Raw genomic sequence first — 57,671 nt, 5'->3', positions numbered from 1 at the left:
ACCTGGCTACGGGTCTACTTTATTTTTCTGATGGTATGTTTCGGCTGTTTGGCGAAGCGCCGCGCGCATTTATTCCCACATTAGATTTTATAGATTCCCGATCTAATCCTGAGGATGCGGCCGAAGTCAGGAAAATACTGGATCGGGCCGCTATAGACAAACAACCTTATATGTATACCCGTCGCATTCAGCTTCCGGATGGTACCTGGCGGGTGGTTGAATCGCATGGCAGGGTGCTTTGCGATGCATCTGGCCAAGCTTTGAAATTTAGGGGAGTGGTGCAGGATGTGACCGAACAGAAAACAGCTGAAAAACAACTCCAGGAAAGTAAAGAATACCTGCAATCAGTTATAGATGCTTCGCTCAGGGCTATTTCGGTTTCTCAGGCCATACGCGACGAAGAGGGACAGATAATAGATTTTGAATGGTCCATGATAAACACGTCTACCAAGCAAATGTGGGGCGATCTGGTTGGTAAACGTTATACTGAAGTCTTTCCGGAAATTAGGGAGACCGCTACCTTTAAAAGTTTTGTTCAGGTTGTAGAAGAAGGTACTCCTCTGGATCTGGAGGTACATCACACCTATAAAGGCAACATCAATTGGTTTAGACTTATTAATGTAAAACTAGGAGATGGTTTAGTACAAAGTGCGGAAGATATAACAGTACGCAAAAAAGTAGAACAGGAAATTCTGAAGCTGAAAGATGAGGTAGCGCAATTAGCCACTGACAAATACCTCATGCTGTTCAACTCTATTGATGAGGGGTTTTACTTATGCGAAGTTATCTTCGATGCAGATAACAATCCAGTAGATATTTTTTATCAGGAAGAAAATCCGGCGGCTGTACGAATTATTAGAAAAAGCTTGGTTGGCAAAACACTGCGGGAGATCAATCCTGATTATGAGGCTTTCTGGTTTCAAATATGGGGAGATGTGGCCTTAACCGGAAAAAGCCAACGTCTGGAACTGTATTCAAATCCGGATGAAAAATGGTTTAATTTTTACATAACAAAAGTTGGGGATATAAATAGCCGCCAGGTGGCTGTTGTTTTTAATGATGTAACCGAACAAAGGTTAACGGAGGAGGCCTTGCGGAAGTCGGAGCAGGAAAGCCGGCGCCTGGAAGAAACCCGTAAAAAACAACTGGAGGTATTTGACACTATTCTTGCCCGTCTGCAGGAATTTGTATATCTGTTCGACCGGGAAGGCCGCTTCCAGTACGTTAATAAGCCGCTGCTGGATTTGTGGGGCTTAACCTTGGATCAGGTAGTTGGAAAAACTTTTCTTGAATTAGGGTATCCTGATGATCTTGTCAAAAAGCATCAGGAGCAAATAATGCGGGTAGTGGAAACTGGCCAGGCGGTGGAAGGCGAAAGCACCTATACCAACAAAGATGGTGTAACACAGCAATTCGAATATATTTTTGTTCCGCTTTTTGCTGCCGATGGATCGGTGGAAGCTGTGGGAGGAAGGACTCAGGGGGTTACAGAGCGGAAGCAGGCAGAAGAAGCCTTACGTAAATCAGAAGAACGGTTTCGTTTATTTGTTACGGCCAGCTCCGATACTATTTACAAAGCAAGCCCGGACTGGAAAGAATTGTACAGTTTAGTGGGTAAGGGAATTGTATTAGATGCGGAAGAGCCTACACCTAACTGGATAGAAAGATATATTCCAGAAGAAGATAGACCTGTGGTTTTGCATGCTATCAGGAAAGCTATACAAACTAAAGATATTTATGAGTTGGAACACCGGGTTTACCGGTTAGATGGTTCTATTGGCTGGATCTTTTCGCGGGCTATACCGGTACTAAACGAGCAGGGAGAGATAATTGAATGGTTTGGTGCCGCCAGCGATATTTCGCTAAGGAAAAGTGCCGAACAACAACTTAAAGAGTTTAATGCTTTACTCGAAGAGCAGGTTGCCGAACGTACTTTTGCCTTAAAACAAAGAAATGAGCAATTTGAAGCGGCCATTAATGTTTCTCCGGTGGCTTTAGGTGTGGTAAAAAGCATGCGGAATAGCCAAAAACAAATTGTTGATTTTGCAATAGATTGGGTTAGTAAAATTGGAGAGGTGATGGCCGGCAGAAGCTTGTTAGGATTGCCATTAACAGAACGATTTCCTTATGTTCGGAAAACCGGACTGCTTCAAAAGTTTATTAGAACTGTAGAAACCGGAGAAGCTACCGAATATGCGTATAATCTGCGTGAAATGGAAATTAATAAATGGTTTCGGTGGCGGGCGGTAAAATTTTATGATGGCTTATTTATTTCGGTTGAGGATATTACTGAAACAAAAAAAACAGAAGAAGCCTTAAAAGAAGAGCACCGGCGGCTGAAAGAATCGCAGGCCATTGGGCACATAGGTACTTTTGAATGGAATCCTGTTACTGATGATATCTATTGGTCGGATGAAATGTTCCGGATTCACGGGTTGGAGCCGCAGTGCGAAAAAGTAACCTTGGATCTGGTGTATTCTTATGTGCACCCGGATGATGTAGTATTTGTGAAAAGAAGGTTTAGCAATGCCCGTAAGCAAGCAGGTTCTTACGAAATTACGCACCGTATTGTACGGTCTGATGGCGAGATTCGGTATATTCTGCGGCGTTATGAGGCGCGGGCCGATCAGCATGCGCAATTTATGTACCTTACAGGTACTGCCCAGGATATTACTGATTTGAAGAAGTACGAGCAAAATATCCTGAAGCACCTTACCTTGCTAAAGCAGTCAGAAGAAGTAGTGGGCATGGGTAGTTGGGAATACGATATAAATACCGGAGCTATTCATTGGTCGGAGGGTATGTACCGCTTGTATGGGCTGCCAACGGGCAGCCCGGTTAATCTGACAACCTACCTGGAGCACGTAATTGAAGAAGATCTTCCGTTGGTCCAAAGACTTATAAATACTATAAGAAGCAAACCGGCTCCTTTGGAGGAGACCATGCGCATTAAGGTAGACCAGGAGATAATTACGCTCAAAATAAAAGCCATTGTGTTGCGCGATGAGCTAGGTAAACCAATTAAGGTGCTGGGCATAGATTTGGATGTATCGGAAGTAAAAAGGCTGGAAGAAGAAAACCTGCAGATGCGCTTAAATCAGCAGAAAGCTTTATTAATTGCTATCCTGGATGCTCAGGAAGAAGAACGACGACGTATATCAGAATCTTTGCATAATGGAGTAGGGCAGATATTATATGCCACTAAATTAAATTTGGACCGTGTAGAACGCCAGATGCCTAAAGGTCCGGAGGCCCAACGCCAGGTATTGCAAACTACTCAAAGTTTATTGGAAGACGCGATAAATGAAACCCGACGGGTGTCGCATGAGCTAGTACCGGTTATACTAAAAGATTTTGGATTAGAGAAAAGCGTTCAGGAGTTATGCCGCGTCTACGACCAGAGTGCAATCCGTTTTTATTGTGAAGTAGATGGTTTTGAAACCAGACCTGAACCATACTTAGAGGTAGCTATTTACCGCATTTGCCAGGAATTGGTAAATAATATAGTAAAACATTCTGATGCCTCCGAAGCGAATATTCTGCTTTACCAGGAAGAAAATGAAATTACCTTAAAAGTGCGGGACAATGGAAAAGGCATTCATGGGGAGCCTGTTCAGAATAAAGGTATTGGTATTCGTTCTATTTCGGATCGGGTAAAATTGCTAAACGGTACTTTTGCCATTTCCATCCCAAATACGGGTAGGGGTACCTTGGTAACGATCATAATTCCGGTAACAGGCTAATGACTTTCATATTAACTATTAATTATCACAGCCTGCAGCTTAACGATAGTAATACAGAGTAATTAGTACGCTGGCTGTTTTGTCTAAATATATTATCCTCGGAAAAGAAGCTTCTGCCCTCCAGGCGGGCCAGCGATTTTGACGTTATAGCATAATCATAATTTATGGATAGTCCATAGGTTTGAAAGCCATTGGGTGTTTGGGTATCAATTATGATTCCGGTTTTATCTTTATAGAGTTCTCCTCGCAAAGCGACAGTTGAAGCAGAAGTAAGATTATGTTTTACTATAAGAACGGGCGTATACCAGAAGGCATAGTTACGTTGGGAATTTTTGTCCCGGCCAATATCAAACCCGGTAATAAGCCCCCATTTTTTGCCCAGCTGATAAATGCCGTATAGATTATGGTACGTCCGGATGGCGTTTAGCGAATCAGGACTATCTGTGCCAATAAAGTTGCTGTAATTAAGCGTAATTTGACTAGTGGGTTTATAATTTAGCTGAAAGCCTGCCGAAGGTTTATTGATATTATCGGGTCTTTGGATACGTTGCCATCCATTCAATATTAAGCCGGCTACTTGCAGATTAGCTTTTTTATTAATGAATGTAACCTTAGCACCGGTTTCATAATATGGCGAATTTTCAGCAACTATGCTTCGGCTAACCGTCCAGCAATCAGCAGCAACCGCACTTTCAAAGCCAATATGTGAAGGCATAATACCTGCATCGAGCCAAAGGTTATGTTGCCGGGAAAGCTTAACCCCAATATTAGCTTCATAAATAAACCGGAGGAGAGTAGGTTCTGCAGCCAGGTTATATTGAGCATAGTTTCCGGTCATTAAGGCTAAATTAGCCCGTAACGTGGCTTGGGTATAAGAGGCTTTAGCAAATGCCAGATTAATGTTTACTTCGTTGTGGCGCTTGTGATTGTAAAGGAAATAAGGCCTTTCGTGATTTTGAGGTTTAGCAAAATCAAAGCCGTAATAAACTTCTGCGTAGCCGCTAATTGTAACGGCAGCACTATCCTGAGCAGTAGCTTTAAGCCCTAAAAGGAAGCAAGCGAATACTAGAGCAAGATATAATCTCTTCAAATACAGTACGTTTTTTGACAGTTAATTCTGCTGGCCTATACTTAGCAGTAACCTGATAAAAGGTACTTTTGCTTCACGAATATTTATTTCTGGTACTGCTTAATTACCTCCCGTACACTTCCATATTGAGCTACCAGTTTTTCAGCTTCTTCCTGGCTTACAGGTAATTCGTCCATAACCATAAGCACCGCGCGGTTTACCAGTTTATGATTGGATAATTGCATATCAACCATTTTATTGCCTTTTACCCGTCCTAACCGAATCATGGTGGCGGTAGTAAGCATATTAAGCGCTAATTTTTGAGCAGTACCGGCTTTCATGCGTGTGCTGCCAGTAACAAATTCTGGACCGGTAACAATTTCTACCGGAAACTCAGCTACCTGTGCCACTCTAGAGCCAGCATTACAAACAATGCAACCGGTAGCAATACCTTGTTCCCGGCATTTTTCTAAACCTCCAATTACGTAAGGCGTGCGGCCGGAAGCAGCAATTCCTACTACTATATCCTGGTTGGTTATCTGGTGCTCGGCTAAATCTTTCCAGGCTTGTTCAAAATCGTCTTCAGCAAATTCTACGGCTTTTCTAATGGCTCCGTCGCCGCCGGCAATTATGCCTACTACCAGGCCATGGGGTACACCATAAGTTGGCGGACATTCAGAAGCATCTACAATACCCAACCGGCCACTGGTGCCGGCACCAATATAAAACAACCGGCCACCGTTCTCTAAACGTTGCACAGTGGCGTTTACTAACGCTTCTATCTGCGGAATTGCTTTTTCCACGGCATCGGGTACCGTTTTGTCTTCTTTATTAATATTTACCAGTATTTCGTGCACATGCATGTGCTCCAGGTTATTAAAGTGGGAAGCTGATTCGGTGGTGCTCATAGGGGATTTATTTTGGCTGTTGCCAGTGATATAGTTTAAATGTAAAGTTAAGCTAAATAGTAGTTCCTTATTTTAGTATTCCAACAACGTTGAATTTATCAAAGACAAACTCAGTATGAGGCGCATCCTTAAGTTCGGCTGTTAAATCCTGACCGGCCCAGTGTTCATAGTGGTTGCCATCGCGCCAAAGCCTTGATTTACGTACATCGTATATCATGCCTTTGTAAGCTACCCATATTTCGTCCCGATCCTGGCCATTACGCAACGCCAATTGCGATTTACTGTATTCCGGTAGGTTTTCTTCCAACATGTATTGAATAATCTTTTATTAATAAAAATAGGAGGGCCTGCAACCAAATTATTATTTTTAGGCTCTTCTGGTTAATAAGTCCTGTTTATTTAGCCTAACTCATACAAAGAACTCTAGATTATTTAAATAATGAAAAGAATCAGTTTTATTTTTATTTTATTCCTGGTTAGTTCGGGTACCCTATTAGGCCAGAAAACAGAGGTTTCATTACAGGGAACTACTACGTTTTCGGCCTTTGGTGGGGCAAATGCCACCAGAACATCCGGTATGTTAGTAAGTGGCGATGGGTCTGATAATTATACAAATGACCCTTACGGGAAATATGTTGGAGTAGGATATGGCGCAGCTATTCAGCTGCAGCGTGTTACTCAGGGCCGTACTATATTGGGATTACAAACCGGGTATGAGGTGTTAAGAAGCCGGGTTAAAATAACGTCAGTTTATAATATAAGGCCGGAGCCTACTCCCATTAAATCTGGTGAAACAGTTTTGCGTAACGATTTTATTAACATAAATCCTTACGCAGGCCACCGGTTTACCATCCGCAAAATAGATTTAGACTTAACAGGTGGTCTGGAAATAGCTTTTTTTCAGGAAAGCCGGGAAAAAGGAAGTGTTACCACGGCTAATGGGCAAACCTACTATTCCGACCGGGAACGTTTCAGGCCTGGTTCAGATATCAGAGGGCGGTTAAACCTGACTGGTTATTATAAACATATAGGAATTTCGCTGGGGTATGCCCACGGAATAAAAAATTATACGCCTATGCTAGAGGGGGCTACCTTAAACAGGTATGCCCGGGTGGTGCGGTTAGGAATAAATTACCGGATTTAAAAGTAACCTATTTACTGCTATTGTTACATAGGTTGCTTCCGTAACAATAGCAGTAATTTTGTGTTTGTTCAGTTATATTATTCGGGGAGAAGTTGATTGGGTTTATCAGACTCCGCCTGAGTAAGTTTATTCAAAAGTTGTTAATCTTTCTTTCAGTTTATATGTTGGTGTAGCCGGGAATTCGGATTATGCCATCCGGCCCTGGGTTAAGATCCAGCGATTAGGAACTTCGCCGTTGCTGGCTTGTATGTAATCGTCGTAGCTGCAAGGCACAATCTTTCTTAGTTTTTCCTTCCCTAATCCTTCTACTTCCATCCACCATTTATCGCTTACTTTGCTTTTATAAAAAGCCATTTTGTTTGGGTTGTCATGAAAAGCAATGGCATACTTTACGAATTTCTTGCCGGTAAAATCAATTTCGTTTTTCCGGTTAGAAAAGCCTTCCAGAAAATACCAGATCATAACCGAAATGGTCATGGCGGTGGTGCCATGTAAATCCTGCTCCGGATTGTATTCATAGATGCCAAAAGAGGTTAGGTGGTCGTTCAGGCCCGCGTACCAGCACAATTGGCAAGCCTCTTCGCCGGTTAGCCCAAACGGGTTACTTTCGGTAATATTGGGTGCCGCTTGGCCATTAATGGCTTTAACATCAAAACTTAGCATATCAGCCTGGCGAATAACTGGCTCTGCCAATTGAACATTTTTATGGATTTCGCCTACCCGAATGGTTTCAAAATGCAGTTTTTCTAAGGTGGCAGTTACCTCGGGTTCTACCAAGTAAGATTGGTGCCCTAACTGACTTAAACTAAACAGATAATTTGGCTCATGCATTAAAATTCGGTGCAGGTGTTTTTTATGTTGTGGCGTATCAGCGCCTTCTGTCATATCAATACTGCTGTCTACGGTAACCAGGTTTATAACCTTTTCTAAATTTTCGTACCCTAAAAACTGGCCGTAGTCCAGGTCGTGGCTGCCGCCAATGATAATGGGCAAGGTATTGCTGCTTACTAAATTTTCAACTATTTCTTTCAGGCGCAGGTACGTATCTTCTAAGGTAATACCCGGAAGTAAATTGCCCAAATCAACCACTTTATACGTGCCGGTTCCTTTTTTTAGTCGGTATAGTTTTTTACGTACTTCGTTGGCTGGGTGCAGGGTGGGGGTATTCTGGTTAGCTCCGCGGTACTCATTCATACCAATTAATGCTATATCTGCTGACCGCCATTCCGGGAATTTCTGGGTAAAAATTGAGAGAGAACTACCTACTGATTTTACATCATGGGAGTAATTATCAATAAAATCGCGCAGAGGCTCAAAAAATATAGATAAATTCATGAATATGGTATAGAACTAAGACCAAATTTAACAAAATAAAGCAGGAATGATATATTTACTTCCGTAAAGAAATGTAAGATTTTTTGTTGAAACCTAAACCATAAATTTTACTGTTTTTTCAGAAAAAAGCCTGTATTTTTAACTTCATTTAAATTAGCCATCGCCACCACCATGGAACTAAGAAGAGTTTTTGATATTCTGCCTTACCAACTACAAAATTATCCTCAGGAAGATTGCCTTGCTGCCAAAACAAATAAGCAATGGAAAAAGCAAAGCACCCAGGAAGTAATAGATGCTGTTAACCTTTTTAGTTTAGGATTATTACAAGCCGGCATTAAAAAAGAAGACAGGATTGCAATTGTTTCCATGAACCGCCCGGAATGGCTAATTTGCGATCATGGCATCCAACAGGTAGGTGCTGTAAGTGTGCCCATGTACCCTACCATTACAGTAGATGACTATAAATATATATTCAGAGATGCTGAAGTCCGCCTGATCTTTGTGTCGGATAAAAGCTTATATAAAAAAGTAGTAGCCGCTACGGCCGATATTGAGGGTATACAAGGTATTTATACTTTTGAGCCCGTACCCGAAGCCAAGCATTGGTCTGAGATTTGGGCGCAGGCCAATTTAGCTGATGTGGCTACCCTGGAACCTGTCAAGGCCAGTGTAGATCCTCAAGATTTATTAACCATTATTTACACTTCAGGTACTACTGGCAATCCTAAAGGGGTTATGCTTACGCATAACAACCTTATTAGCAACTGTTTGTCGGCCAGGCCTTATGTGCCGGTAAACCATAATCATCGGGCGCTTAGCTTTTTGCCTCTTTGTCATATATACGAACGTATGCTTACGGCTGTGTATATGCAATTTGGAGTTTCTATTTATTTTGCAGAGAGCATGGAAGCTATTGGGGATAATTTAAAGGAAGTTAAACCCCATATATTTGCTACCGTACCGCGCTTACTCGAAAAAGTATATGATAAGATAGTAAGTAAAGGCAAAGACTTAACTGGGGTAAAAAAGTCACTCTTCTTTTGGGCCATAGAACTAGGTTTAAAATACGATAACCAAAATCGCAGTGCCTTTTATAATATGCAATTAGCACTTGCCAATAAACTTATATTTAGTAAATGGCGGGAAGCATTAGGCGGTAATGTAATCTGTATTGCTTCGGGGGGAGCTGCCTTGCAGCCACGCCTGGCACGGGTTTTCTGGGCAGGGCAAATCCGGGTAATGGAAGGTTATGGGCTTACCGAAACCTCGCCCATTATAGCTTTTAATCGCCACAACCCGGATGAAAATGTGATTGGTACAGTGGGGCCAGCCATAGATAATGTGGAAATAAAGATTGCTGAAGATGGAGAAATACTAACGCGTAGTGCCAGTGTAATGAAAGGGTACTATAAGCGTCCGGAATTAACAGCCGAGGTAATTGATGCTGATGGATGGTTTCATACCGGAGATATTGGAGAATTTGTGCAAGGTAAATATTTAAAGATTACCGATCGCAAAAAGGAGATGTTTAAAACCTCCGGAGGGAAATATATAGCTCCACAGCCAATAGAAAATAAGCTGAAGGAATCTGTATTGATTGAACAAGCCATGATAGTAGGAGAAAGCCAAAAGTTTGCTTCGGCGCTTATTGTGCCTTCTTACCCCGATTTAAAGGAGTGGTGTAAACAAAATAATATTTCTTACACTACCGATGCGGAGATGGTGAAATTGAAAGAAGTAAGGGATGTTTACAGACAGGAAATAGTAAAATTTAATAAAGATTTGGCACAATGGGAACAGATTAAAAAGTTTGAAGTTTTGCCGCAGGTTTGGAGTATTGAAAGTGGCGAAATGACGCCCAAACTTAGTTTAAAACGAAAAATAATTAGCCAGAATAATCGGTCTGTTATTGATGGGTTTTATAAATAGTCTTCAGTGTCCAAATAAACCGAATCAATAATTTATTAATTGGTACAACAAAGGCGGTGGTGTATATAAGTTATTTATATGCACCACCGCTTACTTTTAAAGGTAATCTGAGCTTTACTTTTTACTTTAAGGTGATCTTAATTAGCTGCAAGCCCATTGATTTTTTAGAAGGACGCACCACGGCTATAAGTGTTTTTTCATTAAGCCAGGTGGTAAAATCTTTAACGTAAGGCAAGCCTTCTGTGCTGGTAATGCCTAAACCCATTGGTTTAGGTGCGTCTGTAGCTCCATTGCGCAAATTAATTTTACGGCTGTATAAATCAGTTTTTCCATTCAGTGCCTCCAGTGTTACTACCTGCAAACTATTTTCTACTAAATTAGCTTTGTACGAAATACTGCTAAAGCCCTCGGATGCAGCCGCTTTTTGGCTTTTATTAATAACAGAATGCCAGGTAGGATTTAAAAAGTCATCAAAAGCAAATAAGTGCATTTCCTTAGCTAAAAAAGGAAGCTTTGGTCCCTCATTGTATTTTTTCTCTGCAATTACCACTAAGTTTTTCTCGGCATTTACTAGCAAATCAGTTAAATAAATATCCTCTAAGCGAGTAGTGGCAGCCTCTCCGGATTTAGTGACTTTATTTAAAGCCGCCACATACTCCGGATTAAACCTAAATTCAGGCGCAAACTTCATGTTACCGGCGGTAAAATCAAATCTGGCCACCTTTAAACTATGATAGTTTCCTGTTTTTTCGTCGGCACAAATAATTGCGGCATAAACCGACCCATCGGGTTGTAATAGAAATTTTGAATCTAGCACATACACTTGCTGACCATCAAATAAACCTCCTACCTGTACATCCATGCCCTTTATTTCTTTGTTATTATTAATGTAGCGCCGGACAGAAAGCTTGGTAGCATTATGGGTAATAAGAGAAACAAATTGTTCGCCAGTATCATTTATCTGCACATTGGCTGATAATATATTATTCAAATCCTGAAGATTGTATGACCGGTCCGATACTTTATTTAAATTTTCATCATACACAGAAGCATTAATAGCCTTTAATTCATCTTGCTGGTAGCTGTATTTATAAGCTACCAACTTGGTGCCGTTGGGAGATATGGCGGTACCAATCCGACGATTCTGAGCAGGTGCTTCAAACAACTTTTTGGATTCTGCTTTTTTACCTGTTTGTAAATTTATAAGGGTACCATAAACTGCTTGGCTACCTGCTCCTGAAGGCTTCCGGTTGGTTAAAATAATGGCGGAGCTTGAATTAACCGCAAAAGCTTCAATATCTTCACCAGGGCTCAATGGAACAGAAGTTTGCCATATCTTTTTCAGATCGGAACTGTATAGCTCTACCGCATAGTCATTGGCAGATTTTTTACTAAGTATAATAAAGTTATTGCTGCCAATGGGGTGCGCCTTCTGCGGTATGCGTTGGTTATACTGATCTTCTGATTGTTCCGGAATATACTCAAAGGGAGCAGATTTGGCTTTAATTTGCGCCCGCGCCGGACTAGCATATGATAGCCCTAAAAAGATGAAACTTAGTAAGATATTAGTAATCTTATGTTGGGTTAAAGTAATCATATTCTCCAGTGTTAAGCTTTCTTCAGAAACAAAAATGTGAAATTTTTATTTTACGAGCCTTATTGTATCCTATTTTAAATAATTTCTATTATTTACTATAGTTTCTATTTGTATTGAAAAATATTTAAAAGTATTAAGGTTTATCCTTTATGTTTCAAATAAATAAGTCTAAATTTGTAAAAATATTAAATGTTGATAATTATAATTTCTTATTTGAAACATTTAGTTTTTACTACCAGTATTCGCTAAGACTCTAAAAGAAAGAAAGAGTAAAGGTAATAACTATATAAATGGGTAGTCTAAAAGGAGAAAGAATTAAAATGGGAAAAGTTTTACATCCATTAGTTTTTTGCTCCCGTACCTTAAATAGAGTTAAAATATTGGAACTTATAAAAGATACTATATGAGATTTATTTTTAAAGTTTTCGTATTAGTTGGCTTAATAATACTAGGGAAGTGGGGGAAAGACAACTCGTTAACTGAAGATAAACCCAGAGCAACTATTATTTACCCAATGTACTCCCAAAGTATTGATTTAAATATTCTGCCAAAAGAATCTAATCAAACAATCAAAAAAATTCAGGTTAATTATAACTACTAATTTTACTATATATACCTTTTTACACGTTAACTAATACGGCTCCAATTCAGGGTGTTCTTTTTTAAGGATTGGATATGTCGGCTAATGTTTTGGTTTTGAGGTTGGGCTAATGTTGGATCTTGTTCCAGGATTAGTTGCGCTGCTGCACGGGATTCCTGTAATATTTTAGAATCCTTGGCAAGGTCAGCTACTAATAAATCTAATACACCGCTTTGTTGGGTACCCATTAAATCGCCCGGTCCTCTTAGTTTTAGATCAATATCTGCTATTTCAAAACCGTTATTGGTGCGCACCATAGTTTCTAACCTTATTTTACTTTCTTTACTTAGTTTATAATTGGTCATCAGGATGCAGTAGGATTGCTCGGCACCCCTGCCAACCCGGCCCCGTAACTGGTGTAATTGCGATAAGCCAAAGCGTTCGGCACTTTCTATTACCATTACCGAGGCATTAGGTACATTTACGCCCACTTCTATAACCGTAGTTGCCACCATAATTTGAGTTTCGTGTTTTACAAAGCGTTGCATCTCAAAATCTTTGTCCTGGGGCTTCATTTTTCCATGGACCATGCTTATCTGATATTCTGGAAAAGCGCGTTTTACACTTTCGTAGCCATCCATAAGGTCTTTATAATCCATGGTCTCAGATTCTTCAATGAGCGGATATACGATATAAACCTGGCGGCCTAATTTAATTTGCTCGCGTAAGAATCCAAATACCCGCAACCGGTGCGCATCAAAACGATGTACTGTAACAATTTCCTTTCGTCCGGCGGGTAATTCATCAATGACAGAGACATCAAGGTCGCCGTACAAGGTCATAGCCAGGGTACGGGGAATAGGCGTAGCCGTCATTACTAATACATGCGGAATAACCCGCGGATTTTTTTGCCAGAGTTTAGAGCGCTGTGCTACCCCAAACCGGTGCTGTTCATCAATTATACATAACCCCAGATTCTGGAATTGGACCACATCTTCCAGCAAGGCGTGGGTGCCCACAATTATCTTCATCTCGCCGGATTGCAATTGCTCATGTATTTTGCGGCGTTCGCTTTGTTTCGTGGAGCCAGTAAGTTTGCCCAGGTTAATGTTTAGCTTATCCGCAAATTGTTTTAACCCTACGTAATGCTGGTCGGCTAATATTTCGGTGGGGGCCATTAAGCAAGATTGAGCCCCATTATCGCTGGCCATGAGCATGGTTATAAATGCCACAATAGTTTTGCCGCTTCCTACATCGCCTTGCAGCAAGCGGTTCATTTGCTTGCCAGCACATAAGTCTTTATAAATTTCTTTTATTACCCTTTTCTGAGCATTGGTTAAATCAAAGGTTAAATGATTGTTATAAAATTCAGTTAAAGTAGGAACGTTCTTAAATATTTGCCCGGCTAAATCTGCTTTGCGAATTGTTTTTTGTCGTAGTAATTTCAGCTGAACGTAGAACAATTCTTCAAATTTTAGCCTGAATTTCGCAGCATTTAATTTATCTGTGTTTATTGGAAAATGGATTTGCAATAATGCTTCCCGCTTAGAAAGCATCTTGTATTGATCTATTAAATCCGGAGAAAGTGTTTCAGGTATATTGGTAGCGGCAAGTTTTAACAATTCAGCCATTATCCGGGAAATGGCTTTGCTGTCGAGCCGGTGATTTTTTAATTTTTCGGTGGTAGAATAAACCGGGTGTAAATAACTCTGGCCTTGTTTTACCTCCGTAGCTTCTTCCACTTCCGGATGGGCTATGTTAATGCGGCTATTAAATATGGTAGGTTTGCCAAAAACAATATACTCAGCGCCAGTTTTAAGGCTGGTGTTCATCCACTTTACTCCTTTAAACCATACTAATTCCAGTTCGCCGGAAGCATCAGTAAAAACAGCCGACAATCGTTGTTTACGGCCTTCCCCTAAAAGTTCTTTCGAACGAATTCTACCTTTTACCTGGATGTAAGGTAAATCTTCATGAATGTCGGCTATTTGGTAAAATTGGGTGCGGTCGAGGTGGCGAAAGGGGTAATGTTGGATCAGATCGCCATACGTAAAAATATTAAGTTCTGTCTGTAATAAACCTGCCCGTTGTGGGCCCACCCCCTTCAGAAACTCAATTTTGGTATGGAAAAAATTCACGTATAATTAAGAATAGAATTAAAGCTTAAAAGTAAGTTGAGGAAGAAAAGTATGATCTTTAAAGAGTTTAAACTAAAGCTCTGGCACAATTATAGCTGGTTTAAATTACTTGCCAGATATATGCCGCCATTTCAAGGTATTCAGCATATGAACAATATCTTTTTTAATATAATTAATAACTGGTGCCAGGGAATCGTTGGCAGTAGCCGTGCGAAAATAGAGAGCTCCCCGAAAGAAATGTTTGGTGCTATCAGTTACATAAAACTGAAACTGTGTAGGTACTTGTCCTGATAATTCGGCCACACTAATTTTCATACCGTTTGGTGTTTGAATTAATCCTTCCTCAATGGCTTCGGCTTTAATCTGATGCTTAATAGTAAGCTTCCGTGCATCTTCCAGCAGGCTGTTTAATACCTTTTTATTATTGTTTATGGTGCGGTAGGTTAATTGAACATTTGCCTGATATTTCGGATAATAAACATTAATCCAGTAAGGCATAGCCGTGCGGGAAGAATCTCTTAATATTTTACTGTAGATAGAATATTCAAAAGAATAAGGATAATTGCCTTTAAGAAGTTGATATTTGGGACTTGGTAAATCAATTCGGTTATAGCCTTTGGGTTTGGGACTAAATTCCTCATTGCGGCATGAAATCAGCAACAGCCCGCCAATTAGGATTAAAAAAAAATAACTAGCTACTGGTCTGAATATTTCCTGTGCTTTCACCCACATATACTTTTACGCGTTTTACTCTTTTGTTATCGGCCGCATCTATTATAAAACGATACGAATCCAATTCTATTTCTTCACCTTCCTGCGGAATCTTTGAAAAGAGCTCCAGCATTAATCCACCAACCGATTCATTGTTTTTGCGAACTGCTTCCAGGGTTTCGGCAGGCATACCAATCACCTTACAAAAATCATTTAAGGCAGTATGTCCTTCAAAAATATAGGTATTTTCGTCAAGTTGCGAATATTCTATTTCTTCTTCCTCGTCAAATTCATCATTTATCTCACCTACAATCTCTTCTATTATGTCTTCAAAGGTGAGAAGTCCGGCAGTGCCACCATATTCATCTACCACAATAGCCATATGCACATGCTTTTCCTGAAACTCCCGAAGTAAATCATCTATTTTTTTACTTTCTGGTACAAAATAAGGTGGGCGCAATAATTTTTGCCAGGCAAAATCAGGGGCCTCATCTAAGTAAGGCAGCAAATCTTTTATATATAAAATGCCTTCTATTTTATCAATGGTATCGGTATACACTGGTACCCGGGAATAGCCTTCCTGGCTAATGAGTGGCAGTAATTCAGCAAAAGTAATTTCTGCATTAAAAGCAATAACATCTACCCGCGACCGCATTATTTGCTTTACCGTAATAGAGCTAAAGTTAACAATGCCTTTTAATATTTCTTTTTCCTCGGCACTGCTATTTGCCGGAATGGAGGCATCTATGGCATTTTGCAATTCATGTAAGACTACTGTACCTGGCTTATTCCGTACCCTGCGTTCTATTAGATTACTTAAGCCTAATAAAAAGCTTACCATTGGGGCTAACAACATATGGGCAACCTGAATAACGCCTGCCATGCGCAGGGCCGAAGCCAGCCTGTTTTGAGTTGCCCGCACTTTTGGGAATACCTCTCCAAAAAAAGCGACGGCAATTGTAAGCAACAAGGCTAAAATTACAATAGTAACTAAATTTAAGGTGCTGCCCCCCGATATCCGAATGGCAACGTTAATGGCAATCATGACTAGTCCTACATTGATAAAGTTATCCAGTACCAACAAAGTGGTTAATAGGCGCTTTGGATTTTGTAGTAATTGCCAGATTTGCTGGTAGGCGCGTTGAGGCTTTTGCCGGCATTGTTCTAATTCCGCATCCGACAAAGAGAAAAATGCTGCCTCGGCATTAGAAATTAATGCCGAGAGAAGCAATAATAAAGTTATTCCTAATAAAGAAAGACCCAGATCTAGGGTTACAGGTGTAATAAAAGCAGAAACCAATTGGGAGTAATAACTCGGAGGGTCCCCAGCATCTATATTTTCCAAAATAAATAATTTAGTTCAACAATAAATTAAAAGGGTAAATCGTCCGGTTCAGAATCAAAAGAAGAATTGCTCATTTCGGGCTTAGCGGTATTTCCGGCAGTTCCATAATTCGCTCCGGTTTCTGTGTTCCCGTTTTGAGAACCGTTCTCGCCACCCCGGCCACTACCCAGCATAGTCATGTTATCAGCCACAATTTCTATGCTATAACGCTGTACACCGTCCTTGTCCTGATAATTATTAGAACGTATTTTACCTTCGATGTATACAGACTGGCCTTTCTTTAAATATTTTTCGGCTACTTCTGCCAATCCGCGCCAGGCTACAACATTGTGCCATTCTGTTCTTTCCTGTCTATTGCCATTTTTATCTTTAAAGCTTTCGGAAGTGGCAATGGGAAAGCGAGCTACCGCTACACCACCTTCAGTGTGCCGGATTTCGGGGTCTTTTCCTAAGTTGCCAACTAGAATTACTCTGTTTATGCTAGCCATTCGTTTTATAGTTTTAAGTAAACAATTTATGTAAATTGTAATGTAAATATAACTAAAAAATAGCGTCTTTCAAATATTTATCTATCATTACTGCCTTAGGTAAAGCCTCTATTTCTGCCAAAGAAAAAAGGCTTAATCCGGTGCTTTGCAAGGTTTCTTCACTTAAACGAGATTGAAGTTCAAACAGGTAAAATTTACTATATATTTTCTGATGGCTCAGGACGTGTTTATATACGCCTGAAGTGTTTTTGATACTTGATATCTGGTCTGATTTAAGTAAAAGGAACTGCTCCTTCAGTAAGTTTACGGGGATTTCTAACGCATCTGTTTCATGTAAATAAAAATCATATAGCCCTTGCCAGATATCGCTCTGTATTCTTTTGCGCAAATAAAACTGATCCTGGTATTGCAGTACGAGGTAATGAAAAAATCTTTCCCGGCTGGCCTTGGCTTTACTTTTATGGGGTAGCGCCTGCACCATGCCATTTAAAAATGCAAAGCATTCTTGCTGTAAAGGGCAAAATAAACAATCGGGCATAGTAGGGGTGCATTGTATAGCTCCAAATTCCATAATGGCCTGGTTGTATGTGTCTGGTTCCGTTTCCGAAATAAGCGAGTCGGCTAATAGTTGAAATGCTTTTTTTCCGGCAGGGGATGCAATGTTTTCGGCGAGGCCAAAAACCCGGGCCAGCACCCTGAAAACGTTGCCATCTACCACGGCTACTTTTTCTTTATTAGCAAAAGAAGCAATGGCTGCTGCTGTATACGGGCCAATGCCGCGCAATTTAATTAGCTCCTGGTACGTTTTAGGGAAAATACCATGTAATTTATTTACAATAGTTTGGGCGGTGTGGTGCATGTTCCGGGCCCGCGAGTAATAACCTAAGCCCTGCCAGTGGCGGAGTATTTCATCCTCAGGAGCATTGGCTAAATCCTGGACGGTAGGATACGTATTAATAAAATCTAAAAAGTAGGGGAGACCCTGGTTTACACGGGTTTGCTGTAATATTACCTCCGATAACCAGATGGCATAAGGATCTGTAGTTTCGCGCCAGGGCAAGGAGCGTTTGTGCTGGTGGTACCAGTTAATTAAGGTACGGGCAAAAAAGTGGGGATCAGGAGCAGACATCACAATATTTGAAAAGTATAAAAACCCAAACTTATAACAAATGAACAGGTTAATAGATTTTTTTTAGATAAATAGTTTTAGTTCTTCAAAAATGAAGTTACCTTTGTGCCCCGTTTCAGATTAACTAACAGATTGTTAGTAGTGGTAACGGGAAATTTAAAATTTTATTCACCTATATAACACATTACATCAAGTGACTAAAGCAGAAGTAATATCAGAGATTGCCGACAAGACAGGGATCGAAAAAGCTGATGTGCAGGCTACAGTGGAAGCCTTTTTCAAAGTGGTAAAGGATTCTATGGCAAATGGAAATAACATTTATGTAAGAGGATTCGGAAGTTTTATAAATAAGAAACGTGCTAAAAAAGTAGCCCGTAATATTTCTAAAAATACATCTATTATTATAGACGAGCATTACGTTCCAAGTTTTAAGCCATCTAAATCTTTCGTAAGCAAAATTAAAAACAGCAAAAAAGTTAAATCTGAAGTTGTTTCTTAATTTTTTAGTAGCTTTGTAAGCTAAAGTATTGTGTGATAATTATTTCTGTAAGCATCTGAAAACTATTAGATTCCAAATATTTGTAGTTGTAGCCGCCCTGGCATTAGTGGGGGTGTTGTTTTCTTTACCTAAAATAATTATCAACAAAGATAAGAAGAACTCACTCTCCGGAACCGCTGCTACCGCTAACCGTGATGTAGCAGCGGGCGGAGATAAAGGCCACGGCGAGGCCGGTCATGTGCATGAAGGCGAAGATGAAGCTGCTGCGGCCCATGCCACCGTTACTCCTGAACAGCTAAGTGAGCTAAACACCCTCCGGAAAAAATACGAGCAAGAGAATAATGCTACTACTAAACTCAGTCTGGCAAATGAGTTAGCCGGAAAATATGCGGCAGCTTCTAAATACGATAGTGCTGGATATTACTATGAAGTAGTGGCTGCTGCCCGTCCGGGTGAGAAAATTTTCCAGAAAGCGGCTGATCAATATTTTGAAGCATTTAGCTTTTCTGCTACCGAAGACCGGGCAAAATCCTTAGGGGTGAAGGCTCGCAGTCTGTACGAAAAAGTCCTAAAAAACAATCCTTCTAATTTAGATGCTAAAACCAATATGGCTATGACTTATATAGCTTTAGGTGAAGCTCCTATGCAAGGAATTGGTTTATTACGGGAGGTACTGGCAGCAGATCCGAATAACGAGAAGGCAGTGTTCAACTTGGGAATTTTGTCTATTCAATCCGGTCAGTATGATAAGGCTGTTGAAAGATTTGAGCATTTGGTGGAGGTTAATCCGAAGCACGTCCAAGGAAACTTTTATTTAGCTGTATCGTTGGCGCAGGTTGGTAAAAAAGAAGAGGCGCGCCGGGTGTTTTTAAATGCTAAGAAATTAGATGCTGATCCGGGATTTCAAGCTTCCATTGATACCGAATTAGCCAAATTAAAATAAAGCCATTGGCCTTTCTGGCCATTTAATAAGAAAAATAAATTAGTTAAAACGTTAAAGAATTTAAGTCATGCCTTGCGGAAAAAAAAGAAAGAGACATAAGATCTCTACCCACAAAAGAAAGAAACGTCTTAGAAAAAACAGACATAAGAAGAAGTAGTTTAGCCTAACTTCTTAATAACCCACGTTGCCAAAGGCAAGCGTGGGTTTTGGTATTTTCTTTCATATAAAACATAACGACATTGAGTAACGAATTAATTATCAATTCTACTCAAGATGGAGAACGGATTGCCCTGTTACAGGACAAACGTTTAGTCGAATATCATTTTGAAAGAAATGATACGAACTATACCGTAGGAGATATATTTCTGGGTACAGTTAAAAAAGTTATGCCGGGCTTAAACGCCGCCTTTATTGATATTGGTTATCAGAAAGACGCGTTTTTACATTATCACGATTTAGGTGGCCATATTAAGTCACTTAATAAATTTGTTAAACTAGCTCAAACCCAGAAAAATATTACGTCCAAACTTAATGGTTTTAAGTTTGAACCCGAAATAGATAAACTGGGTAAAATGGGCGATGTGCTCAAAAAGGGCCAGCAAGTGCTGGTTCAGATCGTAAAGGAACCTATCTCTACTAAGGGACCCCGTTTGTCTTGTGAGTTATCACTGGCGGGCCGTTACCTGGTATTGGTGCCTTTCTCAAACACGGTAAGTGTTTCGAAGAAGATTGTGAGCAAAGAGGAGCGTCAACGCCTTAAAAGGCTTATTATGTCCATTAAACCCGAAAATTTCGGGGTTATTATCCGGACAGTAGCCGAAGGAAAGGATGTGGCGGAACTCGATAGAGATATGCGCAGTATGGTAAGCACCTGGGAACAAGGTGTAAATGTGCTAAAAACTGCGAAAGATCGTGATAAAATAATCGGTGAGCTTGGACGTTCGTCATCCATTCTGAGAGATATTTTAAATGAAAGCTTTGATAACATTGTGGTGGATAATACCCAGATGCACGATGAAATCAGAACTTACATAGAAAAAATTGCCCCGGATAAAGCTAATATTTTGAAGCATTATACGGGCAAAGTAAAGACCTTTGAACACTACGGCATTGAAAAGCAGTTAAAATCGCTTTTCGGCAAAACAGTTAGTATACCAGGCGGCGGATACCTGATTATTGAGCATACGGAGGCTCTGCATGTTATAGATGTTAACAGCGGTAACAAATCCAACTCAGAAACGGATCAGGAAGGAACAGCCTTACATGTGAATTTAACTGCCGCCCGCGAGGTGGCCCGCCAATTGCGCTTGCGCGATTTAGGCGGAATTATTGTTGTCGACTTCATCGATATGAAATCTGCGGAAAACCGGCAGAAGGTATATGAAGTGGTAAAAGAAGAAATGAAGAAGGATCGGTCTAAATATACCGTACTTCCTATCTCTAAATTCGGGTTAATGCAAATTACCCGTCAGCGGGTAAGGCCTGAACAAAATATTTCAACCGGGGAAGTTTGCCCTACTTGCGGCGGAACTGGCAAAATTACGGCTAGTATTCTGGTGACCGACCAGATTGAGCACATTATTGATGATTTACTGACTATTCAGAATCAGAAGAATATTTCGCTGTTTGTGCATCCATTTGTATATTCTTATTATACCAAAGGGTTTATGTCCAAACAGTGGCAGCTGTTTTTTAAATATTATAAGTGGATCAAGTTTGTACAGGACACCTCCTTGGGAATTACTGATTTTAGAGTAGTTGACGAGAATGGTGAAGAAATAGAACTTCATGCCAGTGTTGTAGAACAAAATTCCGTCCAGGAGAAATTTGTAGAATCTGAGACAGAATAATCTAACCCATAATAAAAGCAGAAAGCCCCAAAAGATATCTTTTGGGGCTTTCTGCTTTTATAACTGCACCTTAAAATCTAATTCCTAAATCTAAGGCTACATAATCTGCCTTAATAGAAATGTTTCTGTTGTTTAACTGGCCGCGTTTTTTATAATAATTGTCAATATTGGTCAGGCCCCGATGGTAAGATAATCCACTAAATATTTTGGTGCTTTCGCCTACTTGTCTTTCTATTCCTAATCCAAAAATAGCATTCAGATCCATAAAGTTAAAGTGCCGGATATATTTGGAATCATTGTCCGGGTTTAGCTTTTGATTGTTAACCTTTGCTGCTACAATAGGATTTAAAGAGCCTCCTACTTGAAAAAACAGCTTGGTTTCCGGAGCTATTTCATTTGTAAATAATTTAATGGTAAGCGGAATTTCCAGGTACTGGAGCCGGAACTCGTCGGCTCTTATTTGATTTTGCGCATCCTTGTACGCAACTCCAGCTCCGGTTCCATTATAAATAAATCCGGTACTAAAGGCATAATTTCTTTGGAAAAAGTAATCAGCTATAATGCCGCCGCCTAAATGTGTTTTAGCATTAAGCCCTTTAAACTGAAAAGCGGAGGGAGCTGTTACCCGGTTGGTTGCCATGGAAGGCGAAATGCGTAAACCAATTTCCCATTGAGCAAAAACAGAATTAGTAAGCAGCGTTAGAAAAGCAACAAAAACAATTTTTTTCATAGATGATGTTTAAATAGAGCAGGATATTATTTAAGTAACGGATTCGTTTCTAATTTTGTCTTAAACGTACAAATGTTATGCAAAAATATATTGCCTTCTTTTTTACTCTATCAATAATTTTCAGTTGCCAGAAAAAGAAGTGTGAAATAAATCCCGAAATAGCTAAAATAAAGGCTCAGGTAACTATTGAGCGGTTAGAGAACTCATTTTTTGCGGCCAAAGATGAAAATGCCATACGAGCCTTTTTAGCACAGCATCCCTCATTTGCCCAACGATACCTGCAAATAAAGCCTCAGGCTCCGGATGGTAATATAGTAGCTTCTTTAACCCGATTAACGAACGAACCTAACTTAAATAAGTTTGCCCAGGAGACGGAGAATAAGTTTAAGGATCTAACGCCTATTAAACAAGACTTAGAAACAGCATTTAAACATCTTAAATATTATTATCCTACTTTTATTGTCCCAAAGGTAAATACATATATCAGTGGTTTGTTAGGACCTGATTTGTTTGTGTCTGATAGTTTGCTGGTGCTGGGTATCGATTATTTTGCAGGTAAGCAGGCCAGGTACCGTCCGCAACAGCCTGAATACATTCTGCAACGGTACGAACCGGAGAATATGGTGCCAGCAGTCGTTTTACAGCTGTCTTCGCAATACAACAAGATTGATTTGGAAAGGAGCAACATGATGGCTGAAATGATTAATTACGGTAAGTCGCTTTACTTTACGGAACGCATGATGCCTTGCACGCCTGACTCCTTGATTATTGGTTACTCAGACCAGCAAATAGCAGATGTAAGGTATAACGAAGGAAAAATCTGGGCTCATTTTATAGAAAAAGGATTGCTGTATGAAACTGATCATTTTAAAGTTAATAAATATGTAGGTGAGCGACCAAACATCCCGGAAATAGGTAAGCGCTGTCCGGGACGGGTAGCCACTTGGGTAGGGTGGCAAATTGTTCGCAAATACATGGCAGAGAACCCTGACATTACACTGCAGCAACTTATGAATGATTCGGATTCACAAAAAATATTCCTGCAGTCGAAATACAAGCCTAAAAAGCGGAGCTAATTTAGTATTAATGGGAAGTAAATAATTGCAGAAACTCCTGGCAAAGCTTTTGCCGGGAGAACTGCTGCTCTGCTAATTGCCGGGCGTTTTGCTGAGCCCGCCGTAATAGATCTGCATCATGCAAGTAAGGAGTTAGCTTTTGGATAAATTCTTCCGGGTTATTCGGATCAGCATAAAAACCACACTTATTTTGGGTAACTAAAGTCTGCAGCCACCCTTTTGTATTTACAAGAGTCAGTTTGCCCGCTGCCAATGATTCGAAAAACTTATTAGGACTATTGGTTTGCAAAATTGGGTGCACATCAAAGGAAGTATAGGTAGCATGGCAAAGAGCTAGATACTGCCGCACCTGCTCGCGATTAAGTGATCCGGTCCAGGTAATATTACTTATTCCTAATTTATAGGTTTCTTCTCTTAATTTAGAAGTTTCGGCTCCGGTACCTCCAATTATAAATTTTACCTGATTTAGGTGTTGTTCCTGAACGGATTTAGCAATGTTAAGTAAAAAATCTAACCGGTTGGCCCGACCAATTGTGCCAAAGTAACCAATATAAAATAAGTCGTGGTTAGGGGAATAAACCGGATAAGTTGGCCGATGATAATCTACATCGGCCATATTAGGAATAACTGGTATGGCCCAGGTAGGTTTATTACGGGTAATGCCTGCTGCTATTCCCGGTGATAAAGCAATAACTTTTTCGGCTTGCTTATAAATAGTTTGTTCCAGTTTATACAGCAGCCCCTGGGCCCATTTGCTTTTAATATATCCTAACTGAATAGGAGCCTCGGGCCAAAGATCACGTACTTCAAAATAGAAAGGGATATTTTTTAATTTTTTTAGTACCAGCGCAATTAAACCAACCGTTAGTGGGGTAGAGGTGGCATAACATACATCGATATGCTTCCGTTTTAATGCTACCAACGTGGCACGTACCATAAAAGAGGCAAAAGAAGCTAAGCGCTGACCAGGATGAAAGGAGTTGTCATAGGCTATTGGTAAATAATGAACAAGTACACCAGCTACCTCCTCCTGTTTATAAACCGTTCCATTATAAGCAGTAATAAGCTCAACCTCATGCCCGGCGGCTACTAGGGCCTTAGCTAAAAAATAAGAACGTAACGCACCTCCTTCTGCTGGTTTTTTAAAGTATTGATGAATGTAAAGAATGCGCATTAGCCAAAGTTATACTGAAGCCATTTAGCCAATACAATCAAGGCCCAGATCTCGGTACTAAAATCATGGCGGCCACGTAAATGCCTTTGAATTAACTCCTGCGTGTTAGCAAAGTCCAGGTATTCAAAAATCAAGGATTGCGAATTCTGAAGCTCCTCTAATAAATGATGATTGTGCTTTTGCCTGAGCCAGATACCCAGGGGCATGCCAAAACCTTCTTTTGAACGCTTTAAAAATGCGCGCCCATGGTGTTTTGCTAAGGTTTCTTTCAGCATCCATTTTTGGCCGTGTTTAAGTAGCCAATCGGTATTTAAGCCTGATAAGAACAGTTGTAAATGATTTTCCAGGTAGGGGGTTCTCACTTCTAAACTATGTAGCATAGAGGCCTGATCGGTAATGGCCAAAATATCAGAAATTAAATATTGATGCTGATCGTGCTGTAATGCCCAATGTAACCAATCCCGGTCTTTGATTTTGTTTTTATCTGGTTCTTTAGTGCTGCCGGCAGTAGTTAATAAGAGTTGTTGTAACTCTTTTTCCATAGCCGTAAAGTTTAAAAAAGTTTGGCGCGGGCTTTTATTTAACTTATAAGCTAGCTTTCTGTAAAGTAAAAGTTTTTTACGCAGTGGATGGCTAAAGCCGGTGGGTAGTATCCCGGCGATGGGTTTAACCAGGGTTTTAAACACAGAAGCTTTAACCGGACTGTTCAGGTATTCATAAAATGCCCGATGCCGGTTATAACCAGCAAATAATTCATCGGCACCAGCGCCCGAAAGCGCTACTTTTATGTATGGCTTAACCTGTTGTGCCAGGTAGCTGGTAAGCAGGGCTGCACTATCAGCAATAGGCTGATCCAGGTGTTGAATAAAAGCATTGGTTTCGGTCAGCAGAGAGTCCTCAATTTCAAAAGGAGTATAAGCAGCATTATATTGTTTAGCTGCCAGTTGGGCAAAACTATTATCCCTGGAGCCGAAAGACTTTGCCGTATTTTTTTGGGTTATGGTAAATACCGGGAATTGCTTATGTCCCAGGTCGTGCAACAATGCCAATAACAACGTGGAATCTATTCCGCCGCTTAAGAACAAGCCTACTGGTACATCAGAGACTAAATGTTTTTGTAAGCTTTCTTTCAATAATACTTCTACGTGCTGAACCAGTCTCTCTGGATTTTCCTGCCGGTGTTTGGAAGGCGGGGTTTTAAAATAAGTATATAATCCGCTCTTTCCTTGTTCGTATATAAAATAAGTGCCTTCTTTTAATTCTTTTACTTTTTTATAAAATGTTTGGGGCTTAGCGGCGTGTTTGTATAACAGATATTGCTCTAACTGATTTTCGTTTAATTCTTTAGCTATTAATCCGCTTTGATGAATAGCTTTGATTTCTGAGGATACAATCAGGAAATTTTCTGTTTCCGCAAAATAAAGGGGTTTAATACCGAACCGGTCGCGGGCCAGAAAAAGCTGTTCCTTTTGGGAATCATAAAACGCCAAAGCAAACATGCCGTTAAGGTGCCCTAGTGCCCGGGGGCCCTCTTGTATCAGCAATTGTAAAACAACTTCCGTATCTGATTCTGTTCTGAACTCGTAGCCCCGCCGCTGTATGGCTATTCTGAGTTCCTGGTAATTATATATTTCGCCGTTATAAAGCAATGTATACCGGCCATCATCTGATCGGAAGGGACCATTTGCTCCATCCGATAAGTCTATAATTTTAAGCCTGTTCTGCCCGAAGAATACCTGACCGCTTTTATAAGGAGCAGTATGCACAGCTGTCGCATCAGGTCCGCGATGAACGGTAGCTGCCGTCATTTTACTGATAGCTTCAGTTGGAATATTTCCTGTCTTATCCAGGATTAGATTAATGCCGCACACTAAGTGTTTATCAAAATTTATTTAAAATTAAACCTGCCAGATTGCCTTATTTGTGATTTGTCGGATATAAAGTAAAAATACTGTCCGGAATACATAAGGTCCTGGCGGAAAATTACGGTGTATGCGGGATTATTGATAGGTATTTTTTTAATTATTTTTCCTGTCAGGTCATTAATGGTCAGCAAATGACCCGATTTTGCCTGGAGATGCTCAATAATAATATAGTTTTCAGCTGGATTTGGATAAGGATTTTTTAACTCAATTTTTTTATCATTACTAACATTTGTGGTGGTATTAGGTTTTATAACTATAGTAATATCAGTACTGGTATATTGGGAATGAAAGCCATTAGTTGATAAACCCGAAAAAGAAATTCTATAAGGATGATCTACTTTTAGGCCATCAAGTGGCGTAAAAGTGAAAGTGCCTGATTGGGTTTTCCCCTCAGAGGAGGTTTTAAAAGTAGCGTTGTTTTCTCTGATTAACTCACTAAAAACATCTAAAGATACTTGGGTAGCATTAGGATCCGATACCTGAACGTTGATAGTTATAGGCTGATTTAATAAGGCACTAATGGTATGGTTATTAGCTAAGGGTTGATCAGAGGCATCTGTAACTTTAAAACTAAGCTTAAGATTATTTTCCAGGTACCCTAGCAAAGAAGTAAAATCTACTAGGGTCCGACTAATAAGTTCTTTTTTACGGTATTCCGCTATTTGTAAAGCGAAATTATAAACACCCGGAGCAGGAACATTTTCTAATATAAAGGCGCCGGTTTTAGCATTTATGGAAACGAAATTAGGTATAGTATAACTAGCAATAACGGTGCCTACAGGGTATGGCTGAAAAACCAAATCTTCTAACGCCGGAACCAATTGGTATGCTATACTATCGCCATCCGTATCTTGTGCAGCCAGGTTAAAAGTTAATTTTTGATTAGTATTTATTTCTGGTAACCAAAAAGGTGGCGCAGCTACTAAAGTGGGCGTACTATTATTAGCTAAAATAGGATCTATTTTTATTTGATTTGAGATATAAAAACTATGCTTGTGCGCTTCCAGAATATTAAAAATACCTAAGTCGCGGTTCGCCCACCGAAACCCAATAGTATAAGTACCTGGTGAGGCATAAGTATGTTCGAGCTTGTAGATGCTTATAAAATAATTTTCATCTAAAGAAGATCTGCGAAATCTTGGTTCTGTTGATTTGGTGCCATCTCCCCAATATAGGGTAGCCTCTACATTGTCGGGATTGGTTAGGGTTTTGGGTTGGTAGGTGGTTAAAGTTGCGGTTATTTTATAGGGATTATTCGGGTCTCTTACACAGGAAATATAGCCATTCATGGATTGGCCTTGGACTAAGTTTATTAGCAGGATAAATAGGAGGCACAAAGAAAGCTTGAAGAAATAAGTAGAAGATGTTTTCATAAGCTTCACCTTTAATTTTTGATACCACTAACCTATAGATGAAACGGTTTATATTACTTTTTGGGTATATTTAGCTTCTAATAAATTTAAAATATTACTTTATTAGTTTTCAGCAAAATATATACCAATGGCCAGCCACGTTTATAAGAGTTGTTATAGTTTGTTTTCCGGGTCGTCTGGTAAATTAGGATAATGTTTCTGGTAAAAATCGCAGAAGAAGGTAAGTGGGCACTCTTCGCATTTGGGGCGACGGGCAACGCAAATATAACGGCCATGTAAAATAAGCCAATGATGGGCTTTAGGTACCAAGTCTTCCGGAATGTTTTTCATTAGCTGGTTTTCTACCTCCCGGGCCGTATGCGCATTTTTGGTGGCCAGGCCTATTCTTTTTGAAACCCTAAAAACGTGCGTATCTACGGCCATAGCCGGCTGATTGTAAATTACAGAGGCAATTACATTGGCCGTTTTACGTCCAACACCCGGTAGCTTTTGTAAGTCTTCTACCGTATCGGGTACTTCGCTATTAAAATCCTCTACTAATTTTTTCCCTAACCCGGCTAAGTGCTTGGCTTTGTTGTTGGGGTAGGAAATGCTTTTTATAAAAGGGAAAATTTCTTCTGGCGTGGCCGTGGCTAAATGTTCCGGGGTAGGATATTGTTCCAATAAAGCGGGGGTAACCATGTTTACCCGCTTATCGGTGCACTGCGCACTTAACACCACTGCCACAATTAATTCATAGGCATTGGTATAGGCCAACTCGGTTTTGGGCTCCGGAAAATTCGAAGTAAAATATTCTATTAAATGCTTAAAGCGTTCTTGTTTGCGCATAAAAAAAGTTTGCAGCTATTCTAGCTGCAAACTTAAGTTTCTGGAGTAATTTAAAATAGCATTTACTGTTTTTTTGCCGGGACCTTTTTCAACCGCCTCCAGGGTGGCTTTGGCAATTAGCAATTCGGCACAGGCTTCAGCTAACTGGTGGTCTCGTAACAAGGCCGCCTCTAGTTGTGCTTTTAAATTTTCATCTAATTCGTTGTACACATACTGAAGTAGTTCATTTTGAGTAAAGATTTTGATCATAAGCTATATCTGGGTTAGTCATTTTCTTTCTCAAATTAATGAGTGCATACCGCATTCTACCCAATGCAGTATTAATGCTAACACCTGTTGCCTCGGCAATTTCCTGAAAGCTCATGTCGGCATAGTGCCGCATAATCAGCACTTCTTTCTGGGCTTCCGGTAGCTGTTGTATCAGCTCGCGGAGACGGTCATGTGTTTCCTCTTTAATTTGCAGTGTCTCTATCGACTCTTCTGAAAACGACAGGTGATTAAAGATATTGCTTCCGTCTTCCAGATTTATCATCGGACTGCGCTTTTCTTTACGGAAATAGTCTATTGCCAGATTATGCGCAATACGGCATATCCAGGAAGAGAACTTACCTTCTTCGTTATACCGGCCGCTTTTCATGGTATGGATAGCTTTAATAAAAGTATCCTGTACCAAGTCTTCGGCCGTGTCTGTGTCTTTTACTATTAATAAAATAGTTGTATAGACTTTGTTTTTATGGCGGTTAAGTAAAAGTTCAAAAGCGTTTTCGTTACCTGCAATATAAAGCGATACTAAAGCGGAATCGCTAAGCTGGATTATATTCATTTCTAAAGCTACATAAGGATTAATGTAAAGCTTTTATCATGCAGTACGATTTAGGGGTTGATGGATATTATTATTGTTGTTTATCAAATATATATAAGTATTTTTTAAATTGCAATGCACCTCAAAAAATAATTTATCCGATATTAAAATATTTTTAAAAAGAACTCCTTTTTAAGATTAAAGACCAAATATTTTTTAAAGGGTTGCACTGCAAATAAAATATTTTTCATTTAAAGCAAAAAAGGTGCCCGTAAATTAACGGACACCTTTTTTGCTTTAAATTTTATAAAAAATTATTGTTTTTTTAAAGTTTCATCAATTTCCTTTAATTCCTGACTTAACTTTTTAATCTGCTCATCTATTTGGGCTGCTTCAGTACTCTTTTGTTGAGCTGCTTTATCTTTAAGGCGGTTAAGCACAGCCGCTCTTTGTTTTACTAAATTGTTCCGCTCATTAATAATTTCTGACCTTCTGTTAAATAAGACATCTACATCCAGACCGGCAGCAGAACTGGAGCCATCAGCATTGCGTCCTATAGCGGCGCCTTTATCCGTTGTAATTATTTCTGCATCTGTATTACCTAGTGTTTTTTGCGAATGTTGCTGTATGGATTCGTAAGTCATCATATCATAATTCAGCATTACAATGTTGCCATTTAAATTTACTGCATAGTCTTCCTGTAACTTTTGTGGTTTTTTCCCCGGCAGGGTTACCAGCCCCGTTTTAGTTATTTTTGTTCCATTTTTTAAAGTTACATCGTTTGTAAGGGGGCTAATTTCCTTGTTCTTAATCTGAATCATTGTTCCGTTATGCATGGCATAACCATCTTTCATTGATTCAGGTTTTAAACTTGCTGCTTCTGTTTGTGCCTGGACAGTGCTTATAGTAAAACAGAGCAGGCTACCAGCTAAAAATGATAAAATTGTTTTCATAGTTAATTTAAAGATTAAGTACTTGTAAGTAAATTATGCCAGCCCAAATCAAGAAGTCAATAACTATATTTTACTAAATGGGTTAAATACAAACCTAAATTATCTATACGTAAAATATGATAAAGAATTTAGAATAGTATAAAGTCTGAAGTAAGAGCAGCAGGTTTAAAAGCAACAAGAGTAGAACAGGTAGTTACCACTTAATAGAAATGAAAGAGCTGTAAAATTATTTTACAGCTCTTTCATTTCTTCGGGCTTCGTAAAAAGGCTTATAGTTAATCCGGTTAAACCAACTGCCAGAACTGTATTGCGGGCGCGGTTATTTTTATGGAAGCCTAATAACCAGGGAGCACCAATGGCAAATAAGTTAGCTGCTATGTCCAGGGCAATATGCGTTTTAAAAGGCATTTTCCGAACTACACCCCATTCTGCCCGAGTAAACAAGCTATATAACAGGGCGCCGCTACCTAGCAGGTAGCACAAATTAGAGGCAGTTCTTTCTTCTGAAAAACCTAATAGCTTAGGGGCAACTGGTACCAGCGAAGCATAAGAATAATCGGCAACACCATGTGCAGATCGGCTAATTGGCTGATTCATCTTCTTGTAGTTTTTGTTAAAAGTATTTTTTCTGGTTATTATAAAATACGGCTGTATTAATACGGAAGTTGAGCCTTTAGGAAAACAAATTAAGAGGCCTGAGGTATAATTACCTCATAATAAAATTCTAGTTGTAACGAGGGGGAACTATGAAAAAAATATTATATGGCATTATGATAGGATGGGTTGGTTTTGCCTGTACCCAAGGTAAATCGCAGGAGGGGGGGGGCAATAGTAAACCTGGATCAGCTCCGGGAGTTATTTTTGGAGCAATCACTGTAAAAGAAAAAGAAAAAACCTTACCGGATTCAGGCACAACCGTTTATGCAGTTTCTACTAAACAGGTTAATTCCAGTGCCTCAACCGATGATTTGTTTAAAAACGTTTTCTTTGAGGCAATAGCAGATGCAAACGGAAACTATATGTTTACTAGCTTGCCGCCTGATACGTATACTATTGTTTTTAAATCTGCCAATGCTCCTAAAAAGTTAATCTACTACAAGCCCAGGTACACACCCATTTTAAGCCCAATAGTAAATGATAAATCGGCAGATAACAGAGCCGGAAAGGATGCAAAGCAAACAAGATTAGATGATTTATTTGGTACGCAACAAGTCCATGTAAAACCAGATATAAAACTAGAGCCCGGTGGCAAGCAGGTAGTGGCGCAGGAATTTATTAAATGAAATTAAAAAGCATGAACTTAAAAGTTTGTGCTTTTTAATTTCATTTAATCTTGGAACATATAGTACCATTAAGTTCTTATTGCTGCTTTATTAATTTAACTACCGGCGGGTAGCAGTTATTTTATAGGTAGTATTGCCTTGTGGCAGGCGAATTTCTCCCTGGCCATTTAAAGAGTTACCTATAATGGTTCCGGTAAGGGTAAAGGGAATGGGGCCAACGCCTGTTTGGATGCGGCCATCGTAAGTAAAATTCTGGCCATTTAATTCAGCCCGCCCAATTTCTGTATCGGCGTCAATATCCAATTCTATTACAGTAATATGACCGGTATAGCCGGAGGTACTTGCGCCGTTGCGCCGTATGTGCAGTGCTCCACTTAAAGGTTGAACATCTTGATCACCTGTCATTTTATAATCCCAATTGCCCTCTAAATCAGCCCGTGGGGTGGTAGTGGCCGCCGGTGTGCCATTGGCAGGTGCGGCAGCGCCTGTATAACCTACAACATGCTGATGGGTGCAACTACTTGTAAAAAGTATAAGGTTGGTGGTTACTAATGTTATAAGGGTAATAATTTTCATGCTATGTTATTCAAATATTAGAGCAGTAACGGTGCATACGATTTAATAACTTCTTTGATGTAAATTACAGTATACAAAGAATAAATTTCTATTAGTGATTTTTGATACTCCTACTTTTTAGGGAAAAGAAAAAATTAATTAATTAATTCACGTAAACTTTTAATCCATTATTCTGTAAAAAGAGATAAAAATTACCAACATGACCTTGCCCGAGGTAGATATTACACAAGAAAACGATTGTTTATTAATTACTTACAAGCCTGCCTTATCCCTGCTTCATTTGTATTGGAAGCAGCGCCGTTCACCCGAGGAATTTAAGCAAGGGTTAGAAATTGCGCTAAATATGGTAATGCTTTATAACCCTCTCTGCTGGTTAAATGATATTACCCAGGTAGGATATGGCAAAGCCGCCGATGCCAACTGGATTATTAATTATTTTCTGGCTAATCTGGTACAAAACGGCATCCGGAAGTTTATAGGGGTAGTACCCAACGATAATGCTTCTAAATTGCTTTCTTATAACATGGTGCACCTGCTTAAGAACAAGTTTCCTAAGATGAGTGACCTAGAAATGGTTGTTTTTGTAGATGCCGGAGAGGCTATGCATTGGGTAGAAGAAGTGCAGGTGAAATTATAGCCCATCTGATAGGATATCCCCTTTTTATCTTTAATATTTAAAGAATAGTATTAACAGATAAAGTATGGAATCCGGTTTAACTCAAAAGTCTTTTTTATATCTGTGGGGTTTTCTTTTAATTACCCTGCAAGGCTTTAGCCAGGGTAACGATATAAATTATGATGAAGCTAAGGTGGGCTCCTATCGCCTGCCTGATCCTTTAAAATTAGCTAATGGGGATAAGGTAACTACGGTAAGTGAGTGGGAAACACAGAGACGGCCCGAAATTCTGAATTTGTTTAAGCAGGAAGTTTACGGACAGTTGCCGGGTAAACCTACGGAACTGCATTTTCAGGTAACCGAAATAGATAAAACAGCTCTGAACGGATTAGCTACCCGCAAACAAGTTACGGTTTATTTTACCAAAGACACTACTGGCCCCAGCATGGAGGTGCTATTGTATTTACCAAATAACCCCAAAGGACCAGTTCCCGCTTTTGCCGGCCTTAATTTCTATGGCAATCATTGTATCAGCACCGACCCTAGCATCAAGCTATCTGAAAGATGGATGATAAATAATGAATCGAAGGGAGTAATAAATAACAGGGCTACCGAAGCGGCCAGGGGGATGCAGGCAAGCCGGTGGCCGGTAGAAGAGTTAATGCAGCAAGGCTTTGCGTTAGCTACTGTTTATTACGGCGACTTGGAACCTGATCATGCGGCGGGTTGGCAAACAGGTATCCGTACTACTATGGCTCAGGAGTTAGGTCTACCAAAAGAGAATTGGAGTGCTATTGGGGCTTGGGCCTGGGGACTAAGCCGACTCATGGATTTTTTAGTAACTGAACCAGCTATTAACTCTAGGCAAATTGTGCTTACCGGGCATTCCCGAATAGGAAAAGCTGCTTTATGGGCAGGTGCCAATGATACCCGTTATGCCCTTGTGGTTGCTAATGATTCCGGAGAAGGAGGGGCTGCCTTATCGCGCCGAAATTTTGGAGAAACAATTACCCGCTTAAATAATAATTTCCCACATTGGTTTAGCCCAAGTTACGCCCGGTACAATAATAATCCGAACAAATTGCCTGTTGACCAGCACCTGTTGTTAAGCTTAGTAGCTCCCCGGCCTCTCTATATAAGTAGTGCGGTAGAAGATCGGTGGTCCGACCCCAAAGGAGAGTTTTTAGGAGCCTTACATGCCGGGCCGGTTTACCAATTGTATGCTAAGAAAGGTATAACTGTGCAGCAAATGCCTCCTTTAGAACAACCTGTAGGAGAAACCATCGGCTATCATATCCGGAAAGGTAAGCATGATATTACCTTTTACGATTGGCAGCAACACATAGCTTTTGCTAAAAAGCATTTCCTGAAGCCAATAAAGTAAATACATTTCTTTATTGGCAGCATACCTTATCTAAATTAACAGCGGTAATTGACTGCGTTACCCTTTATACCTTCCCCAGTTTTACCCGTATCTTAAATCAGCCTCGGAGTCTTCAGTGAAAAATTTTATGGATACACAAGCACCAGTTACTATTCAGGAGTTAGAACAAAAGTTGCAGGAAGCTCAAAAGCAGCTGGCAGAAAGAAATCTGCAGTTAGATCTTTTATCAAAAATTGGCGCCTCTATTTCCTCCGAATTAGAACTGGATAAAATAGTGCAGGCAGTAACAGATGCGGCAACTAAAATCAGTAAGGCACAGTTTGGAGCCTTTTTCTATAATAATATTAATGAGCACGGCGAAGTGTACCAGCTCTATACCTTATCGGGTGTGCCGCGCGAAGCTTTCTCTAAATTTCCTATGCCACGTAAAACCGAGGTATTTGGCCACACCTTTGATGGCATTGGGGTTGTTCGGTCGGCAGATATTACCAAGGACCCGCGTTATGGAAGAAATAAACCATATGCCGGTATGCCAGCGGGGCATTTGCCTGTAAGAAGCTATTTGGCCGTGCCTGTTTTTTCAAAAGATGGGAGTGTTATTGGAGGTCTTTTTTTCGGACATTCGGACGCTGATGTTTTCAATGAATATGCCGAACAACTAGTGGTAGGTATTGCTGCCCAGGCAGCTGTAGCCATAGATAATGCCCGTTTATATAAAGCGGTACAAAATGCGGAACATCGGGTGCGGTTGGTTTTAGAATCGTTACCTCAAATAACCTGGACCGCAAAACCAAGTGGTGAAATTACCTACTATAACCAAAGTTGGTATAACTATACAGGAGTTGAGAGAGGAAATTTAGATTTAGCTAATTATAAAAAAGTTGTTCATCCGGACGAGGTGGGAACTGCCAGTAAAATGTGGGAAAGTAGCATCAGGCATAAAAAGGTTTATAGAAGGGAAGGCAGACTTTTAAGAGGAGTAGATAAAACGTACAGATGGCACCTGACGCAAGCTAAACCTGTATTTAACGATAATAATGAACTGGAACTTTGGGTAGGAACTAGTATTGATATTGATGATTATAAGAAAGCGCAGGAAAGCTTATTACAAAAGAATGAAGAGCTGGTAAAAATTAATGAGGACCTGGATAATTTTGTTTACCGGGCTTCACATGATTTAAAAAGTCCGGTGATTAATATTCTGCAATTAGTAGAAGAATTAAAGCCCTTGCTTAAACCCGAATCGCCGGATGCAAAAGATATATCTTTTTATTTAGATAAATCACTGCACCAACTTTATGTTACCATCGAGGATTTAAGCCAGGTAGCAAGAGCCCAACGTTATGTAGAAGAAGAGCTGGTAAAAATAAACCTGGAAGAGGTGCTGGGAGAAGTTAAATTAAGTTTATTTGATTTAATTGAAAGAAACAACGCCCAAGTACAAGCTTATTTTGCAGAGTTGCCGGAGTTAATTTATTCTCGTACCAACTTAAAAAGTATTCTTCAGAATTTAATAAGTAATGCCGTTAAGTACCGGAGCCCGGACAGGGTGCCAGAGGTAATTGTTACTGGGTCAGATGCTGGAAACTATTACATGATTTCTGTAGCCGATAATGGAATTGGATTTGATGTGCAAAAGAACCAAAACAAGTTATTTAAAATGTTTTCCCGCCTGCATGATCATACTCAGGGTTCTGGTATCGGGCTTTACATTGTAAACAGGTTAGTTAAGAATACGGGCGGATATATAGAAGTAGAAAGTGCGGTAAATAATGGTTCTGTTTTTAAAATTTTCCTAAAAAAGCCTGCGCTTAATGTAGTTGTATAATAATGTAAAACAAAACGCCAGCCAATTCTGAATTGGCTGGCGTTTGTTATGTACGCTTTACTTTTATCTTATTTGGGGTATTAAGTATTGTTACGAGGCTGTATAAACCTGTTTAACCATGCCCGAGATGCCTTTCTTTTGCAATTTGGATTTAAACTGCTCGGCTTGGGCCCGGTTAGTAAATTTACCGGCTACTACGCGGTGAACCTTTTTGCCTTTTACCAATTCTTCGGTTAAAGCTACTGGTAAATTAACATCCAAGGCTTTTAGCTTTTCCGACTGTAGGATGGCATTGGTTTCGTCGGCAAAGGCACCAGCCTGAATAATGAAATAAGGCGTGCTTATAGAAGCAGAAGATCCCAGAGAATCAGCTTTAGTAACAAATTGCTCAGGAGTTACTAAAACTGGTGTTGCGTCCTCCGCTTCGGTACTTTCTGGCAGCGTTAAAATTTCTACTTCAACTTGGGCATAACCATCCCGAAAAACATCAAGTTTTTTGGCGGCTGCTTCTGATAAATCGATAATATGACCTTTACCTCCAAAGGGGCCCCGATCATTAATTCTTACAATTATGGATTTGTCTGAATCAAGATTGGTTACCTTTACTTTGGTGTCAAAAGGTAAAGTTGGGTGAGCGGCAGTCATTTGATTTTTGTTATAGATCTCGCCGCTGGAAGTCTTCCGACCATGATAACGCGACCCATACCAAGTTGCCGAACCTTTCTGAATGTTGCCTGTTTCTTGTGCGAAAACTGCTTCGCTTAGGCCAATAAATAAGATAAAAAGTAAGCTGAATACATAGTGTAATTTCGTTATACGCATGTGTTCATCTATTGGTGAGGCAGCAAAATTACAACAAATTTTTATAAAAACTAATTTTAAGACCTTTAGGCGCGTTCAGGGGGTGGAGCTGTGGTATCCACAGCGCTTTTGAGATAAGCGTTTAAAAACGTTTTAATTCAAAAAAATATTTTGTTACAGGCTGTTAGAGCTGTTTTTATCGAAAATTAGTACAACAATATATATATCAAACTATATATTAAAAACAGGTTAAAAAAAATCTAAAAAAAATTTCATAATCATTTTTTTTAAGCAAATTTTAGCTGAATGAGGAAGAACAAAAGGGGAAAATAGCTGGCACATTTTTATGTTTAAATTATGGAATTTGGAAAGGTAAATACCTTGGAAAATATTTTGTTTGCATTGCCTCCTGACAACCCGGCTACCACCCGGATGTTAGAAGCTACAGAAAGTATAAACTACCTAAAGCCCCAGGTGTATATTGGATGCCCTACCTGGCATAACAAACAATGGTTAGGTAGTTATTACCCTGCTGATGCTTCCGATAAAGATTTGTTGCATTGGTACAGCCGGCAATTTAATGCCATAGAAGTTAATACAACTTATTACCGCATTCCGGAGACATCTACTATTGACCGATGGCGGCAACAGGTTAGTCCTAATTTTAAACTGTGCCCAAAGGTGCCTCAGAGCATAAGTCAGGATTTAAAACTAAGTCAGGCAAGAGAACTTATAAAAATATTCAAAGAAGCTTTAACAGGTTTGCAAGAGCATCTGGGTGTAGTATTTCTTCAATTATCTCCCGCCTTTGGCCCTGAAGAAACAAATACCTTATTATCATTTTTTGAAAGTTTGCCGAAAGACTTTCCGCTGGCCGTTGAATTTCGGCATCCCGCCTGGTTTTCAAATCCAAATCAAGCTGAAATACTATGGACGGCAATGGAAGCATTAGGAATAAGTACCGTAATTACCGATGTGGCCGGCCGCCGGGATGTTTTACATGCCCGGCTTACTACCGCTACTGCTTTTATTCGCTTCAATGGGTATGGGTTACATAGAACAGACTTTAGCCGGATAGACGAATGGGTTAAACGGCTGCAATCCTGGTTAGATCAGGGATTGCAAACCATTTATTTTTTTATTCATCAGGAAGATGTAAACCACTCGGCGGCTTTGCTTAATTACTTAATAGATCAGTTAGCAAGGTTTTGTGGCATTCAATTAGCAAAAAGCAAACCTATTCCGCAGCTTATCCAGGGCAAATTGTTTTAACATAAAAAAAGGCTCCTACTTTAAACAGGAGCCTTTTTTATATTGTGATTAGGGGCTATAGCTTAAATAGATCGTCTTTAATACTTTGGTTTATTTGGACGTTTTGAATATCAGTGGCTATGCCCTGGTTGCCAACATGTAAAACCGTGCGGTGCGGCAACTTTATCCCGTGTACTTCCTGGTAATTGCCAAAATCCGTTACCTGCGTAGCATTGCCATAGTTGGTTTCCTCAATATCAATTTCCCGCAGTTTTAATCCTGTTTCAGAATCGAAATAATGAACCTGGCGAAGACCTGCCGCTGTAGTTAATTCTACGCGGTAGGCAGCTTTACCATAGATCCGTTCCATGCCAATTAAATTTCTTTTTACGCCTAGTTTATCATAATTTAAAACGGCATTGTACATTTTTAATTTCTGATTCTGGATTTCTACCGGCGCAAGGTTACGAATCTGTTTGCCACTAATTGATCTACCGGCTGCTCCATTAACCAATAGGCGTTGAGCTTCTCCTGTTTCTTGTTTGATAACTTGCTGAAATTTGTCTGTTCCTTTTTGGATCTGACTCATTTCCAAAGTAGCGGCTGGGGAAATAATCCGGCTTGTAATAGTAATGTTTTTTATTTTCTCCAGATTGGCTCTGCCGCCAAGAGCTGCAATGTAATTCTCCAATACTTTATCGGCAGTTAAACCTGCTGGTATGGTTAAAGGCGCTCTTGCTACTTTATTGCCACTTGCATCATAGTACTCTATTGTTTTATCTGAATCAAAACGAGCTAATCGGGCTTCAATATAATCGGCATCGCCTACGGCCAGAATATAGGCGTTGGAGGGCGTAATATATTTTTGGGCGGCTTCATTTACTGCCTGGGGCGTAACGGAGGCTACTTGCTTCAGGTAGTTGGTGTAATAATCTTTAGGAAGCTTGTAACGGGCAGTATTAATAGCAAATAAAGCTACGGTGGCCGGATTTTCTAAGGAACGAGCAAAATCTCCGGAAACCATATTCTGGGCTCTTTGTAGTTCAGCTGCTTCCGGCTGACCAGCACGCATTTTGTATAGCTCCAGCACCATTTGTGCTACGGCGCTATCGGTTACAGCCGTCCGAACACTGGTAAAAGCTCCAAATTGGCTGATTAATTTGCTGGGAGATATTTGTGAATAAGCGCCATATGTATAGGCATGTTTTTCTCTCAGATTATTCATTAACCGGGAGTAAGATCCCCCCAAAATAGTATTCATTACCCCTGTTGGGATTACTACCGGACTTCCTGGTTTTAAATCAGCAATGTTTGAATAGGATAAAACTGTTTGCACAGAACCGGGCCGATCTATAATGGCTACTCTGGTTCCTTCTACCGGAGCAGGAGTGGGCAAAGTATGAGTAGGTACCTGACCTTTTTTCCAGGAGGCAAAATATTTGTTAACTAGTTTTTTTGCTTCTTTTTCGGTTATGTCTCCAACAATAGCTAAGTAACCCACATTAGGTTTAAAATAATTGTTGTAATATCCCTGCACATCAGTTAAGGAAATATTATCAATGGTTTTTTCGGTAAGTTGCTCACCGAAGGGGTGATTTTTACCAAATAACAAAGTGTTCCGAACCATGTTCTCCACCGAATTAGGATCAGATTTGGCAGAGGCCAGACCTGCTTGCATTTGCTGCTTTAATTTATCTAGTTCTTCCTGCTTAAACTGTGGGTTCAGTAAAACATCGGCTGTCAACTCAAATAATTTTACAACATGTTTCTTTAAAGAAGATGCATTAATGCCATCGGCATCGGTTTCCAGGCTGGCGCCAATGTAATCTATCTCCTCATCTAATTGCTCTTTGGTGCGGGTTTTAGTACCGGTGCGAAGCATAGAGCCGGTTATATTTACATAACCATTTTTCTCACCCTGTAAAAAAGGATCGTTATCTAAAATCAAGGCCAATGAAACAGTTGGAACTTTGTGATTTTCTACCACAAATACTTTTAAGCCATTTTTTAAATCAAAAGTATGCGGTTCGCCTACCTTTATTTCGGGTGCCGGACCCGGCGGCGGCGGCGTTTGTCTGGTTTGGGCAAAAACGGCTGGCATGCCTAAAAGAAAAGCCAGCAGGAAACTTACTATATTTTTCATTTTACTTATCTCTTGTTAATTAACGCTGGGTAGTTTTAGGTAAATAATGAAGAACTACACGGTTCTCTTTCGTTAGGTACTGGTTAGCTACCCGGGTAATATCGTTCTTGGTTACATTTAAATATTTTTGTAACTCTGTATTAATTAAGTTGGTGTCTTTGTAGAAGAGCTGGTAAGTAGCTAGTTGTTCGGCTAATCCAAAGTTGGAAGTGAATTTTTGTACAAATTTGTTCTCAATCTGGTTACGCAGCTTTTGAAACTCCCGGTCAGTTAAAGGTTCTTTCTTAATGCGCTCTATTTCGGCATCCATGGCCCGTTCTACTTCATTGGCATCCTTTCCTAAATTGGCAATGGCAAAAGCCAGAAATAGTCCGGGATTTTCCAGTTCCATCGGAAAAGAACCCACGTAGGTAGCTATTTGCTGCTGATCTACAAGAGCTTTATTCAGACGGGCACTTTCGCCACCAGATAGTAAATTGGTAAGCATACTAATGGCATAAAAATCCGGGGAGCCTAACTGGGGGATGTGATAAGCCTGCACTACAGCCGGTAACTGTATTTCATCAAAAACAATTTCCCGTTTCTCTAAAGTTTGTGGTGGTTCCTGTACTGTAGGCCGGATAATCCCGCGGGTGCCCCGGTTTATAGAGCCGAAATGTTTTTGAATTAATTCCTTGCTTTGGTTGATATCTATATCGCCCGAAATACTTAGGACAGCATTGTTAGGAACATAATACGTTTTGTAGAAATCTGTAAACTCATCTAAAGTAGCCTGATCGATGTATTGATCTGATCCAATAGGTACCCACCGATAGGGATGTACTGAATAAGCATTGGCGAAAGCCTTCTCTAATATGGTACCGTATGGTTGGTTATCAATCCGTTGCTTTTTTTCTTCTTTTACAACTGCCCGCTGGGTTTCTACAGCCGCCCGATCTATTTTTGCACTGCGCATGCGCTCAGCCTCCAGCCACAATCCCAGTGCTAATTGGTTAGATGGTAAAACTTCATAATAAAAAGTCCGGTCGAAACTAGTGTTGGCATTATGTTCGCCACCTGCTTGCTGAACCAAAATAGGGAATTGTCCAGGGCCAACATTTTCTGAGCCGGCAAACATTAAATGTTCAAAGAAATGGGCAAAGCCAGTACGATTAGGTAATTCATTTTTAGAGCCAACGTGGTACATGACCGAAACAGCTACAATGGGCGTAGACTTATCCTGGTGCAATATTACGTGCAGGCCGTTGTCAAGCGTATACTCCGTGAAATTTATCTTATTGCTTTGCGCGGAACTAACTAACCCTCCGCAGAGCAACAGACAGGTAAATAAAAACTTTTTCATAAAGGAAACTAATAGCTAAATACAAAGGTGATTGAGAAGCAAATATATAGGTTTGCTTAAAGATTTTACCTCTTTCTAAATAAAACAGGCAGAAGTCAAAAGAATTATATACTTGCTGCAATTTTATAAATATTAGCCTGCTTTGTCTGGATAACCAAGGAGGTGTAGGAGTGGCATTAAAGGATTTGACAGGAAGGAGGTAGTAACAACAAAAGACCTGCCTTATTAGGGCAGGTCTTTTGTTACGCTATATAATATTGTATATTTATTATTTTAAAGAACTTATTGTAGAGGCATTAGTAGCTTTTTTTAAGGCCAGGTAATTTTGTTGTTGCTTAGGCGAAAGCGTAGAGATTAAATTTTTATCAAATTGTTCTTCTATTTCAGCAACTTTCTTTTGCTTTACCTCCGGATCATTCGCATACTTTTCGGTTGCTTCCTGAATAGCCAATAACTTTTCAAAAGTAAAGTTTTTAACTTTTATGTATTCAAGCTCATTAAGTCCAATTTTTTGAGCTAATTCCCTGGTTAATGCAGTTGCCTGTGATTTTAATTCTTCCGGGTTACTTTCAGCTGCCTGAGCAGTGACTAACGCTAACAAAAGGAATATAGAAGTAAATAGTTTTTTCATGCTGATATATCAATTAAAAATATTTAACACTTAAATTGATGTTTATTAATTAGTTAACATTGGTGATATTGGGTCTTTAATACGGATGAGAAAAGGCCTGGTTTTCTTAAAAATTTAATTACAGGCTATTTTGGGTCTTAATTAATTGTATTATTTTTATTTAACTATTTCACAAAGAAAAATTTATCGTGGCGGTAAAGTTATTTTGTGCCACCTTTAAGTAAATTCAATGAAAATTCAACCTTTTAAATATAGATAAATATTTATATGTATAATAAATATTTATCAAAATAAATAAAAAAAATATTGGTTTAGTGCCATGTATGGTGACTGATAATAAAACAAGAGCGGCTCTTACAGGAGCCGCTCTTGTTTTATTATTGCTTCTAAAGTAAAAGGAGATTATAAACCTAGAGATTTTAGAAATGCTTGTTGGTTAGGTTCTCTTCCTAAGAATTCCTTTACCAGATCAAATTCATCGCGGCTGGAACCGCTGGCTAAAATTAGGTTACGATAACGTAAGCCAGTTTTTTGGTCCATTATACCATTTTTCTCAAATACCGAAAACATATCCTCCGCATAAACTTTGCTCCAGAGGTAGCCATAATAGCTGGCGCCATAACCCGTTAGATGGCCAAATGCAGCCTGAAAGTTTGTGCCTTCTACAAAAGAGTAGGGCATTATTCTGTTATAAACTTCCTTTAATATATCTGTTGTAGTTTGTGGGCTGTTTGGATCGTATTTGTCGTGTAAAGTCATATCCAGGGTGCCATACAAAATTTGGGCAGAAGCGGCAAGGCCAGATCCTACGTTGCGCGAAGCCAGCATATTCTGGTACAGGCTCTGGGGCAGTACTTCGCCGGTTTTATAATGTTTGGCAAATAACTTAAGAGAATTATAATCCCAAACCCAATTCTCAAAAATTTGAGAAGGCGCCTCCACAAAATCTCGTTTTACTGAAGTGCCCGACTGACTGGCTAGTTCGGCTTTGGTAAGCATGTTGTGCAGTACATGTCCAAATTCGTGAAAAAAAGTTTCTGCCTGGGCATGCGTTAACAGCGCCGGCTTGTCGGCGGTAGGTGCATTAAAATTACAAAGTAAGGCTGCAGTTGGTATTTGATAGCCTTGGCTATAAGCTTTACCTTTCTGAATTGGAAAGCAGGCTGCATGCGTGTATTTATTTTCACGTGGATACAAATCCAGGTAAAAACGGCCAATTGTAGCGCCATTTTGTTTTACCTCAAACAAACGGACATCCGGATGCCAAACCTCAGCATTTTTAACTTCTTCGTATTTTACATCAAATAAATGTTGGGTAGTCTGGAATAGGCCGTCCAGTACATTATTCATCGGAAAATATTCTTTAAGCTTCTCCTGATCTAATTGATATTTATCTTTTACCAGTAGATTATTAAAATAAGAAACTTCCCAAGGATTTAGAGTAGCAATAGTTGTGTTTTTAGTGTACTTCCGTTTAACGTCTAAAAGTTCATTTACATCCTGTTGCGTTTTTTGCTTTACCTGTTCTATTAGTTTGTTCTCAAAATCCCAAACGGTAGTGGGCGTTTTAACCATCCGGCTAGCTGTGAGGTAGGCGGCATAGGTTGGGTAGCCGAGTAAATTGGCTTTTTTCTGCCGTTCAATTAAAAGTTGCTTTAACAGAGTCAGGTTTTTATCAGAAGCACGATTATTATACTTTATAAATAAAGCTTTCCGGGCAGCATCCGAGTCGGCATATTTCATAAAAGTAGAATAGGCCGGTCCATCTAATCCAATTATATATTTATCGCCTTCTTTTTTGCGGCTATTAATATAATCTTCCGGTAAACCCTTCATGTCTGCTTCGCCAACCAGCAATTGATCTTTGTAGGCAGCAATGTTATTGTTGAAGCTAAGCGTTAGTTCAGATATTTTATCGTTTATCTTTTGCAGTTCCTGACGTTTATCAGCAGGTAGCGCAAAACCATTGCGCTCAAAGTCTTCTATTAATTCATTGACAAATTTTTTCCGGCCCCCGGTTAGCTTTTGCGCATCCTTAGCGTAAGCTTTAACTGCCTGGTAAAGTTTTTCATCCAGACTTAGTTGGTTGTCATATTTATCTAAAACCTCCAGGCTACGCAAGGCCTGGTTCCGAATAGCTGAATCCGGACTGGCATTAGCTAAAATGTTGATGGTGCCGGCTATGGTGTTAAAATGATCATATAAATTATCCAAAGCCAATGCGGTGTTTGCAAAGGTGTGTTGGCCGTTTTTAATGTTATATATTTTAACTAAAGAGGCTTTAGAATCAGCCATAACCTGTTCGGTAGCAACTTTTATATCAGCAGGAGAGACTTTATTAAAGTTTATTCTCTGGTTAAAACTAATTAAAATAGGGTTATTAGCTGCGGGACGTGCCTGTACTGTAAAAGGTAAGCAGAGGTACACCATCAGCAGGTAAGCCTGCCAGTTTTGAGTTATTAGTTTTAATGAGTTTTTAGACATCTTGTTTTGGTATTCTTAAATTTATATACTTAAATATAAATTAATTGGCAGAGTTATAAAAGGTTTATTGCAATTTTTAAAGGATAATGACCGGGAATTTAATTTCAATCTAAGCTCGCTATACTTTTTTATATAGCTACAAATGGTAAGGAGAGTTTTTTAAAAAGTAAAAATTGATGTTAAGGCGCTTTGCGAAAAATGACGTTTTGTTTAATACCCTTTGGGCAGAGATATTCCTTTTAGTTTGCGGTATAAGTTAATAGCTGCCTGGTCTGTAAGCCCTGATATAAAATCTGTAATTTGTAAAATCCGCTCGTATTCATCCGGATGTACCTGTCGGTTCATGTCTAGATACTGATCCGGAATAAGATCGAGTATTTTCTGGTGTCGGCGTGATTGTGGCTTGAAAACGGCATTCAAAAATATATCCAGCAGACCGCCCAGTACCTCAAAACCAGCTGCCTCAATTTCCAGCACTGCCCGGTTTTTGTATATAGATTCTATTGATAGCTTTTTTATTTGATTCAGGATTGTTTTACTTGATACTTCCGAGATTAAAGGATTGTCGTAAGTTCCTGCTAAAATTTCGGTTTCGTTGGCTAAAAATATCTCAGCGGTTTCGGCTATTAATTTGCTGATTATTTTTGCCCGTAAAAATCCAATCTGCTCGCGCCAATCATAGAATTCTAACCGCGACTTCTTCCCTTCGGGCATTTCCAGTATAGCTTTAAGGAGGTTCTCGGCTGTATCTTTAGGAATTAAGCCTAACCGGCAACCATCTTCAAAGTCAATTATCCGGTAACAAATATCATCGGCGGCTTCCACTAAAAAGGCAAGCGGATGCCTGTGATAAAAAATTTCACCTGTTTGTGTTTTGGAAAGCAGACCCAATTCGTCGGCAATCGTTTTAAACCAGATTTTCTCGCTTTGGAAAAAGCCGTATTTTTTTTCACTGGTATTTTTAGTGTCAGGTATTTTGGGCAGGCTTTCTTTAGGATATTTGGTAAAAGTAGCCAATGTGGTATAGGTTAGGCTTAGCCCGCCGGGTAAACTGCATTGGGCTGGGTAGGTATGGGTTAAAATCCGGAAACCAGCGGCATTGCCTTCAAAGTTTTGCAAATCAGCTTGCTGCGTATCTGTTAAGTTTTGTAAAAAGACAGAGGCCTCCGGGCCCTGAAAAAATGCTGAAATGGCATCTTCACCGGAATGGCCAAAAGGCGGATTGCCAATATCATGGGCCAGACAGGCTGCAGCCACTATATCCCCAAAATTAGCTTCATTAATCAGGTTGCTCTTTTCTAACCCCGGATATTTTTCCAGGATTTTTTTCCCTACTATTCGGCCCAGAGAGCGGCCAACGCAAGATGTTTCCAGGCTATGTGTTAAGCGGGTATGTACAAAATCGCTTTCGGGCAAGGGCATTACCTGGGTCTTGTTTTGCAGGCGCCGAAAAGCTGATGAAAAAACGATCCGATCGTAATCGCGCTGAAACTCCCCCCGAACCATTTCCTCTGATTCCGATAAAGATTGTTGCCCCTCGTACCGTTTGCGCGAAAGAAGTTTCTCCCAGTTCATTTGTGTTATATTGCTCATGCCTATTGGTAACTAGTAGGGCCTGAATGTACAGCACAAATAAAGAAAAGAAAACAATTAGCTTAATAAGGTTTAAAGTTTTATAAATTTTACAGCGTTTGAATTATTGCCCTGTGTGTACTGTAATACATAAAAGCCTTTGCCTAATCCTGCCACATTCAGGTAAAACGGATTTTCGCCTTTGTTTACCCGTCTGATAGCTTGCGCATGAACTTTGCCTACGGAATCAAAAATACGTAAGGTTACATCGCCGCTGGTTGGAGCTTGGTACTCAAAATGCAATTGTTCATTTAGTAATGGATTAGGGAAAATACGGACTGTAGCCACTGCTGCTTCGGTGCCTACCTGCCTGATAGGAGAATAGCTGAATTGCTGGTTGGTAAAAACAATTCGCAAGCGGTAATAGGTAAGGCCGGGCAGGTTAATGGGGTCTGTACTGCTGTAGGTATTGTTGTTGCCGGTGGCTTTTACCTGGCCAATCCGAAACCATCGGATGGCATCTGAGCTACGCTCTATGGCATAATAATTTATATTTTGCTCGTTCCGGCTTGTCCAGGAAAGCTGCGTGGGCCCATCTGGCTGCCTGGAAACAGAAAAGCTAAGTAAAGCAGGAGGTAGGGTGCAGTCAGTACTTATTAAAGGTTGCATGGGTAAAACTGCACAAAAGTTAGGCTGAAAGCTTCGACTAACAACATAATTGCCCCCATTAATGTCGCTCCGAGCATTTAGCATGCGGTTTACCCGGTTGTTGGCAATGGCATAGTGCATTACGGCTCCTGGTTGAATAAGATGCCCCAATTGGTGAGCATGCCCAAGTTCGTGTAAGGTTACGGTTTCAAAATCGTATTGGCCCGATATTGGATTGCCTTGGCTAAAGTTCCAGGCTATATTTATATTAAATTCAAAATCTAACTCACGAGCAAAATAATCGTTACGGCCCTTAAGTTCACATCCTTCGTATCGGCTAATAGTCCGGCCTAAAACATTGGCCGGTAAAGAGCTACCCGCTACAAACCTAACCGTATTAATATTGTCAGAAGCCGTGGAGGCTGGCGCCTGTACCTGCTCATTGGTTCGCCAATTTACAGTAGTATAACACGTCCAGTTTTGCAACGAGCGGGTAAAGGCCTGGCGGGCCGCTTCCGGAAAGTTTGCAAATTGAAAGGTATAGCCACCTAGGTTATCTTTGTCTATCAAATGCGCCGGGTAAGCAACATCATCCTTGGTAACATTAGAAACAGCAAAGTTTATAATAAGCATGTTGGAGCTGGTATTGCTCTGAAGTTGGTTGTTGGTTACGCGGATCTGGCCAGTTCCGGCTACTCCGCCGCCGTCTGCAGTAGTACTTGGTACCCGTACTTTAATAGTGTTATCACTCCACGATATATAGTCAGAAGCAAGTGGTTTAATAAAAGTAGCACCACCATCATTAGCATTTCTGAATTCAACAAAACCATTTCCCCGGGTTGCACCAAAATTAGAACCAGAAATAGTTAAAACAGCATTTGTGCCGGCCGAGATACTATCCGGAGAAAAACTATTAAATACTGGTGTGGCCTGGGTGCGGGCTGCGGGGTTGGCCAAGCCCGAGGTGCGTGTTACCGCAGCTTCTAATTCGGGATTTGGGCTAATTACCTTTATGTTAATTGACGGATGCTGCCTAAGCATTAGGTACAGTTGGTTCGAAATGCTGGAATAGAATTGAAAAGGCTCCTGGGCTTCGTCTAAGGGCAGGTTATACCGGATAAAGCCTTGCATACTGCTGTATACACTAAATATTGGAGAGGTAGTGACAGTGGGATTTGGTAACTTAGAGGCTTCTAAAAACAATATGCCCTGCTGATTACGTGTAAATGTTAAAGTGGAGGAGAAATGGTGGGTTGTGGTTCCAATTGTGCCGCCCTCAGTAATTACTTCTATAGCTGTTTTCCCTTGCGGTAATTCGCCTTTCAAGGTTTTAAAAACCTGTATCTGGTTACTAGTATAAATGTTCTGATGTTGGCTGTCCCAATAAGAATATTGTTTAGTTACTTTGCCTTCAATAATTAAAACAGAATTTGCAATTCTATCAGGTAAGGAAGCGGGTATTATCATGCAGGCTTCCTGGGCTTGCGTAGGTAAGCTTTTTAATAAAAGTGAAATAGTAAAAAAGAAGAGTAATATTTTATGGTGTAAATAATTTATAGACATAATACTGCTTTTTTACAAAGTGGGATACTCCTTATTTAGCTCCTGAAAGATCTATAAAATACTTTCAATATTAAAGAGGCCTAATATTTATTTTAACTAGATATTTATAGCTGTATTAGGTGAAAAATTTACTATTCATCATTACCAATTGCTCAGTACTATGTTAGTATACGTAGCTATTTTTCTAAACTTAAATAGCTACGTAAACCCTTTATAGATGGATGTTTACCTTTTCAAAATGCGGAAATATAATTTGACCTTTTGAGGTATTACACTAATGAAAGCAGGTAATGCACTAATTTCCAGGCTCCGTACACTAACAGGAACAGCAGAATAAGAATTACCAGAATAACCATGAAGATAATACCGTTTCCACTTCCCATGTATTTTCCTTCCTGGTAATGTTTTTTAAGCAGATTTACATTGCGTTGGTTAGCCTTGAAAGTGAAATCAAAAATATTTCCAATAATGGGAATACTTCCTATTATTGTATCTAAGGCAAGGTTGCCCAGCATCAGTATCCAGACTTTGCGGCTTACCCCATACTTTAGCATAGTTAGAAGTAAGCCTGCCGAAATAGCAAAACTAGCTACACTGCCACCAATAGGAATAAAACTTAAAATAGGATCTAATCCAAATCTGAAATTGGTGCCCGGTACTTTAAACTGATTATCCATAAACGTGGAAACAGCCTCAATCCAGCGGAGCCTCGGGTCAGTAGCGGGAGTATTTGCAGGTTCCATTAGAAATATTTAGAAGTTTTTTAGCTTTACGTAGCAAAAACTAAAGTGATATTGAATTGTTACTAATTGGTGGTGGCCAAGATAGATTTTAATTTTATAAAAGTTCTCAATGGATATAAAAGCATTGCCGGTATACTTTTAATTTTATCCTGCCCTCAGCTTTTAGCCGCCATACCTCCCGATAGCATGGCGACTTGTACGGATAAGATTTTGATTAGTACTTTCTCCAACGATGCTACCTTTCGAACTGATTATTATTTCACGCAGGGCATTACCTTGAACATGGTTTGGCCTGAACTACAGAAATCTCCTTTAACTAAACTAACCATTAAGAGCCGCAACCCGGCTAAACGGTATTATGGAGTAGCGGTGGTATATGATGGATTTACCCCGCTAAAAATTACAGATCCTAATTTGCGATATAACGATCGTCCCTATGCCGCTTATATTTATACATCGCATTACCTGGTTTTAAATAACCCGCTAAAGAACTGGCGAATTTCTAGTGGGGTAGATATTGGGATTATAGGTCCGGAAGCCGGGGCTAAGGGTTTCCAGACAAAGGTACATGAATGGACAAATAACCCTAAGCCATTGGGTTGGGATTATCAGGTTCGGACAGATTTGGTGCTGGGTTATCGGGTTGAACTGCAAAAACAACTACTTTCCTTTGGTAATACTTTTGAATTAATAGGAGGTGGAAAAGTTGCTTTAGGAACGCTAAATACCAATGCCGCGGGCACTATTTTGGCCCGGGTCGGAAAACTAAACTCCTATTTCCAAAATTTAGGTGTATCGTCAAAAGAGAATAGGGTAAATCTTCAAAGATTTCAATTTTATGCACAAGGTAGTTTGGAGGCCCGGGTTGTAGGTTACAATGCTACCCTTCAGGGTGGGTTATTAAATAAAACCAGCCCCGCTGTTTTACGGGCAGATCAGATAAAAAGGGGCATCTGGCATAAAACAGCTGGTTTGGTTTGTGCTTATAAAGGTTTTGGCTTTGGTTCATCAATAATTTGGAGCACTCCTGAATTTATTGGTGCCCGCCACCACAAGTGGATACAATTTAATTTAGCAGTTGCTTTTTAATCATTGAAATTGGGTTTTAGCTAAATTCCTAAATTTTTGATTAGCTGATATTCTATGGCGATTCTAATAATAAGTTGAAATAATTATATCTTTTTGTTTAACCTAATATTTAGAGTTTCGTAGAACCATAATTGCAGATATCATAAATATCTTTATAATTTTTATTTGGAAAATGCTGGAATTTTTTAGAAGAACATTTAATAGTTCTTAAAATAGACAAGGGACGGGGCTAAAAATTTATTTAATTATTGGCAGCTACTACACCCCAAAAGTTAGAAGTGTAAAAGCTTACAGAAAAATAACACTTTATTTAAACTATCTGGAACAAAAATTACAGATTAATGTTTGACTAAAGCAAGTTAAATGTTTCTGTCTTTTTTACAATAAGTTCAAGAAGTAAAAAGACTATTAAGTATGTGAATTTTTTTTGCATTAGCATTATAATAAATTCAATGGTAGTGGTGGTTTGTTAAATATATTATATGATAATATCAAGGATTTGTTAATTTTTGCAACAAAAGTTTGGTATCTGCTTATAAAGCATTAACTTAGTGTACAAATAGATCAGGTAATAAGGAGTGAGTTTATATTTTCAATAAGGGTATGGCAAACAAATACAGAACGTTGTTTAAGTGGATCAATGTCTTGACGGATTATTTTCTCTTAAACTTTTGCCTTTTTATCGCTTTACTGGTTAATGATCTGTATCCGGCTTCAGGCGATTTGCCGGAGTACTACAAGGTGAACTTTTTGCTTTTAAACCTGTTTTGGGCCTACTGCAGCAAAATAGTTGGTCAATACAACAATGTCATCTACCGGGATGCGGGTCCTACTATGCTGGATACGCTGTACGTATTGTTGCTGTATTTCTGTGCGGCTTTTGGCTTAGGAATGCTTTTTCCGCGTTTCAGCTTTCCGTTTGAATTTACTTTGCATTCAGTTGCCCTGCTGTCTTTTTTGATTATGTTCTGGAAGTTCAACTTCCTGGTGATCCGCCGCTCCAAGCGCCGCTTCTGGATGGACTTTACCAAAGTAGTTATTGTGGGAGCTGGTCCGGTAGGCATGAAAATGGCTGACTATATTTCTTCTAATCCACAGCTGGGATATAAGGTAGAAGGTTTCTTTGATAATAATGCAGCTCCGGCCAAGGACGGCTACAGCATCCTGGGCAAAGTAGAAGAATGTATGGCATATGTAAGTGCTGCCGGTATCCGGGAAATGTACTGCGCGTTGCCTAATAAAGATCTGAAGACCATTAAGTCGCTCATGCAGCTGGCCGATAAGCACATGGTGCGGTTTAGGATGCTGCCGGACATGAACGAGTTGCTGGCACAGAATATTCTTTCCAGTGCGGATTATCGTCTGCCGGTTCTTTCCCCGCGGGTAGAGCCGCTGGAGAACAAGGCAAACGAGCTGCTGAAGCGAATTTTTGATATTTCTTTTTCCCTGCTGATTTTAGTGTTTGTGCTGAGCTGGGTTATTCCGCTGGTGGGGTTGATCATCAAGCTGGATTCCAAAGGACCGGTTTTCTTCAAGCAGTTGCGATCCGGTAAAAACAACCAGCCCTTCTATTGCTTTAAGTTCAGGAGTATGGCTGTTAATGCAGATTCCGATAACAAGCAGGCTACGAAAGGGGATATGCGGGTAACGAAAGTAGGGGCCTTTCTGCGCAAGAGCAGCATTGATGAGCTGCCGCAGTTTATCAACGTGTTACTGGGAGATATGTCAGTAGTGGGACCTCGTCCGCACATGCTTAAGCATACAGAAGATTATTCCGGGGAAATAGAGAACTACATGGTGCGTCACTTCCTTACACCCGGTATAACGGGTTGGGCGCAGGTAAACGGCTACCGGGGCGAAACAAAAGAAACAGAAAGTATGGCCAAGCGGGTAGAGGCAGATATCTGGTATCTGGAGAACTGGTCGTTGCTGCTCGACATCAAGATTGTGTTTTTGACGGTGTGGCAGGCGATCCGGGGCAGTGAGAACGCCTACTAAGGAAAGCACTACAAATAAAGCTACTAAAGGAGCTAACAGAACAAATTCACCAGCAGTCAGCGAAAGCGTTAAAGCTGCTAAAGTGAAAAGGTTCCGTTAGCTCTTCTGCTTTTCTACCGCTCCTGTTTATTAATTCTTATGGCCGCGTATAATTCCTCGTTTGCCCAACAACCTATTTTAGAACCTATTTAAAGAAAATTATTTACTGAGTCTAGTTTCAGACTACACCCTTCTTTCTAAACTAATTCTCCCTGACCTCATTTTTATGCCCGTACATGTTGGTAGTTGACCTCAATGGAATTATTTGGTTGTCTACAGCTATCAAGCAACACCGCCTATAGGTAAACAAAAAATAATGGGGAATTGCAATAAAAATATTTCACTTCTGAGTTTCGGTATTAAGCCCATCACGAAAAAGTTAAATAGATTTTTTACCTAATATATTTTTATAATAATCTGAAAACTTATGATTTAGTTAGTCTAGCTAGCATTCTAAATTTATATTATAGAGGAAGTACATTTGCCGAATAGTATCAAAAATATTTAATGTCCTATCTTTGTTTTGCAAAGCAACTACTGAATTATATCAGTATATGATTAAATTATAAATAAAATATGCAGAATACCTTTGGTAGACCTATAATACCATCTAATGAAGAAGAACGGTTAGTGAAGTTACATAGCCTGGATATATTAGGTTCTTATGATGAGCAAGGGCCATTTAAACACATAGCTGCTATTGCCTCACGGTTGTTTAATGTACCTATTGCCTTGGTTAATTTAGTTGATAGAGATTTTGTTAGAACAAAGGCAGATGTTGGCATGAACGGGGTAACGGAAGTACCCAGAGGCACCAGCCTTTGCTCCCTGGCAATACTCAACGATGATGTTACTGTTTTTGAGGATGCTAAGCAAGATCCTTGTTTGCTGGCAAACCCATTAGTAACAGGAGACTTTGGATTGCAGTTTTATGCAGCAGCTCCTTTAAAAACATCTGATGGATTTAATGTAGGTGCTGTTTGTATTGTAGATAAGAAGCCCAGGGAATTCTCCGCTTCTGACCAGAAAATGTTGGAAAGTTTGGCCGCTGTGGTAATGGAAGAGATTGAAAAAGATAAGAATTAACCAAGGATTAATTTATTAAGGTATTGAAATAAAAATATTTGTTATCAATACATTTTACTTTTGAATAATTGTATTGATAACAAATATTAACGTCTTGCGCTACTAATAAGCTTAACCAAAATAATTATAATAAAAATAGCCTGCCATTACGGGCAGGCTATTTTTATTATAAAGAGACATAAAATTTAGGGCTGTGTTTTTTACCTAACGTAGATAGAATTAACTCGCGGGTAGTTGTAAAATCAAATAGTCGTTTCCAGTACGGGAGTTTTACCATAATACTTTTTCCGAAACCAATAAGCCAGATTAACCAAACCTATTAAAGCCGGAACCTCAATCAATGGTCCTACTACTCCGGCAAAAGCTTGTCCTGAATTCAATCCAAAAACCCCAATAGCTACTGCAATTGCTAATTCAAAATTATTTCCGGTTGCCGTAAAGGCTACGGAGGCATTCTGCGCATAGTTCGCGCCTAGTGCTTTTCCCATATAGATGCTTACAACAAACATAATAGCAAAATAGATGCCTAGTGGAATGGCAATTCGTACAACATCTAATGGAATGCGCACAATCAAATTCCCTTTCAAACTAAACATGACCACAATGGTAAATAGCAGGGCGACTAAAGTAATTGGGCTTATAGCCGGTATAAATACCTGATTATACCATTCGTCACCTTTTAAACTACGAAGGATAAAGCTAGATAAGAATCCGAATAAAAAAGGAATTCCCAGGTATATACTTACACTCTCAGCAATAGCACCCATGCTTATATCTACTATTTGGCCTTCCAGGCCAAACCAGATTGGCAAAACGGTTATAAATACAAAAGCAAAAACACTGTAAAATAAAACCTGAAAAATACTATTAAAGGCTACCAATCCCGCCGCATATTCCCGGTCGCCTTCGGCCAGTTCATTCCACACCAACACCATGGCAATACACCGGGCCAGGCCAATTAAAATAATGCCAACCATATACTCCGGGTAATCCCGTAGAAATATAATGGCCAAAAAGAACATAAGCACGGGGCCAATAATCCAGTTTAACACCAGTGATAAAGTAATGATTTTAATGTTTTCGAATACCCGTCCTAGTTGGGCATATTTTACTTTTGCCAAAGGTGGGTACATCATTAAAATCAGTCCGATAGCAATAGGCACATTTACGCCACCTGCCTGAAAAGAATTTATAAGTTGCTCGCTTTCCGGATAAACATATCCGATAAGTACCCCAACGGCCATGGCCAGGAATATCCATAAGGTTAAAAATTGGTCTAAGCGCGAAAGGCGCTTTCGTTTATCTATATTACACTGACTCATATTATTTATTATTCTTACTTTTAAAAATTAAGCTGTCCGTAACATACCGGCGAACTCATTGGGTAATGGGCTGGCTTCTATGGCTTGCGCCGCTTTCTCTACATCATAAGCCACCCGAATAAATTCGACTTTAATGCTATCTGGATTAGTTAAAGTACTTGCAGGAGTAAGCTCCAGAATTACGTAGCAGCTGCGAGAGTCACCGTCTTTGGGCTTACCAACCGAACCAATATTTATGGCATGGCGGTACCGGGTTTGTTTTTCTTTGTCATAGGGTAACACCCGGTGGTATGGCTTGTGCGTATGACCAAAGAACATAATATCGGCCTGAGCCTCTTCAAACATGTGCAGAAAGCTTTTTTCCGGCCTATCCTCAAAAAGGTACTCATTTATTTTGCGGGGACTGCCGTGAACCAGCAGCACATCCAGTTTATTCTCAGCCTTTGACTCATCCATAAATGTTAAGCGCAGATGGCGCGGCAGCATTCTTAAATATTGGCGCGTTTCTTCCGTAACAATGCTATTGGTATAGTCTATAGATTGCTGGCCTAAACTTTTATCGGTGTCGGTTTTATAGGCGCAACCACAATTAGGACTAGCCAGGCCTACGCCTTCATCGTAATTTCCGGCAATAGTGGGAATTTTCCTTTGCCGGATGGCTGCTACTACTTCGTTGGGCCAAGTAGCATAACCAACTAAATCACCTAAACAGTAAACAGCATCTAGGTTTTGTTTGTCCATGTCGGCAAAAACAGCTTCTAAGGCCGGTAGGTTGGCGTGTATATCACTAAAAAGGGCTATTCTCATAAAAATTTTCAAGGTTTATTTGCCAGACGCGTTCTAATTCAGGATGTAAGTAGTTGTAAACTCCTGGCAATAAGTTTTAATTTGATCCCGCACCTGTCTAAATAAGACTTTAATATCTTCATCTGTTCCTGTCGCCTTTGCCGGATCTGTAAAGTTTTGATGAAAACGGGTTGCCTGGGAAGGGAAGTAAGGGCAGTTTTCCCGGGCATGGTCGCAAACGGTTATAATGTAGTCAAAGGTCACCTCCTGATACTCATCAATGTGGTTGGAAGTATGCTTTTGAAATATCTAAACCGCCTTCGGCCATGGTAGCAATTGCTTTTGGGTTTACACCATGTGTTTCTATGCCGGCGCTATATATATTTGCCTGATCCTGAGAAAAATAACGGAGATACCCTTCGGCTATCTGGCTTCGGCACGAATTGCCCGTACATAGAACAAGTATGTTTTTCATGATAGGTAATAATAGTAGATCAGAAAGGTATCTGCTGGTTTAGCTGGTAAATAACCTTTTAATTAGCAGCAGCCTGAGCCCGGAGCACAGCTGGTGTTAGCAGAAATAGTTGGTAATTGGATTAATTGAACTTTCTTTTTCTCTGTAACAGGAGCACAACATTCTTCTCCTTTATCGTTAACGCCACAACTACCGCCACGCTCTACCGCCTTACACTGCACAGAGTCCGGAGAAAGGTTGATGATAAAGTTTTCACCGGAAGAGATAAACTCACCTGGGTACATCTGGCGGGTTGCAAACGTAGAGTTGCCAAATTCTATTTTTACAATTCCTAACGGATTAAGCGGTAAAACTTTCTCTACTGTAGCAATAATAGATAGCGCTTTACTCACTTTCATTTCCCGGTTGCTGTCCCGTTGCTCCGGCTCCCATAACTGTACAATTATTTCCGTCCAGCTATTGAGTTGGCCGCCACAATCAACAGAAATAATAGGAGCTTGCTTAATTTCTGTAATATGATAAGAAACATCCACCAGTTGTTCTTCGCCATACTGAAACTGTAAATGTTTTTCAGGATGCTGCAATAATTCGTTTTTGAAAGATTGCCAATTCATTAAGTTTGGATTGTTCATAATATCGCAATTTTACGATTAATAGTGATAAAAAATTTTAACAGCATTTATCCTGGCATTCCACCGGATTAGCAAAAAGGTTAAAGAATACATCTCTTACTTCTTCCCATTTGTGCTTATCAATGCAGTAACATACACTTGTACCTTCTACAGTCCCTTTTATTAATCCTACAGCCTTTAATTCTTTTAAATGTTGGGAAACAGTAGCCTGAGCTAGTGGCAATACATCTACCAGATCTCCGCAGATACAGGTTTTTTGTTTTAGTAAATACTGGAGAATGGCTACGCGAGCAGGATGCGCTATAACTCTAGCATAAACAGCTACTTTATTTTGCTCTTCTTTAAAGTTTTGTGTTTTTGTTACTCCCATGCTATTTTGCTTAATCGTAAAATTGCGATTAATGTTTTAAATTAAAAAGTTTAACAGAAATTTGATGTGTAAAATTTAAAGAAGGTAATATGAATTTAGTTTTTATGAATCTTGTATGGAAATTTAGCTACTTAAAATTTCTAAAATAAACTAAAGGCATATAGTTAGCTAATAATCAAAGGAACTAGCTGATCATCATCAAATAAGGTTTAAAAGAAGGATACTTATAAGTAGGAATTAAGGAGTGGATTAAAAATAAATAAGGATAGTCAACAATCAATATACTAAATTTTACAAATTTTCACATAAAAAAAGCCAGCTGGGCGGCTGGCTTAGTGGATTAAGTGGTAGGTAAAGTAAAGGTTAAATGGTATTAGGTAAAGGTTAAAGAGCAGCCAGTAAGTTAGCTTGTTTAGCGGCTAAGTAAGCAGCGAAAGCTTTCTGTTGGTTCTGGTTTAGTAAGGCTAATACTTGAGCAGTATGAGTTTCCTGTATCTGGTGTAGTTTTACATGCAGTTCTACTGAAGCGGCTTCCATTGTTTTTTGTACCTGTTGCACATCCGCTAACTGCGTTTCAGTTAACTTCTTGATCTGGATGTATTCATATTCGTTAAAGCGAAGCAACTCCTGCAAGTGACGAACTTCTATTCGGGCTGTCTGTTCCAGAGCAGCATCAAAACGTTGCTGATCTTTTGCCCCATTGGCAAAAGTTACAGTAGAAAGGATCAGGGTGAAGGCCA

The 57,671-nt window shown here is 39.7% G+C and carries 51 protein-coding genes (1 of these 51 running past the window's edge); 16 read left to right on the top strand and 35 right to left on the bottom strand.

The features are described from left to right. On the top strand, positions 1-3,743 hold the 3' portion of the coding sequence (locus tag ADHAQ_RS27090) for a sensor histidine kinase (RefSeq protein ID WP_026462072.1). It extends 541 nt beyond the left edge of the window; only the last 3,743 of its 4,284 coding nucleotides appear in the window; its start codon lies beyond the left edge, outside the window; the stop codon is at positions 3,741-3,743. 25 nt (positions 3,744-3,768) lie between these two features. Here the strand turns inward: ADHAQ_RS27090 and ADHAQ_RS0105355 are convergent, their stop codons facing one another. The 3 genes from ADHAQ_RS0105355 to ADHAQ_RS0105345 form a co-directional block, all read right to left on the bottom strand. Further along, positions 3,769-4,833 carry a porin gene (locus tag ADHAQ_RS0105355; protein ID WP_026462071.1) on the bottom strand — a complete coding sequence of 355 codons (1,065 nt, stop codon included), beginning with the start codon at positions 4,831-4,833 and terminating at the stop codon, positions 3,769-3,771. An 83-nt stretch (positions 4,834-4,916) separates the two neighbouring features. Continuing rightward, complete coding sequence (gene murQ, locus ADHAQ_RS0105350) at positions 4,917-5,720, bottom strand: N-acetylmuramic acid 6-phosphate etherase (protein WP_026462070.1); 804 nt, start codon at positions 5,718-5,720, stop codon at positions 4,917-4,919. Positions 5,721-5,787: 67 nt separating this feature from the next. Then, entirely contained in the window at positions 5,788-6,030 is a 243-nt protein-coding gene (locus tag ADHAQ_RS0105345; protein ID WP_034256599.1) for a cytochrome b5 domain-containing protein, read from the bottom strand. Between the two features lie 129 nt (positions 6,031-6,159). Between ADHAQ_RS0105345 and ADHAQ_RS0105340 the strand changes: the two genes are divergently transcribed. Next, on the top strand, positions 6,160-6,864 hold the full coding sequence (locus ADHAQ_RS0105340; RefSeq protein WP_026462068.1) for an outer membrane beta-barrel protein: 705 nt from the start codon (positions 6,160-6,162) through the stop codon (positions 6,862-6,864). A gap of 186 nt (positions 6,865-7,050) precedes the next feature. On the opposite strand, the gene ADHAQ_RS0105335 is transcribed toward ADHAQ_RS0105340, so the two are convergent. Beyond that, on the bottom strand, positions 7,051-8,199 hold the full coding sequence (locus ADHAQ_RS0105335; RefSeq protein WP_026462067.1) for a formimidoylglutamase: 1,149 nt from the start codon (positions 8,197-8,199) through the stop codon (positions 7,051-7,053). A 171-nt stretch (positions 8,200-8,370) separates the two neighbouring features. On the opposite strand from ADHAQ_RS0105335, the gene ADHAQ_RS0105330 reads away from it, so the two are divergent. Continuing rightward, on the top strand, positions 8,371-10,128 hold the full coding sequence (locus ADHAQ_RS0105330) for an AMP-dependent synthetase/ligase (protein ID WP_026462066.1): 1,758 nt from the start codon (positions 8,371-8,373) through the stop codon (positions 10,126-10,128). Between the two features lie 121 nt (positions 10,129-10,249). On the opposite strand, the gene ADHAQ_RS0105325 is transcribed toward ADHAQ_RS0105330, so the two are convergent. Further along, complete coding sequence (locus ADHAQ_RS0105325) at positions 10,250-11,725, bottom strand: hypothetical protein (protein WP_026462065.1); 1,476 nt, start codon at positions 11,723-11,725, stop codon at positions 10,250-10,252. Between the two features lie 403 nt (positions 11,726-12,128). Here ADHAQ_RS0105325 and ADHAQ_RS0105320 point away from each other — a divergent pair, with 403 nt between their 5' ends. After that, on the top strand, positions 12,129-12,326 hold the full coding sequence (locus ADHAQ_RS0105320; RefSeq protein ID WP_026462064.1) for a hypothetical protein: 198 nt from the start codon (positions 12,129-12,131) through the stop codon (positions 12,324-12,326). Between the two features lie 26 nt (positions 12,327-12,352). On the opposite strand, the gene recG is transcribed toward ADHAQ_RS0105320, so the two are convergent. The 5 genes from recG to mutY all read right to left on the bottom strand — a co-directional run bounded on the left by recG (position 12,353) and on the right by mutY (position 18,116). Next, complete coding sequence (recG, locus tag ADHAQ_RS0105315) at positions 12,353-14,443, bottom strand: ATP-dependent DNA helicase RecG (RefSeq protein WP_026462063.1); 2,091 nt, start codon at positions 14,441-14,443, stop codon at positions 12,353-12,355. 105 nt (positions 14,444-14,548) lie between these two features. Further along, positions 14,549-15,175: a gliding motility lipoprotein GldD gene (gene gldD / locus ADHAQ_RS0105310; RefSeq protein WP_051359724.1), complete on the bottom strand. Its 627-nt coding sequence runs from the start codon at positions 15,173-15,175 to the stop codon at positions 14,549-14,551. Then, a complete protein-coding gene (gene gldE / locus ADHAQ_RS0105305) occupies positions 15,135-16,499 on the bottom strand; it encodes a gliding motility-associated protein GldE (protein WP_026462061.1) in 1,365 nt (454 codons plus the stop codon). Before gldE ends, gldD begins: the two co-directional genes overlap by 41 nt. 26 nt (positions 16,500-16,525) lie before the next feature. Next, positions 16,526-16,987 (bottom strand): single-stranded DNA-binding protein, encoded by a 462-nt coding sequence (locus ADHAQ_RS0105300; protein ID WP_026462060.1) that lies wholly within the window; start codon positions 16,985-16,987, stop codon positions 16,526-16,528. 52 nt (positions 16,988-17,039) lie between these two features. Beyond that, on the bottom strand, positions 17,040-18,116 hold the full coding sequence (mutY, locus tag ADHAQ_RS0105295; RefSeq protein WP_034256598.1) for an A/G-specific adenine glycosylase: 1,077 nt from the start codon (positions 18,114-18,116) through the stop codon (positions 17,040-17,042). A gap of 193 nt (positions 18,117-18,309) precedes the next feature. On the opposite strand from mutY, the gene ADHAQ_RS0105290 reads away from it, so the two are divergent. From ADHAQ_RS0105290 to ADHAQ_RS0105280, 3 genes are all read left to right on the top strand, one after another. Beyond that, a complete protein-coding gene (locus ADHAQ_RS0105290) occupies positions 18,310-18,615 on the top strand; it encodes an HU family DNA-binding protein (protein ID WP_026462058.1) in 306 nt (101 codons plus the stop codon). Between the two features lie 28 nt (positions 18,616-18,643). Beyond that, the gene (locus ADHAQ_RS0105285) at positions 18,644-19,558 is read left to right on the top strand and encodes a tetratricopeptide repeat protein (protein WP_245590577.1); all 915 of its coding nucleotides are present in this window, start codon (positions 18,644-18,646) and stop codon (positions 19,556-19,558) included. A 239-nt stretch (positions 19,559-19,797) separates the two neighbouring features. Further along, positions 19,798-21,408 (top strand): Rne/Rng family ribonuclease, encoded by a 1,611-nt coding sequence (locus ADHAQ_RS0105280; RefSeq protein WP_026462056.1) that lies wholly within the window; start codon positions 19,798-19,800, stop codon positions 21,406-21,408. Positions 21,409-21,478: 70 nt separating this feature from the next. Here the strand turns inward: ADHAQ_RS0105280 and ADHAQ_RS0105275 are convergent, their stop codons facing one another. Then, on the bottom strand, positions 21,479-22,138 hold the full coding sequence (locus ADHAQ_RS0105275; protein WP_034256597.1) for a porin family protein: 660 nt from the start codon (positions 22,136-22,138) through the stop codon (positions 21,479-21,481). 77 nt (positions 22,139-22,215) lie between these two features. Between ADHAQ_RS0105275 and gldB the strand changes: the two genes are divergently transcribed. Then, complete coding sequence (gene gldB, locus ADHAQ_RS0105270; protein WP_071781093.1) at positions 22,216-23,214, top strand: gliding motility lipoprotein GldB; 999 nt, start codon at positions 22,216-22,218, stop codon at positions 23,212-23,214. Positions 23,215-23,221: 7 nt separating this feature from the next. On the opposite strand, the gene ADHAQ_RS0105265 is transcribed toward gldB, so the two are convergent. The 8 genes from ADHAQ_RS0105265 to ADHAQ_RS24570 form a co-directional block, all read right to left on the bottom strand. Beyond that, positions 23,222-24,388, bottom strand: coding sequence for a glycosyltransferase family 4 protein (locus ADHAQ_RS0105265; RefSeq protein WP_026462053.1), 1,167 nt, complete (start codon positions 24,386-24,388; stop codon positions 23,222-23,224). Further along, positions 24,388-26,259, bottom strand: a complete 1,872-nt coding sequence (gene asnB, locus ADHAQ_RS0105260) for an asparagine synthase (glutamine-hydrolyzing) (protein ID WP_026462052.1) — start codon at positions 26,257-26,259, stop codon at positions 24,388-24,390. Before asnB ends, ADHAQ_RS0105265 begins: the two co-directional genes overlap by 1 nt. A gap of 17 nt (positions 26,260-26,276) precedes the next feature. Continuing rightward, positions 26,277-27,686, bottom strand: coding sequence for a T9SS type A sorting domain-containing protein (locus ADHAQ_RS0105255; protein WP_084523739.1), 1,410 nt, complete (start codon positions 27,684-27,686; stop codon positions 26,277-26,279). Between the two features lie 153 nt (positions 27,687-27,839). Then, positions 27,840-28,514 carry an endonuclease III gene (gene nth / locus ADHAQ_RS0105250; protein WP_026462050.1) on the bottom strand — a complete coding sequence of 225 codons (675 nt, stop codon included), beginning with the start codon at positions 28,512-28,514 and terminating at the stop codon, positions 27,840-27,842. Between the two features lie 15 nt (positions 28,515-28,529). Then, on the bottom strand, positions 28,530-28,763 hold the full coding sequence (locus tag ADHAQ_RS0105245) for a hypothetical protein (protein WP_026462049.1): 234 nt from the start codon (positions 28,761-28,763) through the stop codon (positions 28,530-28,532). After that, positions 28,738-29,337 carry an RNA polymerase sigma factor gene (locus ADHAQ_RS0105240; protein ID WP_026462048.1) on the bottom strand — a complete coding sequence of 200 codons (600 nt, stop codon included), beginning with the start codon at positions 29,335-29,337 and terminating at the stop codon, positions 28,738-28,740. The genes ADHAQ_RS0105245 and ADHAQ_RS0105240 overlap by 26 nt, the downstream gene beginning before the upstream one ends. Positions 29,338-29,630: 293 nt before the next feature. Then, a complete protein-coding gene (locus tag ADHAQ_RS0105235; RefSeq protein ID WP_026462047.1) occupies positions 29,631-30,269 on the bottom strand; it encodes a DUF6799 domain-containing protein in 639 nt (212 codons plus the stop codon). A gap of 231 nt (positions 30,270-30,500) precedes the next feature. Next, positions 30,501-30,866: an SPW repeat domain-containing protein gene (locus ADHAQ_RS24570; RefSeq protein WP_051359722.1), complete on the bottom strand. Its 366-nt coding sequence runs from the start codon at positions 30,864-30,866 to the stop codon at positions 30,501-30,503. A 149-nt stretch (positions 30,867-31,015) separates the two neighbouring features. Between ADHAQ_RS24570 and ADHAQ_RS0105225 the strand changes: the two genes are divergently transcribed. Then, positions 31,016-31,552: a peptidase associated/transthyretin-like domain-containing protein gene (locus tag ADHAQ_RS0105225; RefSeq protein WP_026462046.1), complete on the top strand. Its 537-nt coding sequence runs from the start codon at positions 31,016-31,018 to the stop codon at positions 31,550-31,552. Between the two features lie 99 nt (positions 31,553-31,651). Here ADHAQ_RS0105225 and ADHAQ_RS0105220 read toward each other — a convergent pair whose 3' ends face one another. Further along, complete coding sequence (locus tag ADHAQ_RS0105220) at positions 31,652-32,128, bottom strand: hypothetical protein (RefSeq protein WP_026462045.1); 477 nt, start codon at positions 32,126-32,128, stop codon at positions 31,652-31,654. Between the two features lie 199 nt (positions 32,129-32,327). On the opposite strand from ADHAQ_RS0105220, the gene ADHAQ_RS0105215 reads away from it, so the two are divergent. From ADHAQ_RS0105215 to ADHAQ_RS0105205, 3 genes are all read left to right on the top strand, one after another. Next, the gene (locus ADHAQ_RS0105215; RefSeq protein WP_026462044.1) at positions 32,328-32,765 is read left to right on the top strand and encodes a hypothetical protein; all 438 of its coding nucleotides are present in this window, start codon (positions 32,328-32,330) and stop codon (positions 32,763-32,765) included. Between the two features lie 64 nt (positions 32,766-32,829). Further along, positions 32,830-34,128 (top strand): glucuronyl esterase domain-containing protein, encoded by a 1,299-nt coding sequence (locus ADHAQ_RS0105210; protein ID WP_026462043.1) that lies wholly within the window; start codon positions 32,830-32,832, stop codon positions 34,126-34,128. Between the two features lie 127 nt (positions 34,129-34,255). Then, on the top strand, positions 34,256-35,956 hold the full coding sequence (locus tag ADHAQ_RS0105205) for an ATP-binding protein (RefSeq protein WP_026462042.1): 1,701 nt from the start codon (positions 34,256-34,258) through the stop codon (positions 35,954-35,956). Positions 35,957-36,046: 90 nt separating this feature from the next. On the opposite strand, the gene ADHAQ_RS0105200 is transcribed toward ADHAQ_RS0105205, so the two are convergent. After that, the gene (locus ADHAQ_RS0105200; protein WP_026462041.1) at positions 36,047-36,778 is read right to left on the bottom strand and encodes a septal ring lytic transglycosylase RlpA family protein; all 732 of its coding nucleotides are present in this window, start codon (positions 36,776-36,778) and stop codon (positions 36,047-36,049) included. Positions 36,779-37,114: 336 nt separating this feature from the next. Between ADHAQ_RS0105200 and ADHAQ_RS0105195 the strand changes: the two genes are divergently transcribed. Next, a complete protein-coding gene (locus ADHAQ_RS0105195; RefSeq protein ID WP_026462040.1) occupies positions 37,115-38,029 on the top strand; it encodes a DUF72 domain-containing protein in 915 nt (304 codons plus the stop codon). Between the two features lie 55 nt (positions 38,030-38,084). Here the strand turns inward: ADHAQ_RS0105195 and ADHAQ_RS0105190 are convergent, their stop codons facing one another. The 7 genes from ADHAQ_RS0105190 to ADHAQ_RS0105160 all read right to left on the bottom strand — a co-directional run bounded on the left by ADHAQ_RS0105190 (position 38,085) and on the right by ADHAQ_RS0105160 (position 49,134). Beyond that, complete coding sequence (locus ADHAQ_RS0105190; protein ID WP_026462039.1) at positions 38,085-40,151, bottom strand: insulinase family protein; 2,067 nt, start codon at positions 40,149-40,151, stop codon at positions 38,085-38,087. 19 nt (positions 40,152-40,170) lie between these two features. Next, the gene (locus ADHAQ_RS0105185; protein WP_026462038.1) at positions 40,171-41,493 is read right to left on the bottom strand and encodes a M16 family metallopeptidase; all 1,323 of its coding nucleotides are present in this window, start codon (positions 41,491-41,493) and stop codon (positions 40,171-40,173) included. Between the two features lie 268 nt (positions 41,494-41,761). Then, on the bottom strand, positions 41,762-42,124 hold the full coding sequence (locus ADHAQ_RS0105180) for a hypothetical protein (protein ID WP_026462037.1): 363 nt from the start codon (positions 42,122-42,124) through the stop codon (positions 41,762-41,764). Positions 42,125-42,526: 402 nt separating this feature from the next. Beyond that, entirely contained in the window at positions 42,527-44,608 is a 2,082-nt protein-coding gene (locus ADHAQ_RS0105175; RefSeq protein WP_026462036.1) for a M3 family metallopeptidase, read from the bottom strand. Between the two features lie 210 nt (positions 44,609-44,818). After that, entirely contained in the window at positions 44,819-46,201 is a 1,383-nt protein-coding gene (locus tag ADHAQ_RS0105170; RefSeq protein WP_051359721.1) for a deoxyguanosinetriphosphate triphosphohydrolase, read from the bottom strand. A gap of 72 nt (positions 46,202-46,273) precedes the next feature. After that, positions 46,274-48,391, bottom strand: a complete 2,118-nt coding sequence (locus ADHAQ_RS24565; RefSeq protein ID WP_034256595.1) for a T9SS type A sorting domain-containing protein — start codon at positions 48,389-48,391, stop codon at positions 46,274-46,276. A gap of 269 nt (positions 48,392-48,660) precedes the next feature. Continuing rightward, positions 48,661-49,134 carry a DUF4112 domain-containing protein gene (locus ADHAQ_RS0105160; RefSeq protein ID WP_034256594.1) on the bottom strand — a complete coding sequence of 158 codons (474 nt, stop codon included), beginning with the start codon at positions 49,132-49,134 and terminating at the stop codon, positions 48,661-48,663. Between the two features lie 186 nt (positions 49,135-49,320). On the opposite strand from ADHAQ_RS0105160, the gene ADHAQ_RS0105155 reads away from it, so the two are divergent. From ADHAQ_RS0105155 to ADHAQ_RS0105145, 3 genes are all read left to right on the top strand, one after another. After that, the gene (locus tag ADHAQ_RS0105155; protein ID WP_157433348.1) at positions 49,321-50,223 is read left to right on the top strand and encodes a lipid A deacylase LpxR family protein; all 903 of its coding nucleotides are present in this window, start codon (positions 49,321-49,323) and stop codon (positions 50,221-50,223) included. A 603-nt stretch (positions 50,224-50,826) separates the two neighbouring features. Then, positions 50,827-52,221: an undecaprenyl-phosphate glucose phosphotransferase gene (locus tag ADHAQ_RS0105150; RefSeq protein ID WP_026462032.1), complete on the top strand. Its 1,395-nt coding sequence runs from the start codon at positions 50,827-50,829 to the stop codon at positions 52,219-52,221. Between the two features lie 615 nt (positions 52,222-52,836). Then, positions 52,837-53,346 (top strand): GAF domain-containing protein, encoded by a 510-nt coding sequence (locus ADHAQ_RS0105145; protein ID WP_026462031.1) that lies wholly within the window; start codon positions 52,837-52,839, stop codon positions 53,344-53,346. 242 nt (positions 53,347-53,588) lie between these two features. On the opposite strand, the gene arsB is transcribed toward ADHAQ_RS0105145, so the two are convergent. The 7 genes from arsB to ADHAQ_RS24555 all read right to left on the bottom strand — a co-directional run. Beyond that, complete coding sequence (gene arsB, locus ADHAQ_RS0105140; RefSeq protein WP_026462030.1) at positions 53,589-54,668, bottom strand: ACR3 family arsenite efflux transporter; 1,080 nt, start codon at positions 54,666-54,668, stop codon at positions 53,589-53,591. 27 nt (positions 54,669-54,695) lie between these two features. Continuing rightward, the gene (locus tag ADHAQ_RS0105135; RefSeq protein ID WP_026462029.1) at positions 54,696-55,475 is read right to left on the bottom strand and encodes a metallophosphoesterase family protein; all 780 of its coding nucleotides are present in this window, start codon (positions 55,473-55,475) and stop codon (positions 54,696-54,698) included. Between the two features lie 33 nt (positions 55,476-55,508). Then, entirely contained in the window at positions 55,509-55,718 is a 210-nt protein-coding gene (locus tag ADHAQ_RS28945; RefSeq protein ID WP_342667270.1) for a low molecular weight phosphatase family protein, read from the bottom strand. A 13-nt stretch (positions 55,719-55,731) separates the two neighbouring features. Then, the gene (locus tag ADHAQ_RS28940; protein ID WP_342667269.1) at positions 55,732-55,929 is read right to left on the bottom strand and encodes an arsenate reductase/protein-tyrosine-phosphatase family protein; all 198 of its coding nucleotides are present in this window, start codon (positions 55,927-55,929) and stop codon (positions 55,732-55,734) included. Between the two features lie 62 nt (positions 55,930-55,991). Further along, positions 55,992-56,561 carry a DUF6428 family protein gene (locus ADHAQ_RS0105125; RefSeq protein WP_026462028.1) on the bottom strand — a complete coding sequence of 190 codons (570 nt, stop codon included), beginning with the start codon at positions 56,559-56,561 and terminating at the stop codon, positions 55,992-55,994. Between the two features lie 37 nt (positions 56,562-56,598). Continuing rightward, positions 56,599-56,931, bottom strand: coding sequence for an ArsR/SmtB family transcription factor (locus ADHAQ_RS0105120; RefSeq protein WP_026462027.1), 333 nt, complete (start codon positions 56,929-56,931; stop codon positions 56,599-56,601). 384 nt (positions 56,932-57,315) lie between these two features. After that, the coding region (locus ADHAQ_RS24555) for a hypothetical protein (RefSeq protein WP_034256593.1) at positions 57,316-57,671 on the bottom strand (356 nt) is incomplete at its 5' end.

This window comes from Adhaeribacter aquaticus DSM 16391 (assembly GCF_000473365.1).
Classification (GTDB): domain Bacteria; phylum Bacteroidota; class Bacteroidia; order Cytophagales; family Hymenobacteraceae; genus Adhaeribacter; species Adhaeribacter aquaticus.
Note: the sequence above shows the minus strand (reverse complement) of the source record. Positions and strands in the feature narration are given on the sequence as shown.

Bases quoted from the DNA above. Each gene is read 5' to 3' on its own strand.
- murQ (WP_026462070.1), bottom strand. From the start codon at position 5,720: ATGAGCACCACCGAATCAGCTTCCCACTTTAATAACCTGGAGCACATG.
- ADHAQ_RS0105345 (WP_034256599.1), bottom strand. From the start codon at position 6,030: ATGTTGGAAGAAAACCTACCGGAATACAGTAAATCGCAATTGGCGTTG.
- ADHAQ_RS0105340 (WP_026462068.1), top strand. From the start codon at position 6,160: ATGAAAAGAATCAGTTTTATTTTTATTTTATTCCTGGTTAGTTCGGGT.
- ADHAQ_RS0105335 (WP_026462067.1), bottom strand. From the start codon at position 8,199: ATGAATTTATCTATATTTTTTGAGCCTCTGCGCGATTTTATTGATAAT.
- ADHAQ_RS0105330 (WP_026462066.1), top strand. From the start codon at position 8,371: ATGGAACTAAGAAGAGTTTTTGATATTCTGCCTTACCAACTACAAAAT.
- ADHAQ_RS0105325 (WP_026462065.1), bottom strand. From the start codon at position 11,725: ATGATTACTTTAACCCAACATAAGATTACTAATATCTTACTAAGTTTC.
- ADHAQ_RS0105320 (WP_026462064.1), top strand. From the start codon at position 12,129: ATGAGATTTATTTTTAAAGTTTTCGTATTAGTTGGCTTAATAATACTA.
- gldD (WP_051359724.1), bottom strand. From the start codon at position 15,175: ATGTGGGTGAAAGCACAGGAAATATTCAGACCAGTAGCTAGTTATTTT.
- ADHAQ_RS0105300 (WP_026462060.1), bottom strand. From the start codon at position 16,987: ATGGCTAGCATAAACAGAGTAATTCTAGTTGGCAACTTAGGAAAAGAC.
- mutY (WP_034256598.1), bottom strand. From the start codon at position 18,116: ATGTCTGCTCCTGATCCCCACTTTTTTGCCCGTACCTTAATTAACTGG.
- ADHAQ_RS0105275 (WP_034256597.1), bottom strand. From the start codon at position 22,138: ATGAAAAAAATTGTTTTTGTTGCTTTTCTAACGCTGCTTACTAATTCT.
- gldB (WP_071781093.1), top strand. From the start codon at position 22,216: ATGCAAAAATATATTGCCTTCTTTTTTACTCTATCAATAATTTTCAGT.
- ADHAQ_RS0105265 (WP_026462053.1), bottom strand. From the start codon at position 24,388: ATGCGCATTCTTTACATTCATCAATACTTTAAAAAACCAGCAGAAGGA.
- ADHAQ_RS0105255 (WP_084523739.1), bottom strand. From the start codon at position 27,686: ATGAAAACATCTTCTACTTATTTCTTCAAGCTTTCTTTGTGCCTCCTA.
- nth (WP_026462050.1), bottom strand. From the start codon at position 28,514: ATGCGCAAACAAGAACGCTTTAAGCATTTAATAGAATATTTTACTTCG.
- ADHAQ_RS0105245 (WP_026462049.1), bottom strand. From the start codon at position 28,763: ATGATCAAAATCTTTACTCAAAATGAACTACTTCAGTATGTGTACAAC.
- ADHAQ_RS0105240 (WP_026462048.1), bottom strand. From the start codon at position 29,337: ATGAATATAATCCAGCTTAGCGATTCCGCTTTAGTATCGCTTTATATT.
- ADHAQ_RS0105235 (WP_026462047.1), bottom strand. From the start codon at position 30,269: ATGAAAACAATTTTATCATTTTTAGCTGGTAGCCTGCTCTGTTTTACT.
- ADHAQ_RS24570 (WP_051359722.1), bottom strand. From the start codon at position 30,866: ATGAATCAGCCAATTAGCCGATCTGCACATGGTGTTGCCGATTATTCT.
- ADHAQ_RS0105225 (WP_026462046.1), top strand. From the start codon at position 31,016: ATGAAAAAAATATTATATGGCATTATGATAGGATGGGTTGGTTTTGCC.
- ADHAQ_RS0105220 (WP_026462045.1), bottom strand. From the start codon at position 32,128: ATGAAAATTATTACCCTTATAACATTAGTAACCACCAACCTTATACTT.
- ADHAQ_RS0105215 (WP_026462044.1), top strand. From the start codon at position 32,328: ATGACCTTGCCCGAGGTAGATATTACACAAGAAAACGATTGTTTATTA.
- ADHAQ_RS0105210 (WP_026462043.1), top strand. From the start codon at position 32,830: ATGGAATCCGGTTTAACTCAAAAGTCTTTTTTATATCTGTGGGGTTTT.
- ADHAQ_RS0105205 (WP_026462042.1), top strand. From the start codon at position 34,256: ATGGATACACAAGCACCAGTTACTATTCAGGAGTTAGAACAAAAGTTG.
- ADHAQ_RS0105200 (WP_026462041.1), bottom strand. From the start codon at position 36,778: ATGCGTATAACGAAATTACACTATGTATTCAGCTTACTTTTTATCTTA.
- ADHAQ_RS0105195 (WP_026462040.1), top strand. From the start codon at position 37,115: ATGGAATTTGGAAAGGTAAATACCTTGGAAAATATTTTGTTTGCATTG.
- ADHAQ_RS0105190 (WP_026462039.1), bottom strand. From the start codon at position 40,151: ATGAAAAATATAGTAAGTTTCCTGCTGGCTTTTCTTTTAGGCATGCCA.
- ADHAQ_RS0105185 (WP_026462038.1), bottom strand. From the start codon at position 41,493: ATGAAAAAGTTTTTATTTACCTGTCTGTTGCTCTGCGGAGGGTTAGTT.
- ADHAQ_RS0105180 (WP_026462037.1), bottom strand. From the start codon at position 42,124: ATGAAAAAACTATTTACTTCTATATTCCTTTTGTTAGCGTTAGTCACT.
- ADHAQ_RS0105175 (WP_026462036.1), bottom strand. From the start codon at position 44,608: ATGTCTAAAAACTCATTAAAACTAATAACTCAAAACTGGCAGGCTTAC.
- ADHAQ_RS0105170 (WP_051359721.1), bottom strand. From the start codon at position 46,201: ATGAGCAATATAACACAAATGAACTGGGAGAAACTTCTTTCGCGCAAA.
- ADHAQ_RS24565 (WP_034256595.1), bottom strand. From the start codon at position 48,391: ATGTCTATAAATTATTTACACCATAAAATATTACTCTTCTTTTTTACT.
- ADHAQ_RS0105160 (WP_034256594.1), bottom strand. From the start codon at position 49,134: ATGGAACCTGCAAATACTCCCGCTACTGACCCGAGGCTCCGCTGGATT.
- ADHAQ_RS0105155 (WP_157433348.1), top strand. From the start codon at position 49,321: ATGGCGACTTGTACGGATAAGATTTTGATTAGTACTTTCTCCAACGAT.
- ADHAQ_RS0105150 (WP_026462032.1), top strand. From the start codon at position 50,827: ATGGCAAACAAATACAGAACGTTGTTTAAGTGGATCAATGTCTTGACG.
- ADHAQ_RS0105145 (WP_026462031.1), top strand. From the start codon at position 52,837: ATGCAGAATACCTTTGGTAGACCTATAATACCATCTAATGAAGAAGAA.
- arsB (WP_026462030.1), bottom strand. From the start codon at position 54,668: ATGAGTCAGTGTAATATAGATAAACGAAAGCGCCTTTCGCGCTTAGAC.
- ADHAQ_RS0105135 (WP_026462029.1), bottom strand. From the start codon at position 55,475: ATGAGAATAGCCCTTTTTAGTGATATACACGCCAACCTACCGGCCTTA.
- ADHAQ_RS28940 (WP_342667269.1), bottom strand. From the start codon at position 55,929: ATGAAAAACATACTTGTTCTATGTACGGGCAATTCGTGCCGAAGCCAG.
- ADHAQ_RS0105125 (WP_026462028.1), bottom strand. From the start codon at position 56,561: ATGAACAATCCAAACTTAATGAATTGGCAATCTTTCAAAAACGAATTA.
- ADHAQ_RS0105120 (WP_026462027.1), bottom strand. From the start codon at position 56,931: ATGGGAGTAACAAAAACACAAAACTTTAAAGAAGAGCAAAATAAAGTA.